This is a genomic window from Saccharopolyspora sp. NPDC050389, from assembly GCF_040655595.1.
In the GTDB taxonomy this organism is placed as follows: domain Bacteria; phylum Actinomycetota; class Actinomycetes; order Mycobacteriales; family Pseudonocardiaceae; genus Saccharopolyspora.
Genome location: NZ_JBFAKG010000038.1, coordinates 1 through 57,257, shown reverse-complemented (window position 1 = coordinate 57,257; position 57,257 = coordinate 1). Strand labels below are relative to the sequence as shown.

Annotated in this window: 52 protein-coding genes, 1 tRNA gene and 4 pseudogenes (1 of these 57 running past the window's edge); 30 read left to right on the top strand and 27 right to left on the bottom strand. The window is 66.2% G+C overall.

Annotated features, from left to right (window positions below; all coding sequences use genetic code 11):
* The 4 genes from AB0I53_RS24575 to AB0I53_RS24560 all read right to left on the bottom strand — a co-directional run.
* Window positions 1-93, bottom strand: partial view of a hypothetical protein gene (locus AB0I53_RS24575; protein ID WP_358607230.1) — the 5' portion only. Its footprint begins 246 nt before the window's first position; only the first 93 of its 339 coding nucleotides appear in the window; its start codon is at window positions 91-93; its stop codon lies off the left edge, out of view.
* A complete protein-coding gene (locus AB0I53_RS24570) occupies window positions 90-545 on the bottom strand; it encodes an Asp23/Gls24 family envelope stress response protein (protein ID WP_358607227.1) in 456 nt (151 codons plus the stop codon). Before AB0I53_RS24570 ends, AB0I53_RS24575 begins: the two co-directional genes overlap by 4 nt.
* A gap of 250 nt (window positions 546-795) precedes the next feature.
* Window positions 796-1,368 (bottom strand): Asp23/Gls24 family envelope stress response protein, encoded by a 573-nt coding sequence (locus tag AB0I53_RS24565; protein WP_358607224.1) that lies wholly within the window; start codon window positions 1,366-1,368, stop codon window positions 796-798.
* A gap of 56 nt (window positions 1,369-1,424) precedes the next feature.
* The gene (locus AB0I53_RS24560; RefSeq protein WP_358607221.1) at window positions 1,425-1,973 is read right to left on the bottom strand and encodes an RNA polymerase sigma factor; all 549 of its coding nucleotides are present in this window, start codon (window positions 1,971-1,973) and stop codon (window positions 1,425-1,427) included.
* 236 nt (window positions 1,974-2,209) lie between these two features.
* On the opposite strand from AB0I53_RS24560, the gene AB0I53_RS24555 reads away from it, so the two are divergent.
* Entirely contained in the window at window positions 2,210-2,509 is a 300-nt protein-coding gene (locus tag AB0I53_RS24555; protein ID WP_358494556.1) for a hypothetical protein, read from the top strand.
* A 356-nt stretch (window positions 2,510-2,865) separates the two neighbouring features.
* On the opposite strand, the gene AB0I53_RS24550 is transcribed toward AB0I53_RS24555, so the two are convergent.
* Window positions 2,866-2,956: transfer RNA gene (locus AB0I53_RS24550), tRNA-Ser, on the bottom strand.
* Between the two features lie 420 nt (window positions 2,957-3,376).
* On the opposite strand from AB0I53_RS24550, the pseudogene AB0I53_RS24545 reads away from it, so the two are divergent.
* A pseudogene (locus tag AB0I53_RS24545) lies at window positions 3,377-3,646 on the top strand (ABC transporter permease subunit); the annotation flags it as partial.
* A gap of 79 nt (window positions 3,647-3,725) precedes the next feature.
* Entirely contained in the window at window positions 3,726-3,908 is a 183-nt protein-coding gene (locus AB0I53_RS24540) for a hypothetical protein (protein ID WP_358607320.1), read from the top strand.
* Window positions 3,909-3,924: 16 nt separating this feature from the next.
* On the opposite strand, the pseudogene AB0I53_RS24535 reads toward AB0I53_RS24540, so the two are convergent.
* Window positions 3,925-4,041 (bottom strand): annotated as a pseudogene (locus AB0I53_RS24535) (polyprenyl synthetase family protein); the annotation flags it as partial.
* A 217-nt stretch (window positions 4,042-4,258) separates the two neighbouring features.
* Here AB0I53_RS24535 and hisC point away from each other — a divergent pair.
* The 3 genes from hisC (at window position 4,259) to AB0I53_RS24520 (ending at window position 6,449) form a co-directional block, all read left to right on the top strand.
* The gene (hisC, locus tag AB0I53_RS24530) at window positions 4,259-5,392 is read left to right on the top strand and encodes a histidinol-phosphate transaminase (protein ID WP_358607218.1); all 1,134 of its coding nucleotides are present in this window, start codon (window positions 4,259-4,261) and stop codon (window positions 5,390-5,392) included.
* 263 nt (window positions 5,393-5,655) lie between these two features.
* A complete protein-coding gene (gene hemQ / locus AB0I53_RS24525) occupies window positions 5,656-6,312 on the top strand; it encodes a hydrogen peroxide-dependent heme synthase (RefSeq protein ID WP_358607216.1) in 657 nt (218 codons plus the stop codon).
* A complete protein-coding gene (locus AB0I53_RS24520; RefSeq protein ID WP_358607213.1) occupies window positions 6,309-6,449 on the top strand; it encodes a hypothetical protein in 141 nt (46 codons plus the stop codon). Before hemQ ends, AB0I53_RS24520 begins: the two co-directional genes overlap by 4 nt.
* A gap of 546 nt (window positions 6,450-6,995) precedes the next feature.
* Here AB0I53_RS24520 and AB0I53_RS24515 read toward each other — a convergent pair.
* The 3 genes from AB0I53_RS24515 to AB0I53_RS24505 form a co-directional block, all read right to left on the bottom strand.
* Complete coding sequence (locus AB0I53_RS24515; RefSeq protein WP_358607210.1) at window positions 6,996-7,424, bottom strand: globin; 429 nt, start codon at window positions 7,422-7,424, stop codon at window positions 6,996-6,998.
* The gene (gene ctaD, locus AB0I53_RS24510; RefSeq protein ID WP_358607207.1) at window positions 7,414-9,186 is read right to left on the bottom strand and encodes a cytochrome c oxidase subunit I; all 1,773 of its coding nucleotides are present in this window, start codon (window positions 9,184-9,186) and stop codon (window positions 7,414-7,416) included. Before ctaD ends, AB0I53_RS24515 begins: the two co-directional genes overlap by 11 nt.
* Before the next feature lie 393 nt (window positions 9,187-9,579).
* Complete coding sequence (locus AB0I53_RS24505; RefSeq protein WP_358607204.1) at window positions 9,580-10,410, bottom strand: sulfurtransferase; 831 nt, start codon at window positions 10,408-10,410, stop codon at window positions 9,580-9,582.
* 169 nt (window positions 10,411-10,579) lie between these two features.
* Between AB0I53_RS24505 and AB0I53_RS24500 the strand changes: the two genes are divergently transcribed.
* Window positions 10,580-11,032 (top strand): MarR family transcriptional regulator, encoded by a 453-nt coding sequence (locus AB0I53_RS24500; RefSeq protein ID WP_358607201.1) that lies wholly within the window; start codon window positions 10,580-10,582, stop codon window positions 11,030-11,032.
* A 117-nt stretch (window positions 11,033-11,149) separates the two neighbouring features.
* Here the strand turns inward: AB0I53_RS24500 and AB0I53_RS24495 are convergent, their stop codons facing one another.
* Window positions 11,150-11,371 carry an FCD domain-containing protein gene (locus tag AB0I53_RS24495; protein WP_358607198.1) on the bottom strand — a complete coding sequence of 74 codons (222 nt, stop codon included), beginning with the start codon at window positions 11,369-11,371 and terminating at the stop codon, window positions 11,150-11,152.
* Here AB0I53_RS24495 and AB0I53_RS24490 point away from each other — a divergent pair.
* Both AB0I53_RS24490 and AB0I53_RS24485 read left to right on the top strand, forming a co-directional pair.
* Window positions 11,319-11,714 (top strand): integrase core domain-containing protein, encoded by a 396-nt coding sequence (locus AB0I53_RS24490; RefSeq protein WP_358607318.1) that lies wholly within the window; start codon window positions 11,319-11,321, stop codon window positions 11,712-11,714. The two genes, AB0I53_RS24495 and AB0I53_RS24490, sit on opposite strands and share 53 nt — an antisense overlap.
* A gap of 367 nt (window positions 11,715-12,081) precedes the next feature.
* Window positions 12,082-13,086: a cation:proton antiporter gene (locus AB0I53_RS24485; RefSeq protein WP_358607195.1), complete on the top strand. Its 1,005-nt coding sequence runs from the start codon at window positions 12,082-12,084 to the stop codon at window positions 13,084-13,086.
* A gap of 324 nt (window positions 13,087-13,410) precedes the next feature.
* On the opposite strand, the gene AB0I53_RS24480 is transcribed toward AB0I53_RS24485, so the two are convergent.
* From AB0I53_RS24480 to AB0I53_RS24465, 4 genes are all read right to left on the bottom strand, one after another.
* Complete coding sequence (locus AB0I53_RS24480; protein WP_358607192.1) at window positions 13,411-15,531, bottom strand: NB-ARC domain-containing protein; 2,121 nt, start codon at window positions 15,529-15,531, stop codon at window positions 13,411-13,413.
* 16 nt (window positions 15,532-15,547) lie between these two features.
* Window positions 15,548-17,857 (bottom strand): LuxR C-terminal-related transcriptional regulator, encoded by a 2,310-nt coding sequence (locus AB0I53_RS24475; protein ID WP_358607313.1) that lies wholly within the window; start codon window positions 17,855-17,857, stop codon window positions 15,548-15,550.
* A 1,059-nt stretch (window positions 17,858-18,916) separates the two neighbouring features.
* The gene (locus AB0I53_RS24470; protein ID WP_358607189.1) at window positions 18,917-19,162 is read right to left on the bottom strand and encodes a three-helix bundle dimerization domain-containing protein; all 246 of its coding nucleotides are present in this window, start codon (window positions 19,160-19,162) and stop codon (window positions 18,917-18,919) included.
* Window positions 19,163-19,411: 249 nt separating this feature from the next.
* Entirely contained in the window at window positions 19,412-20,929 is a 1,518-nt protein-coding gene (locus AB0I53_RS24465) for an aromatic amino acid lyase (RefSeq protein ID WP_358607186.1), read from the bottom strand.
* A 162-nt stretch (window positions 20,930-21,091) separates the two neighbouring features.
* On the opposite strand from AB0I53_RS24465, the gene AB0I53_RS24460 reads away from it, so the two are divergent.
* The 6 genes from AB0I53_RS24460 (at window position 21,092) to AB0I53_RS24435 (ending at window position 27,216) form a co-directional block, all read left to right on the top strand.
* On the top strand, window positions 21,092-21,790 hold the full coding sequence (locus tag AB0I53_RS24460; protein ID WP_358607183.1) for an IclR family transcriptional regulator: 699 nt from the start codon (window positions 21,092-21,094) through the stop codon (window positions 21,788-21,790).
* Complete coding sequence (locus AB0I53_RS24455; protein WP_358607180.1) at window positions 21,787-22,914, top strand: ATP-binding cassette domain-containing protein; 1,128 nt, start codon at window positions 21,787-21,789, stop codon at window positions 22,912-22,914. Before AB0I53_RS24460 ends, AB0I53_RS24455 begins: the two co-directional genes overlap by 4 nt.
* A complete protein-coding gene (locus AB0I53_RS24450) occupies window positions 22,911-23,564 on the top strand; it encodes an ABC transporter permease subunit (RefSeq protein ID WP_358607177.1) in 654 nt (217 codons plus the stop codon). Before AB0I53_RS24455 ends, AB0I53_RS24450 begins: the two co-directional genes overlap by 4 nt.
* Window positions 23,561-24,310, top strand: a complete 750-nt coding sequence (locus AB0I53_RS24445) for an ABC transporter permease (protein WP_358607174.1) — start codon at window positions 23,561-23,563, stop codon at window positions 24,308-24,310. The genes AB0I53_RS24450 and AB0I53_RS24445 overlap by 4 nt, the downstream gene beginning before the upstream one ends.
* A gap of 35 nt (window positions 24,311-24,345) precedes the next feature.
* Entirely contained in the window at window positions 24,346-25,257 is a 912-nt protein-coding gene (locus AB0I53_RS24440) for an ABC transporter substrate-binding protein (protein ID WP_358607171.1), read from the top strand.
* A gap of 162 nt (window positions 25,258-25,419) precedes the next feature.
* Window positions 25,420-27,216 (top strand): LamG-like jellyroll fold domain-containing protein, encoded by a 1,797-nt coding sequence (locus AB0I53_RS24435; RefSeq protein WP_358607168.1) that lies wholly within the window; start codon window positions 25,420-25,422, stop codon window positions 27,214-27,216.
* Between the two features lie 153 nt (window positions 27,217-27,369).
* Here the strand turns inward: AB0I53_RS24435 and AB0I53_RS24430 are convergent.
* From AB0I53_RS24430 to AB0I53_RS24420, 3 genes and pseudogenes are all read right to left on the bottom strand, one after another.
* Window positions 27,370-27,801: pseudogene (locus AB0I53_RS24430) on the bottom strand (hypothetical protein); the annotation flags it as partial.
* Between the two features lie 547 nt (window positions 27,802-28,348).
* Complete coding sequence (locus tag AB0I53_RS24425) at window positions 28,349-28,648, bottom strand: integrase core domain-containing protein (protein ID WP_358607165.1); 300 nt, start codon at window positions 28,646-28,648, stop codon at window positions 28,349-28,351.
* Window positions 28,543-29,409 carry a hypothetical protein gene (locus AB0I53_RS24420; RefSeq protein ID WP_358607162.1) on the bottom strand — a complete coding sequence of 289 codons (867 nt, stop codon included), beginning with the start codon at window positions 29,407-29,409 and terminating at the stop codon, window positions 28,543-28,545. The genes AB0I53_RS24425 and AB0I53_RS24420 overlap by 106 nt, the downstream gene beginning before the upstream one ends.
* 863 nt (window positions 29,410-30,272) lie before the next feature.
* Between AB0I53_RS24420 and AB0I53_RS24415 the strand changes: the two genes are divergently transcribed.
* The 3 genes from AB0I53_RS24415 to AB0I53_RS24405 are packed head-to-tail and all read left to right on the top strand — an operon-like array spanning window position 30,273 to window position 33,228.
* Window positions 30,273-31,217, top strand: coding sequence for a tripartite tricarboxylate transporter substrate binding protein (locus AB0I53_RS24415; protein ID WP_358607159.1), 945 nt, complete (start codon window positions 30,273-30,275; stop codon window positions 31,215-31,217).
* On the top strand, window positions 31,214-31,705 hold the full coding sequence (locus AB0I53_RS24410; RefSeq protein WP_358607156.1) for a tripartite tricarboxylate transporter TctB family protein: 492 nt from the start codon (window positions 31,214-31,216) through the stop codon (window positions 31,703-31,705). Before AB0I53_RS24415 ends, AB0I53_RS24410 begins: the two co-directional genes overlap by 4 nt.
* Window positions 31,706-31,710: 5 nt before the next feature.
* Window positions 31,711-33,228 carry a tripartite tricarboxylate transporter permease gene (locus AB0I53_RS24405; protein ID WP_358607153.1) on the top strand — a complete coding sequence of 506 codons (1,518 nt, stop codon included), beginning with the start codon at window positions 31,711-31,713 and terminating at the stop codon, window positions 33,226-33,228.
* 466 nt (window positions 33,229-33,694) lie between these two features.
* Here the strand turns inward: AB0I53_RS24405 and AB0I53_RS24400 are convergent, their stop codons facing one another.
* Window positions 33,695-34,645, bottom strand: coding sequence for a M56 family metallopeptidase (locus AB0I53_RS24400; RefSeq protein ID WP_358607150.1), 951 nt, complete (start codon window positions 34,643-34,645; stop codon window positions 33,695-33,697).
* Complete coding sequence (locus AB0I53_RS24395; protein ID WP_132495167.1) at window positions 34,642-35,001, bottom strand: BlaI/MecI/CopY family transcriptional regulator; 360 nt, start codon at window positions 34,999-35,001, stop codon at window positions 34,642-34,644. The genes AB0I53_RS24400 and AB0I53_RS24395 overlap by 4 nt, the downstream gene beginning before the upstream one ends.
* Window positions 35,002-35,190: 189 nt before the next feature.
* Between AB0I53_RS24395 and AB0I53_RS24390 the strand changes: the two genes are divergently transcribed.
* Both AB0I53_RS24390 and AB0I53_RS24385 read left to right on the top strand, forming a co-directional pair.
* On the top strand, window positions 35,191-35,898 hold the full coding sequence (locus AB0I53_RS24390; RefSeq protein ID WP_358607146.1) for a thioredoxin domain-containing protein: 708 nt from the start codon (window positions 35,191-35,193) through the stop codon (window positions 35,896-35,898).
* Window positions 35,895-36,782, top strand: a complete 888-nt coding sequence (locus AB0I53_RS24385) for a cytochrome c biogenesis CcdA family protein (protein WP_132495170.1) — start codon at window positions 35,895-35,897, stop codon at window positions 36,780-36,782. Before AB0I53_RS24390 ends, AB0I53_RS24385 begins: the two co-directional genes overlap by 4 nt.
* Before the next feature lie 262 nt (window positions 36,783-37,044).
* On the opposite strand, the gene AB0I53_RS24380 is transcribed toward AB0I53_RS24385, so the two are convergent.
* Window positions 37,045-37,278: a hypothetical protein gene (locus AB0I53_RS24380; RefSeq protein ID WP_358607143.1), complete on the bottom strand. Its 234-nt coding sequence runs from the start codon at window positions 37,276-37,278 to the stop codon at window positions 37,045-37,047.
* A 264-nt stretch (window positions 37,279-37,542) separates the two neighbouring features.
* On the opposite strand from AB0I53_RS24380, the gene AB0I53_RS24375 reads away from it, so the two are divergent.
* Genes AB0I53_RS24375 through AB0I53_RS24365 form a run of 3 tightly spaced genes read left to right on the top strand, consistent with a single transcriptional unit; the run spans window position 37,543 to window position 43,074 of the window.
* Window positions 37,543-39,087 (top strand): 4Fe-4S dicluster domain-containing protein, encoded by a 1,545-nt coding sequence (locus tag AB0I53_RS24375; protein WP_358607140.1) that lies wholly within the window; start codon window positions 37,543-37,545, stop codon window positions 39,085-39,087.
* Between the two features lie 19 nt (window positions 39,088-39,106).
* Complete coding sequence (locus AB0I53_RS24370; protein WP_358607137.1) at window positions 39,107-41,944, top strand: molybdopterin-dependent oxidoreductase; 2,838 nt, start codon at window positions 39,107-39,109, stop codon at window positions 41,942-41,944.
* A gap of 17 nt (window positions 41,945-41,961) precedes the next feature.
* Entirely contained in the window at window positions 41,962-43,074 is a 1,113-nt protein-coding gene (locus AB0I53_RS24365) for an Mrp/NBP35 family ATP-binding protein (RefSeq protein WP_358607135.1), read from the top strand.
* Here AB0I53_RS24365 and AB0I53_RS24360 read toward each other — a convergent pair.
* Both AB0I53_RS24360 and AB0I53_RS24355 read right to left on the bottom strand, forming a co-directional pair.
* Window positions 43,063-43,995, bottom strand: coding sequence for a LysR family transcriptional regulator (locus AB0I53_RS24360; protein ID WP_358607132.1), 933 nt, complete (start codon window positions 43,993-43,995; stop codon window positions 43,063-43,065). The genes AB0I53_RS24365 and AB0I53_RS24360 overlap by 12 nt on opposite strands.
* A gap of 115 nt (window positions 43,996-44,110) precedes the next feature.
* The gene (locus AB0I53_RS24355) at window positions 44,111-44,434 is read right to left on the bottom strand and encodes a hypothetical protein (protein WP_358607129.1); all 324 of its coding nucleotides are present in this window, start codon (window positions 44,432-44,434) and stop codon (window positions 44,111-44,113) included.
* A 1,161-nt stretch (window positions 44,435-45,595) separates the two neighbouring features.
* Here AB0I53_RS24355 and AB0I53_RS24350 point away from each other — a divergent pair.
* The 6 genes from AB0I53_RS24350 (at window position 45,596) to AB0I53_RS24325 (ending at window position 51,575) form a co-directional block, all read left to right on the top strand.
* Window positions 45,596-45,967, top strand: a complete 372-nt coding sequence (locus AB0I53_RS24350; RefSeq protein ID WP_358607126.1) for a hypothetical protein — start codon at window positions 45,596-45,598, stop codon at window positions 45,965-45,967.
* Window positions 45,968-45,987: 20 nt separating this feature from the next.
* Window positions 45,988-46,956: a DNA methyltransferase gene (locus AB0I53_RS24345; protein ID WP_358607123.1), complete on the top strand. Its 969-nt coding sequence runs from the start codon at window positions 45,988-45,990 to the stop codon at window positions 46,954-46,956.
* On the top strand, window positions 46,953-48,164 hold the full coding sequence (locus AB0I53_RS24340; RefSeq protein ID WP_358607120.1) for a DNA cytosine methyltransferase: 1,212 nt from the start codon (window positions 46,953-46,955) through the stop codon (window positions 48,162-48,164). Before AB0I53_RS24345 ends, AB0I53_RS24340 begins: the two co-directional genes overlap by 4 nt.
* Before the next feature lie 45 nt (window positions 48,165-48,209).
* Window positions 48,210-49,274, top strand: coding sequence for an integrase core domain-containing protein (locus AB0I53_RS24335; RefSeq protein ID WP_358607117.1), 1,065 nt, complete (start codon window positions 48,210-48,212; stop codon window positions 49,272-49,274).
* Between the two features lie 895 nt (window positions 49,275-50,169).
* Window positions 50,170-50,496, top strand: coding sequence for an AbrB/MazE/SpoVT family DNA-binding domain-containing protein (locus tag AB0I53_RS24330; protein ID WP_358607115.1), 327 nt, complete (start codon window positions 50,170-50,172; stop codon window positions 50,494-50,496).
* Window positions 50,497-50,618: 122 nt separating this feature from the next.
* A complete protein-coding gene (locus AB0I53_RS24325; protein ID WP_358607112.1) occupies window positions 50,619-51,575 on the top strand; it encodes a site-specific integrase in 957 nt (318 codons plus the stop codon).
* Window positions 51,576-51,923: 348 nt separating this feature from the next.
* Here the strand turns inward: AB0I53_RS24325 and AB0I53_RS24320 are convergent, their stop codons facing one another.
* From AB0I53_RS24320 to AB0I53_RS24300, 5 genes and pseudogenes are all read right to left on the bottom strand, one after another.
* The gene (locus AB0I53_RS24320) at window positions 51,924-52,085 is read right to left on the bottom strand and encodes a hypothetical protein (protein ID WP_235884178.1); all 162 of its coding nucleotides are present in this window, start codon (window positions 52,083-52,085) and stop codon (window positions 51,924-51,926) included.
* A gap of 369 nt (window positions 52,086-52,454) precedes the next feature.
* Window positions 52,455-52,655: pseudogene (locus AB0I53_RS24315) on the bottom strand (zinc ribbon domain-containing protein); the annotation flags it as partial.
* 144 nt (window positions 52,656-52,799) lie between these two features.
* Window positions 52,800-53,189, bottom strand: a complete 390-nt coding sequence (locus AB0I53_RS24310; protein WP_358607109.1) for a hypothetical protein — start codon at window positions 53,187-53,189, stop codon at window positions 52,800-52,802.
* 11 nt (window positions 53,190-53,200) lie between these two features.
* Window positions 53,201-55,888: a polymorphic toxin-type HINT domain-containing protein gene (locus AB0I53_RS24305; protein ID WP_358607106.1), complete on the bottom strand. Its 2,688-nt coding sequence runs from the start codon at window positions 55,886-55,888 to the stop codon at window positions 53,201-53,203.
* 95 nt (window positions 55,889-55,983) lie between these two features.
* Complete coding sequence (locus AB0I53_RS24300; protein ID WP_358607104.1) at window positions 55,984-56,274, bottom strand: hypothetical protein; 291 nt, start codon at window positions 56,272-56,274, stop codon at window positions 55,984-55,986.
* Between the two features lie 507 nt (window positions 56,275-56,781).
* Between AB0I53_RS24300 and AB0I53_RS24295 the strand changes: the two genes are divergently transcribed.
* Window positions 56,782-57,099, top strand: coding sequence for a hypothetical protein (locus AB0I53_RS24295; protein WP_358607101.1), 318 nt, complete (start codon window positions 56,782-56,784; stop codon window positions 57,097-57,099).
* Window positions 57,100-57,257 lie beyond the last annotated feature (158 nt).

Here is a 57,257-nt window from a genome sequence, read left to right as displayed (position 1 = left end):
GTGCAACCCGGCCACGAGCGGACATCCGGCCACAGCCGTGGCAACGGCATCGGCTCTGCGGGCCACCTCACCCATCAGAGCTGGGGTGCTCATTCCACGCGCCCGGTCGTCGATGATTGTCCACCGGTGTCGTCACCGGGAAGGTGCAGGTCGGTGACGTGGATGTTGACCTCCACGACCTCCAGGCCAGTCATCTGTTCGATGCCACCGATGACGTTGCGGCGTACTCCCCGGGCCAGCTCGGCGATCGCCACGCCGTACTCGACAACGAGGACGAGATCGATCGCGGCCTGCTTTTCTCCGACCTCGACCGTCACTCCCTGCGTGGACGAGGCGCGCGCCCCGGGGATGCGTTCACGCAACGCTCCGATAGCCCGGGTAGTCCCACCCCCGAAACCATGCACCCCGGAAACGTCGCGGGCCGCCATCCCGGCGATCTTCGACACGACCACATCGGCGACGGTGGTCTTGCCCTGGCTGCTCTCCAACTGCGACTCGCCCACGGCCGGGCTGCGCGGCGACGGCGTCGCCGGGGCAGAACTCACGGCCTGCGAGCTTTGACTCTGCTGCTGACCAGGCGGTGTAGTCATGGCCTGGTTCTCCCTCACTATCGGACAAGGCCGAGTTCACCGCGTGTTGCGGCGCTAACGGCACTTGCTCTCGTAGGACACGTGCCCGCGCCGATTCCTCGCGCCCCGAACCGAATGACCCTCGAATGGGGGACGTGCGTTGAAGCGATACCGCGAACAGCTGGAGGCTCTCGCACACCTGGCCGCAGGGAGCATGACCGGGCGCCTAGTCGGGGAGGGCGATGTCGCTGTGCGCTGCGAACACGTCGTCGATGGCGATAGTGATGGCCACGGGTTCCAGCCCCGTCACCGCGCGCACCTGTTCATCGACCGCAATATGGATGCGCTCCGCAAGTTCGTACAGATCCGTGCCGTAAGTTGCGGCCACAGTGAGCACGATCGCCGTGCTCTGGCCAGCCATGCCGACTCGCACCGCGTTCTCCTGACCTACCGAGCCGCTACCGGGGAGGCGCAGGCGGCTCAAGGCGACCCGCACTCCCGGGACGTCTTGAGCCGCCTCCCGGGCGGTGACCACCACGACCCGGGCCGCGATCCGGGTCTGTCCGTCGTCATCAGCCAGCACTCCGTAGGTTGGGTTGTGGACCGTCCCGCGGATTCGTCTCAGGGCGGCCTGCAGTGGCGATTCCGGCGGGTGCACCGCCGCACCGGCGACCTCGCGGACCGGGGCCCACAACCGGTCATACTCCGCCAGCGCGGCTTGGCAATGCGGGCATCCTGCCTGATGAGTGTTGCGCCGGGCCGCATGTCCGTCCGCGACCTGTGCAAGCACGTCATCCACAGCCACTCCACACGGCAACCGTTCGCCGAAGCGGTACCGGGAACCGTGACCAGTCGTCATGTCCAGCCCTCCAGACGATCCAGCACGACGCGGCGCGCTCGCGACAGCCGACTCCGCACGGCCGCCTCGGAAATGCCCAGAACCACCGCAGCCTCCCGGTAACTCAATCCTTCCAATTGACACAACACCAGCACGCTTCGCTGCTGGGGTACGAGATCGTCGATCGCGGCATACACAGCGCGAACGCGCTCGCGGGCCATCGCGACATCCTCCGCACCGGCCGCAACCGGCGTCGGGCACTCGGCATCCAATGAGAAAACTCCCGGATTCCGGGAACGCCGGTAATTCAAACACCGGTTCACGACGATGCGATAAAGCCACGTCGTGAACGCACTGGTCCCAGCAAAACCCGCTAACGCCGTCCACAGCTGAATGAAAACCTCCTGCACAACGTCCTCGGCATCCTGATGGTTGCCCAGCATGCGCAGCGCGATCCGGTAGATCCGGCCGTGATGACGACGCAGCAGCACTTCGAACGCCTCGAGATCACCACCGCGCGCCTTGCCGACCAGCCACAGGTCCGCCTCCTCGTCCCGGAACGGCACCGCCGGCGCAGACAACCCCGAGCAGGGAGGCCGCCCTGCCCGTCCACGTCTCCCCAGGCCCTCGCTCACCACCGCACGGCCACCGCCCCCCGGTGACACACCCCCGTCTTCTCCAATCCTGCAGGCCGCCCGTCCGCCCTGCGCACCCGAGCGGCTCTCGACTCACGCCATACCCATCCGGATGTCCAGATAACGCCCGAACCGGCCGACACCGACGAACGATCAGGGGTGGGCCGATGCGCTCCGAGGTCGTCGAGTGCCTCGAACTCCGAGGAGGCGAAGGATGCCTGGCCGGTCCGGATCAGCTTGTTCACGCCCGCCGATTGCATGCTCGAGGCCGGGCCGCGATGAGGACCAGCCTCGACCCAGACACGATCGAAGGCTATCTGGAAGAACTGACGGTTTTCGCCAGTCAGCGCATTGCGATTCGCCTGCCGCGTCGCAAGGAGCTCAACAAAAATTGCCTGGTCCAGTCGGCGCACTCATCGGCGACGAACTCGGAGAATGCAACGCGAGCGAACAACAGATCCGCATGAATTCGCACGGGCAGCAAAAGCTCAACGACGGGCAGGCCTTCCCCGGTGGCACGACAACTGGTCAGCTCACCGTCAAACGATCACTACACAAAGATCGACACGACATCCCCAAAACCCGCTCTGGCCACCCATCGAATCGATACACACCGCTGACGAAACGGCAGGTCATACGCTCGCCCGCACGGTCACAGGAGCCCGCGATCACATACTCGTCCTCAAGACGGCCACCACACCCACGCCAGGCGACGTTCAAATCGCGGCGTGCGCCACAGTCATATCACCGTCACGAGACCTCATACGCAACACAGCCCCTTCCGGTGACGATCACCGGAAGGGCTGTGAACTGCGTATATAGATGGTGCGCGATACTGGGATTGAACCAGTGACCTCTACCGTGTCAAAGGTAGTGAACAGCTGGATCCGACCAGGTACTTCGCGAATCCACGCAGGTCAGCGGCTCTTGTTCCTCCTCATTCCGACGGGTTGTCACGCGTTGCTGCGCGTTCCCGTCGCCAGGAGATCGCCATTTGATCATGGCGATCATCAGGAGGGCGACCACCATGTTCAGCCATCTGACAGACCCGCGGGAGGAAGTCGGCGGGCGGCGCAGCCGGCTCCCGGGCCGCGAGGCCGACCCGCCGCCTGCCTCACTGGGGAGCGCCGGCCGCCGCGATCGCCTTCGCGATCGTGCTGTGGTGGCTACTCACCAGCGTGGTCGCCGGCGACGACCGACTGCTGAGCTCCTTCGCACCGCAGCACACCATCCCCGCCCTCGGCGACCTCATCGCCTGTGGCGTCCTGCTGCACGACATCGGGTCGGGCCTGTGGCGACTGCTCGTCGGCATCCTCGTCGCGGCCGTGATCGGCATGCCGCTCGGCCTCGCGGTCGGATCACTGGCCACTGTGGAACGCGCGACCCGGACGGTGTTCCAGTTCCTGTGCATGATCTCGCCGCTGTCCTGGGCCCCGGTCGCGGTGGCACTGTTCGGCATCGGGCACCGGCCGGTGTTCTTCCTCGTAGCCGCTGCCGCGGTGTGGCCGATCGTGCTCAACACCGCCGCCGGGGTGCACGCGGTCGAGCCTGGCCACCTGCTGGTCGCCCGTTCACTCGGGGCCAACCGAACCGAGGCGCTGACAAGCGTTGTCCTGCCTGCAACCCGCGGACACATCCTCACCGGACTGCGAGTGGCGCTCGGCATTCGCCTGAGTCGTCCTGGTGCCAGCCGAAATGCTCGGCGTGGACTCCGGCCTCGGCTACCAAATCCTCAACGCCCGCGACCAACTCGCCTACGACCAGATGATGGCCGTCATCCTGGTCATCGGCACACTCGGCTACCTCCTGGACAGCATCGCGCGGCGCACACTCGTGACCCGGCCTCAGGAACGCCTCAACGACTGACCTGAACCGGCGCCAACCGCCCGGCGGTGGCGATCAGAGAACCGGTCTTCTCGTAGATCACCTCTAGGTAGAACTCGACGGCGTCCTCATCCACGCCGACCCCGACCGTCTCCCACATCTGGCCGGTGACGAGCGCCCGAAGGTGCCCGCCATCTGCCGGACCGCTGACCGCCGCGGACGGATCACCGCCTCCGCCTCCGGGTCGTCGAACTGCAGCCCGCTGTTCCGGGGTCGCTCAACGAACGTTTCCAGTCGACGGGCGAGCAGTCAGGTTCGATGACCACGACACGTCCGATCCAAGCAATCGAGTACGCTAACGATTAGTGCACAAATTATTTGAGAGGTGGCGCATGGCACGGTCCGAGGTACATGGCGCGGGTGAGCGGGTGCGCGTGCGGCCAGATCTGGCAGGCCGCGGCGGTTATCGTGCCGGCGAGATCGTGCCGGGATCGATCAAGCTCTCGAGCAACGAATCTGGTCATCCCCCGCTGCCAGGTGTCCTCGAGGCCGTCCGCGCGGCAAGTGCCGAAGCGAATCGTTACCCGGACAACCATGCGACCGTGTTGCGTGCCGCCTTGGCTGAGCGGTGGGCCGTCACGTCTGATGACGTGATCATCGGCTGCGGTTCCAGCTTGCTGTGTCAGGAGCTCGTTCAGGCGACTTGCGAGCCAGGCGACGCGGTCGCGTTTGGTTGGCGCTCATTTGAGGCATATCGCCTCTACGCGCGGACCGCCCATGCGCGCGCGATCACCGTGCCGAACACCCCAGACGGCCGTCTTGATCTGCCAGCCCTCGCCGCCGCTTGCGCGAACGCGGAGCAGGTCGGCGTCGTGTTCCTGTGCAGCCCTAACAACCCTACCGGCGCCGTGATTACTGACGATGAGTTGACAGGATTCTTGGATGCCGTACCGCGGTCGGTCCCTGTCGTGGTCGATGAGGCGTACGCGGAGTTCGCAACTGGCGTGACGCCACACGCGATCGATTGGTACCGCGCCGGATGGCGGAACGTCGTCATGTTGCGCACCTTCTCCAAAGCGTACGGCCTTGCAGGATTACGCGTGGGCTACGCGATTGGCGCACCGGAGCTTCTCGGCGCAGTGCACGCCATCCGATCACCCTTCAACGTCAGCGCCGTGGCCCAAGCGGCAGCGATTGCGTCCCTGCAAGCTGTCGATGAGATGGACAAGCGTGTTGTAGCTGTCGCTGCGGGCCGACTATGGGTTACAGAGCGTCTGCGCAGACTCGGGCTGCCTGTGCAGGATTCGGAAGCGAACTTCCTCTGGCTCCCGCTCGGCGTGCATGCCGACGAATTCGCCGAGCACTGCCGGCACGAGGGTGTCGTCGTGCGCTCTTTCCCACCCGATGGTGCAAGGGTGACCATCTCTGTCCAGGCCGACAACGAGCGGCTAGTACACGTCGCCCGTAGTTGGCGTCTTTCGGCAGGCGATCGGATGTCTCTGCAGTCGTCTGGCGCCCAGCAATGACGCACCATCTCCACAGGCGCTCCAATGTGGACCACGGCCCCGAATCCCCGACTGCCGACGTCCTCTGCCCGCATGGGCGCATCCGAAGCCGCCCGGGTGCCACATGCTCGATTAGCCGAAGCAGGAAGAGAGCCTGCGCACCGAGGGCGAGTTCACCACGGCGACTCGCGTCTGTCAGCGGTGCTCCCTCTGCCGCCGTTCGATACTTGCTCGCGATCTCCCTACCAACCGTCGTCCCGTGACCTACCAGAGAGAGCACCGCTATGGCCACCAACCTCGCCGACCGAATCGAATACACGATGTGGTCTGTGTTCAAAGCCGTTCCGGACGTGTTGCCTGCTAAGCGTGCTGTTGTGGAAGAAGCCGAAGAATATTTCGCCGGACTCCCCAGCAACTTCGTCACCGTACGCGGCGTGTATCGGCTATCCGGCCTCCGTGCAGACGCAGATTGGCTCGTATGGTGGCACGCCCCGACCATCACCGCGCTACAGAACGCGTACTCCGGGCTGTGCCGGACTGCGTGGGGCAGAAGTAGCATCCCCGTGTGGAGCACGGCGGGCGTTCACCGGCCGGCGGAATTCAACATCAGCCACATCCCGGCATACCTTCAGGGCACAGCTCCGGGCCAATTCCTCGCGGTCTATCCGTTCGTCCGCTCGTACGAGTGGTACCTGCTGCCTGCTGATGAACGTAGGGACATGCTCGCCAACCACGGACGGGCGGCGCATGACTTCCCAGACGTGCTCTCCAACACGGTCGCCGCATTTGGCCTCGGTGATTACGAGTGGCTCCTCGCCCTCGAAGCGCGGCGGTCGCGGCAATCTTGGGATCGGCGCCTCGCTGAGCATCAAGCGCCGCCGGATCTGGGCGCGCGTGGCCGAGCACCCGGAAGCGGACGAGGGCGGTCGCGCGTATCGTGATCGAGGTCGGCGGACTCGCCCGCGCCGATCAGGCCGGCTACGGCGAGGAGTTCACCAGGGTGGCCAAGGATCTGTTCGGGACCGACGGCTCCCATGCGGCGCAAGAAGCCGCAGCTGTGCGCGGAAAGAGCAGCTGAGGGGTGTCAACCAGACGTTGTTGTTGGCGCCGAGGCGAGAGAAGAAGCTCGTTCCGATTCGGTCGGGCGAAGGCCAGTGTCGGGTCGGCGGTACCCGCGTAGACGAGCATGGGGACACCCAGTACACCGCGGCTGAGTTCGCCAAGGTCTGTAAAACCCATGGTGTGCGCCGACCGATGGGCCGGATCGGATCCTCTTTCGACAACGCGCTCGCGAAATCGTTCTTCTCCTCCCTCGAACGCGAGATGCTCCATAGTGGATGGAAACGATGAGGACCAGTGAAGCCGAGGCACGGCAACAAGTTTTCCGCTGGATCGCCTTCTACAACAACCGCGGACGACACTCCGCACTTAACGAGCCGGGCCCGTGCTCGCCTCTATTACAACATCATGGTTTGGCGACTGGATCCCGCCGCCAAACCGTTTTCCACGTCAACGATGTCGGCTTGGGCATTGACGAACCGACAAGCATCAAGATTCAACGTCAGCGTGAATTCGTGATGTCACGGCAAGATTCTGCGCAGCACCGAGTCACTCAGCCGAACGATCACACGGTGCCGTCGGCCTGCTTTTCGTCAGCGTTCACGAGACTCTGAGCCGCAGCTTCCAGATAGCGCAGCAGCCGGCTTCGATACGGCTCAGCGAGTCCCTCGGCATGCACGGCAGTGCGCATGCACCTCACCCAGGCGTCCCGTTCAGCCTGGCCGATGACGAACCTGGCATGCCGCCAGCGCAGCCGGGGATGTCCACGCGTTTCCGAGTAGGTTCGGGGCCCTCCCCAGTACTGCATGAGGAACAGTCGCTGTCGTTCCTCCGCGCCGGCCATGTCCGCTTCGGGATACATTGGCCGGAGAACCTCGTCCCGAGCCACCTCCTGGTAGAACCGAGAGGCTATCCGGCGGAAGGTCGCTTCGCCCCCGATCGCCGAGTAGAGGTTCTCTTCGTCCTTCCCACACGGTTCGTGGTCATTCGTCATCGGAAGCAAGCTCATCGTTGTGCTTCACCGTCGAGTCGCCCTGCCCTTTGACCGAATCGTCGCCGTGCGTAAGGGTCTTGCCGGTGAGTCCGACGTGGGCTTCTCGGCGCATCCGCTCGGAGATGTGCGGGTAGTGCAGCTCGAACGCCGGCCGCTCGGAACGGATCCGGGGCAGCTCGGTGAAGTTGTGCCGCGGCGGCGGGCAGGAGGTCGCCCACTCCAGGGAGTTGCCGTAGCCCCACGGGTCGTCGACCGTGACGACCTCGCCGTAGCGGTAGCTCTTGAACACGTTGTAGAGGAACGGCAGCATCGAGGCGCCCAGGATGAACGCGCCGATCGTGGAGACCGTGTTCAGCGCGGTGAAGCCGTCGGACTCCAGGTAGTCGGCGTACCGGCGCGGCATGCCCTCGTTGCCCAGCCAGTGCTGCACCAGGAACGTGCCGTGGAAGCCGATGAAGGTCAGCCAGAAGTGCAGCTTGCCCAGCCGCTCGTCCATCATCCGGCCGGTGATCTTCGGGAACCAGAAGTAGATGCCGGCGAAGGTGGCGAACACGATCGTGCCGTAGAGCACGTAGTGGAAGTGGGCCACCACGAAGTAGGTGTCCGAGACGTGGAAGTTCACCGGCGGGGCGGCCAGCAGGACACCGGTGAGACCGCCGAAGAGGAACGTGACCAGGAAGCCGACGCTGAAGATCATCGGCGTCTCGAAGGTCAGCTGCCCCTTCCACATGGTGCCGATCCAGTTGAAGAACTTGATGCCGGTCGGGACCGCGATCAGGAACGTGGTGAACGCGAAGAACGGCAACAGGACCGCGCCGGTGGCGTACATGTGGTGCGCCCACACGACCGCGGATAGCGTCGCGATGCCCAGGGTGGCCAGCACCAGGCCGGTGTAGCCGAACAGCGGCTTGCGGCTGAACACCGGGAAGATCTCCGAGACGATGCCGAAGAACGGCAGCGCGACGATGTAGACCTCGGGGTGGCCGAAGAACCAGAACAGGTGCTGCCAGAGGATCACGCCGCCGTTGGCCGGATCGAACACGTGCGCACCGAGCTGCCGGTCGGCCAGCAAACCCACCAGCGCGGCGGTCAGGATCGGGAACGCCATCAGGATCAGCACGCTGGTGACCAGGATGTTCCAAGAGAAGATCGGCATCCGGAACATCGTCATACCGGGCGCACGCAGGCAGACCACCGTCGTGATCATGTTGACCGCACCGAGGATCGTGCCCAGCCCGGACACCACCAGACCGACGATCCACACGTCAGCACCGTGCCCCGGCGAATGGATCGCGTCCGACAGCGGGGTGTAGGCGAACCACCCGAAGTCCGCCGCCCCGCCAGGCATGAAGAACCCCGACAACACGACCAAGCTACCGAAGGTGAACAGCCAGTAACCCAGGGCGTTCAACCGCGGAAATGCCACGTCCGGCGAACCGATCTGCAGCGGCAGGATGTAGTTCGCGAAGCCGAACACCACCGGCGTCGCGTACAGCAGCAGCATGACCGTGCCGTGCATGGTGAACAGCTGGTTGTACTGCTCCTGCGACAGAAACTGCATCCCCGGAACGGCCAACTCGCCCCGGATCAGCATCGCCATCAGGCCGCCGACCAGGAAGAACGCCATCGACGTGACCAGGTAGAGGATGCCGATCTGCTTGTGGTCCGTCGTGCGGAACATCCGCGTCAAGGCCGTCCCTTTCGCCTGCTCGCGCCTCGGCAGAGGACGCACTGCGGTCGGTCGTTGGGCTATGTCAGTCACATCCGTCTCCGAACATCCGGCGGTCGAGATCTCGGTGTGCAGGCCGAAGCGGCCAGGCGGCGGCCACGAGCGTGGCCCGGCTCCGCTTTCGAGATCACGCCGCTCACACTGCGACCACGATTACTGCACAAATATTTAGCACGCTAATCATTGGAGTCAACCCCGCAGCAAGGCATAGTGCGCAAGACCACGAAGCACGAAGCATCGGGCGGCGCTGCGGGGCGAGCTGCGCGGCCAGCTCGTCCCGCAGCGCAATCGGCACGGTGCTGCGGTTCAGCTTCGAACCCGCCGTCGCCCCGTCGTAGCTCACCTGGATCCTGCTAGCTACCCCATCTGGACGGTGTCCAGTTCGGCCCGGCCCGGATGCGCCCACCGGGTCCGGGCCGGGACTGCTCAGAGCTCTACGGGCACACCGACGAGCGAGCCGTATTCGACCCACGAGCCGTCGTAGTTCTTCACATCATTCTGGTCGAGCAGCTCGTGCAGGACGAACCAGCTGTGCGCGCTGCGCTCGCCGATGCGGCAGTACACGATCGTTGGCGTGTCGCCCAAGGGCACACCAGCGTCGTTGTAGAGCTTGCGCAGTTCGGCCTCAGACAGGAACGTGCCATCCTCAGCCGCAGTCTTGGCCCACGGGATGTTCTTGGCCGTCGGGACATGGCCAGGCACCTGCGACTGCTCCTGGGGAAAGGCCGGAGGCGCGAGGAGCTCGCCGGCGAATTCCGGCGCCGAACGCACGTCCACGATCGTCTTGACTCCGATCGAGGCCACCACCTCGTCGCGGAACGCGCGCAGCGAGTTGTCGGCGTCCTGCGCCACGTACCGAGTGTGTGGGCGTGAGACCGGTTCAGCGCTCAGCTGGCGGCCATCGAGCTCCCACTTCTTGCGTCCGCCATCGAGCAGGCGCACGTCGCGATGGCCGTAGATCTTGAAGTACCAGTATGCGTAGGCCGCGAACCAGTTGTTGTTGCCCCCGTAGAGCACGACCGTGTCGTCATTGGCGATTCCCTTGGCAGACAGCAGCCTCTCGAAACCAGGCTTGTCGATGAAATCACGCCCCACGGGCGCCTGCAGATCCTTGCGCCAGTCCAGTCCTACCGCCCCGCGAAGGTGATTGACCTGGTAGGCATCGGCGTCCTCGTCGACCTCGACGAACACGACCTTCTCGGTATCGAGGTTCTTCTCGGCCCAGTCCGCGTCGACTAGAACACTGTCTCTGCTCATGCTCACTCCCGCGCCAGTTTGAATGCACACCAACAGTTGGTGCACCAAGCAAATTTGATCGTAGACGCTCCCCACATCGGACACGGCGTCGTTCCACAATGCGAGATCGATGCCTCGCGAGCAGTCGTCATGAACACTTGGTGCACCAATCGTTGGGTATACTGCGAACATGCCTTCCCACACGCGCGATCCGCTTGCACTTGAAGAACAGGTCTGCTTTGCGCTCGCGGTCGCTTCGCGCAGCGTGGTCGCCGCCTACAAGCCAGTGCTGGAGCCCCTTGGGCTGACCCACCCGCAGTACCTGGTGATGCTTGCGCTCTGGCAACACGGCGAGGTCGGCATCAAAGACCTCAGCGAGCTGCTACATCTTGACCCGGGTACCCTGTCCCCCTTGGTCAAGCGGCTAGAACATCTCGGCTTGCTCGAACGCGTCCGCCCCGCGCACGATCAGCGCTCTCTGCAAATAAGCCTGACCCCGGCTGGCCGGTCCCTGAAACGCAAAGCGCTCAAGGTGCCCGCGGCGATGCTCAACAAGTTCGGCATGACCGTCGAGGACCTTCAGCGGACGAACGCACTGCTGCACGACATCATCGAGGCGGCCCAGGCGGCAGCGAACCCTTGATGAAGCTCGTTGCCACCACGACTGAGCCATGACTGGCGCTGTTGCTATCCCGAAACGGGAGCCGCAGCGCCAGGTCGTCCTGTTTGGACATCGCGACCTTCGCATGACGAGCAGCGTTCAGCTGCGACTGGTATCCAATCGCCGATCCTTGCGCATCGCGAGGAGAGCGTCCGTCGTTCGGACGAGGTGACTCAGCATCGCGTCCGCCGCGTCTGCGAGTTCGTGCGCGCGGATCGCGCCGAGGATCTCGCGGTGGTCGCGCAGGGAGCTGGCTGGCTGGCTTGGCGTGCTCAGCGACCTGCTGGACGTTCGATCAAGTGCCTCGCCGATACCTTCCATCAGATGCAGGCAAGTACACGCCCGCATTCGACGCGGTCTTCGCGTCCGAGCGCGTGAAGGTCATCAAAACCCCGCCACAGACACCACAGGCGAAACGCTACGCGGAACGATTCATCCGCACCCCCGCGGCGAATGCACCGACCGGCTCCTGATCTACAACGAACGGCACGCCATGGCAGTGCTCAACGAATACACGGACCACTTCAATACCCACCGCCCGCATCAAAGCCTCGACCAGCACCCGCCAGAGCACGATCCGACGACGGTGATCCCGATCGACGCACCGATCCGGCGTCGCAAAGTCCTGGACGGCGTGATCAACGAGTACACCCGAGCCGCTTGAAGCCCATCAGAAAAACCCCAGACCAACCCCGTACATCGAGTTTTGGCGCCCTACACGATGACCTGAACACCGCCCGATGGAAATCAACTCCTCGATCGGACCGACCCATGCACCTGATAGCGCTGACAGCACACAGCTACCGGCGGGCCTGTGTTGACCAGCAGAAATAGCGATGAAGAGGAGGCAGCAGTGTTACCGATGTCGTTCCACGGGTCACTTTCACCGATCCGCAGGTGTGCGTAGCGGGCTGACCGAACGGCCAGGCGTGTTCGACGGGGTTTGAGGTCCGGACGTCGCGGTACAGCGTCGGAGATCCCCGGGACATATGTGCAGGGTGTGGGGATCACTTGTACAGCGGGGGTTAGCGATGCCGGGCTTCGGGAATCTTCTGATCCTGACGATCATTGCCTTTCTGGCGCCGTTGTTGCTCGGGCTGGCACCGCGGCTGCGGATCCCGTCGGTGGTCCTGGAGATCGTGGCTGGGGTCATCGTGGGGCCATCGGTGCTGGGACTTGTGCGCATGGATCAGGCGGTGCAGATCGTAGCCTTGCTGGGACTGGCGTTTCTCCTGTTTCTCGCAGGGCTTGAGGTTGACCTCCATCGCCTGCGCGGGCCACTGCTGCGGGTGGCCTTGATCGGCTACGTGGTGAGCTTGGCGGTCGGCGTGGCGGCAGGCTTCTCGTTTGGCGCGGCGGGCTGGGTGCGTGACCCGATGCTGATCGCGGTGGCGCTGTCCGCGACATCGCTCGGTCTGGTTGTCCCCGTGCTCAAGGACGCCGGGCGTGCGGACCAGACGATGGGGCAAACGACGATCACAGCAACCGATGCCCGCAGCGCCCGCTGGGGGCTCGTCCTCGCCGGGTTCTTCGCGGGAGCGTTCTTCTTCATCACCGCAACCATTGGGCTGCTGGCCACGGTTCTGTTCCCCGGTGTTGCCCCAGACCAGGCGTTGACCACCGTCGTGATGCGGCTGATCCCCGCAGGGATTGTCGGGCTCGTGGTCGCCGCGCTGCTGTCGGTGGTGATGTCCACCGCGAGCTCGTCCCTGAACTCGATCGCGGTGGTGTTCGTCAAGGACATCTACCGACCGCTGGTGGATCCCGACGCCAGCGCCCGGAAACAGCTGTGGCTGGAGCGCGCGCTGAGCCTGGGGGTGGGGGTGTGGATGCGCTGCTACCTCCAGGACTGGCGGCCGATCATCGGCCCCGTCCCCGGTGCGGACGGCGTCTTCACCACCAGCGGACACTGCACGCTCGGCCTGGCCCTCGCCCCCGCGACAGCGGACGCACTCGTCCCAGCGGTTCTCCACGGCACCATCCAGACCGGACTGGCCCCCTTCTCCGTCCCCAGGTTCGCCCGGTGCCGGCGTTGAAGTCCGGTCCAGCCGTCTGTCCGGCGGCCGGCACAGGACCTGGTTCCCGTTTGGATTCAACGGGTTTGTTGCCGTCCGGCGATGCGGTGCAGCCGAGTGCGCGCCTCGGCTGTGCACAGATTCGGTTCGTGCTGCGGTTTCTCGGCAGTCGGCTTCGCAAAACAGTCGCATGACCTGCTGCGAGAGTTCATCAGCCGCTTTCGGGACACGTGAAGCACGCCGAGCACTCAGCCGTCCGAGTGTGTCGGGATTTTCCCAAGCCAGCGGGAGATGCATGCCTCGCGGTTCGGGAAACCCCTTGCAGGGTAAGCGATGGCGGTTCCCTCAGGACACGCGATCGTTGCTTTCCCGGAGCGCATAGGATATGGCCTGGTGGTGGGTGAGGTTGTTCCCATCTTCGAATGCGGCGTCGAACGCCTGCGGGCCGAGAGCCTTGCGAGCTTGTTCCTCGCTTGCCCGGTGCCGGGCCACGTACGGTGCGAATCCGAACAGCGGCTGGCCGATCTCGCGCCACAAGGTGTGGCTGGCTCCCAGCAACCGAGCGGCGCTTTCAGCGTCCTGCCCTACCGCGGACCAGGCGAGCAGCTCGATGGACAGGACCACCCCGACCAGATCGTTGAGCTGCTGCTTGATCCGCAGGCATTCCCGAGCATACGCGCTGGCTTGCCGGGTGTCGCCCTCCGTCCAGGCCGCAGCGCCCAGAACCCACAGCGCCCACGAGCTCGACCACGGAACGCTGTACTGGTCACGCATCGCCAGGCACTCTTCGCAGAGATCACGAGCCCGCTCGCAGTCGCCGAGAAGCAGCACGGTGCTGGCCAGAATCGGCCGGCTCACCACCGTCACCGCACTGGGCCGGCCCCCGGCCTTCTCCTTCGCCAGGGCTTCTTCCAGATACGCCACCGCGCGCTGCGGGTTCTCGCGCATGTGCTCGGCATAACCGGACACGCACAATGCGGAGGTCAGCTCCGCCTCGTCACCGATGCGGCGTGCCAGGTCACGACACTCCTCGAGCATCGCCAGCGCAGGGCCAACATCGCCCTGGATGGTGGCGATCCAGGCGTTGGTCCACAACGCCTTCGCCCTCTCCTCGCTCGGTTCCGTCGCTCGCGCAAGCAGGTGATCCAACCAGTAGCGACCCTCCGCGACCCGACCGCCGCCGACCCAGCAGAACCACAGCGCCCCGGCCAACCTCAATCCGGTCCGCGCCTCTCCGGGCTCGGCGAGGCAGAACTCCAGCGCCATCCGCAGGTTCGCGTGCTCGGAGTCCACGCGTTCGTTCCAGGCCACCTGCTCGGGACCGAACCACTTCGCCTCCGCCCGCTCGGCCAACCGGCGGTAGTGGTCTCGATGCCGCCGCCGCAGGAGGTCTCCCTCCCCCGACTCGTGAAGCCGCTGCCTCCCATACTGACGGGTCGGGTCGAGCAGCCGGAAACGCGTGCGCCCGGCACGGTCCTGCCGGCTGAGGACGGACTTGTCCACCAGCCCGACGACCAGTTCCAGCACGTCCTCCGGCAGCAGCACCTCGTCGGCGCAGACCGCTTCAGCCGTCTCCAGGTCGAAATCCGCCGCGAACACCGAGGACCGCACCCACAGCCTCCGCTCAGCCGGGCTGCACAGCTCGAAGCTCCAGTCGAAGATCGCCCGCAACGTCTCGTGGTGGCACCCCACCCGGACGTCCGGCTCGGGTGGCCTGGTCACGCCGGTCGCAGGCCATTCGTCCAACGCTGCGATGATCTCTTCGACCGACATCGTCCGGAGCCATTTCGCCACCAGCTCGATCGCCAGCGGCAGCCCTTCCAACCGACCGCAGATCTCCGCCACCGCGCGGCAGTTGGCGACGTCCACAGCGAAGCCCGGGGCCAGTTCCGCAGCACGCTCGGCGAACAATTCCACCGATGCCCAATCCCGCGCCGCCTCCATCGAGAGCAGCTCTTCGGGGTGCTCGGGAACCGGCAACGGCGGGATCGTCACCACGTGCTCGCCGTCGCAGCCCAGCACCTGACGGCTGGTGATCAGGATGCGCAACCCGGGAGCTTTCCTGAGCAGCGCATTCACCAAATCCGCGCAGTCCTGAACCAGATGCTCACAGTTGTCCAGCACAAGCAGCAATCGCCGAGGCGCCAAGTACTCCGACAGTGCGTCGATCGGCCGCCCCAGCGACCAGTCGCCGGCTCCGAGGACGCCCAGCACGGTGTGCGGCAGGAGTGCGCCGTCGTCCAGCTCGGCCAGTCTCACCAGCCACACACCGTCAGGAAATCTCCGACGCACCTGTGCGGCCACGCGCAGGCCCACGCGCGACTTGCCCACCCCGGGAGGCCCCGTGATGGTCACCAACCGCGCCCGAGACAGTGCCCGTTTGTTCTCGGCCACCTCGTGTTGGCGGCCGACAAAGCTGCTGGTCTCACCCAGCAAGTTCCCCGCCTGCCGCCCGGCACCGTGCATGCTCCTCACCGTCGACTCACCCCCCGAATTCGTTGTCGACACTGCGGTGGGGCGTCCACTGCTCCGTCATCCAGGTCGCGAGCTGGGCCCGGGAGTTGAAACCAAGCTTGATAAAGACGTGTTCCACGTGAGCCTCGACGGTCCGTTTCGCGATGAACAGCCTGGAGGCGATCTCCTTGTTCGACAATCCCTCGGCAACCAGCGCGGCGACCTCCCGCTCACGCCTCGTCAGCGGTGAGCTCAACGACGGAGCGACCACAGTCTCCGCCTTGGCACTCTCGGACAGCGCGTAGGCAATGGCCGTATCAAGGGGCATACTGCGCCCCGCCTCGTAGGCGTCGTCGAACTCCTCATCGCCAAGGACCTCGCGCGACCGGGCCTCGGCCTCACCATGCCAGCTGAGGTAGTACCCGAACCCGAACAAGAACTCGCTGAGCGGTTCAAAGAGCTTGCGGCTGGCTCCGAAAAGCTTGGCGGCCCGTTTCGGCTCATCCTCGGCCGCAGCGATCCAGCCCAGGATCTCCACGCACAAAGCGATGCTGATCGGGTCTCGAAGAACTCGTTCTATCCGCAGTGACTCCCGCACGTTCTCGATCGCCAGCTGCCGCTCTCCCCGGGCCCACCGGGCGAGGCTCAGGATCCAGAGAGTGCGCGACAGGCTCCAATGCTCACCGCAGGACTCGCACATCTGCCTGCATTCCTCGCAGAGCGCCACCGCACGATCCAGGTCGCCGCGTGTGCAGACCGCCAGGGCCAGGTAGAACACCGTTGTCGCCAGGTTCACGTCGGGCTCGCCGGCGGCCCGGTGGCGAGCCAGTGCCTCTTCCAGCAGCTCGACCCCTCGAGCGTGGTCGCCGTGCATCAGCTCCGCCAGCCCGTTCATCTGCAGTCCGCGCGCCAGCGCGGACCGGTCGTCCAGTCGCCGTGCAAGCTCCTGGCATTCCTCCAGCATGGCCAAAGCCGCGGAGTTGTCGCCTTGCCGGATGGCGATGTAACCGCTGACCCACAGGGCCTTGGCTCGCTCGGCGCTGAGCTCCTGGTCAAGCGCCAGAGCCCGATCCAGCCAGTACCGCCCCTCGGTGAGCAAACCGCACGCGATCCAGTAGATCCACAGCGCCGAGGCCAAGCGCTGCCCTACTCGTGCTTGGCCGGGCTCAGTGACGCAGAATTCCAGGGCAGCCCGGAGATTCGAATGCTCCGCACGCAAGCGAGTCAGCCAATCGAGTTGGCGGGGACCGAACCAGTCGGCTTCGGCGTCCTCCGCCAACCGCAGGTAGTAGTCCCGGTGCCGCAGCCGCAGCACTGCTTCACCACTGGATTCGCGCAGCCGCTGCTGCCCGTACTGGCGCACCGTTTCGAGCAGCCCGTAACGGACGGGAGAGCCCGCTTCATCGCGGGTCAGCAGGGACTGGTCCACGAGCCCTGCTATGCACTCGAAGATTTCCTGCCGCGGCAGGTCGTCGTCCGCGCACACCGCTTCCGCCGCGTCCAGGCTGAAGCTCCCGACGAACACCGACATCCGTTGCCACAGCGTTTGCAGCTGTTTCGTGCACAGATCGAAGCTCCAGTCGAACGTCGCGCGCAGCGTCCGGTGATGCGGCAGCTCGGTGCGGCTGCCGCCGGTCAGCAACCGGAAGCGATCGTCCAGCCGCAACAAGATCTGCTCCACCGGCAGCGCACGCATCCGCACGGCTGCCAGCTCGATGGCCAGTGGCAGACCCTCCAGCCGCCGGCACAACCGAGCCACCGTCTCCAGGTTGTCCGGCCCCAGAGCGAACCCGGGAAGCACCGCCTCCGCTCGCTGCTCGAACAACAGAAGCGCCTCAGACGGACTTTCTCCCGAAGCATGCGACTCAAGAGTCTCATCCACATCCAGCGACATCGGCGGTACGGACCAGACGTGCTCCCCTGCCACGTGCAGTGGCTCCCGGCTCGTGGCGAGGATCCGCAGCCCTGGTGCCTCCCGCAACAGCGTGCTCACCAACTCGGCACATTCATCCACCACATGTTCGCAGTTGTCCAACACAAGCAGCAGTTGCTTGTCAGACAGGTAGTCCGTCAAAACGGTCTCGGGGCCTCGCGTGGACTGCTCACGCAATCCCAACGCCACCGCGACCGCGGTCGCCAGCAACGAGGGTGACTGCAATTTGGCCAACTCGACCAGCCACACCCCGTCGCGGAACGCCCGATGCACTCCCCTGGCCACCCGCAACGCCAACCGGGACTTGCCGACTCCGCCCACCCCGGTCAGAGTCGTCAGCCGCGACGACATCAACATGGCCCTGACCTGGGCGATCTCGTGCCGACGCCCGACGAAACTCGTCACATCCGCCGGAAGGCCACCCACCGTTCCGGGTGACGATTTACTCACGTTCCCACACTACGCCCGGGGCTCTCAGACACATCTCAAACCGACTGCGATGCTCAAGGCGGGACTCGTCCGGAATCGGCCCTCCGGCAACACAGCGAACACAGATAGCAGCCAACGGTTCCTCGGCGCCGCAATGATCAGCGAACGACCTGCTGCGCACCTTGTCGAAGGTCGGTCAACTACCACCGTAGGGCTGGCAGCCTCAAAAACCGTGGCAAGCCAACCCGAGCCATCGCGGTCCCGCTCGTCGCGAAGCAGATCGGCGTTCCCGCCACGGGATCGCCGCCGCACCGACCAGGGGTCGACATCGCCAAGCAATACGCACCAGGCTCAAACACAATCGCGCCAACACGGATCGGAAGAAGGAATAGATGAGCCGGGGCACCGCGCGCAGCATGGCCGCCTTTGTCGCCGTAACGGGCGCGCTGACGGTATCGGGTTGCTGCTGCAAAAGGACCCTGCGGGTCTGGTCGGGCTGACCGCTGGTGTTGGAGGAATCGCACACGAGGTGCTCCTGCGGCGGAAGTGACCACAACCCTTCTCAAGCGCCGGTGGTGTGCCCGGCCTGTCATGCCCGGAGCACACCAAGGCGTGCTCTTCCACAACGTCCTGGCGTTCGAGGTACGTACTACCGTGGATGATCTTGTCCTGCCACGGAGTTCCGTCACGAGGTCGACGACCACCCGCCGAGTTCATCAACCCCCGGAGCGATGGGCGATCAGCCCTGCCCTGGGAGGCCCCTCCAGCTGGATGCGGTCCCAGCCCTCGGCTTTGGCGGCGGAAACCGGTAGCCGAAGCCTTTTTCTTTGGACTCCGGTTCCGCCGACAATTCCAGCTCTACGCGGTGCAGGTAGTCGGCTTATCCGCGGTCGCGCATGAGATCGTCTGTGGCGTGGCACCGCGATGGCACAGCGCGCAGCTGCCAGAGCCCGCGCCGGGAAGCCGGGTCCTTCCAGCGGCCAGCGAGCGGCTGGGCAGTCGAGCTGAGCGAGAGCGCGCTCGGCCGGGCTTGGGTTACCGGGCGAGTGTTCGATACCCGGTGCCGCCGGTCGAAGTTGCCTTCGCTAGGTGATGCTGTGCGCGGCGTCGGATGAGGATCGGTAGGTAACTGGCCACCCGTGCAGACGGGATGAATTCAGCTGCCGCAGCGTCCACTGCCGCTGACACCTTCGTCCGCGATACTGCTGGGAACATGCCGGCCAGTTCCTCGCGCACCAGGACGAGCTCACGTTCCAGCCATTCATGATCGAGGTTGTCCATCCGACTCCCCCTTCCACGCGACAGGGTCGATGGACGACCAGGCGCTGCCCTAGGGCGCAAAGACCCCTGGCAGCCCGACGACGGAGGTCGGGCATAGAACCCGGACAACAGGCCGACGGTCGCCGAAGCGTCGACCACGACCGGTGAGCTGCCGACGCGTCGATCCGTGTTATCGCGCTGCTTCCGTCTACCCGACTTCCCGCGACGCTGGGCGAAGTCGGAGTAGGACCTTCGCGGTGTGAGGTGCTGTCAAGCTACACCGGATGAAGTCGGGATTTGCGGCACGCGGGAGTAGGCTGTCCACGGCGTCGGCGGGAGAAGTCCGGCAAGCGCCGGAAGGAGTTCTTCAGCCGCAGCCAGCTCATTCTCGAGGTCGCGGTCAGCATGGTCGGCCACGTGGGAAGTGTTGCCGTCGTGGCATCGCCTCCACGCCTCGGCCAGCAGGGGTGAAGGAAGCCAGGAGGCACGCTCGTCACGCAGAGAGAGCGCGCGAAGCGCGTGGAGGAGCTCACATGCGATCATCGTTCGATAGGAGTGCACAGTGGTCTCCAATTGCCGCGCCCCCAACGAGACGAAGCTGGCGTCGTCCTCGGTTCCGCGCGACAGCACCACAGTTTCCAGACTTGCGGGGGCCGCAGCTGCCCGAAGCGAACCGTAGGCAGACCCGGCCACATACTCCAGAATCATCGTTCCCGACGAGCCTGGCGGCCCGGCTGCCAGGAACGACGTGAGCTGGGTGTACGACGGGTCGGTCAACGTGCGGATTCGCCCGAGCAGCAGGGGCGCTGCTTGAGCGAAAGCGAGGCGCGCCGTGTCCAAACGCAATGCCAGGGGCGCCATGTGGAATCCACCATGATGGACGACGGTGGCTTGCTCGCCGAGGGAAGCCGTGACCAGCAGTGGGTTTTCCTGCGCGGTGGCGGCAAGCGAGGTGACGGCGGAGGTTAGGTCGGCGACTGCGTCGACGACCGCGCCGTGCGCTTGCGGGAACACCCGGTATCCGAACGGGTCCTGGATCCTGGCCGCGGACAGCGGTGAACTGACCAGCTCGCGCAGCCACTCCGCGACCACGGCCGTACCCGTGAAAGGAGTGGCGCGTGCGGCCTGCTCCGAGAACGCCTCGGGATTGCCGCGCACTGCGGAGAAAGACAGGCCCGCGACCACAGTAGCCGCCCGCACCAACGGTTCCAGGTCGGCGAGCGCGAGCATGATTCGACCGAGAGTCAATGCGTTGCTGCTGATGAAGGGCAATGCATCCGACTCCGGGAAGCCGTCCACCGGCGTCCACGGACGGCTGGCCGGGCGTTCCCCGATCAGCGTCAATGCCGTCCCGGCGAGTGCCGCCAGGTCTCCCGTTCCGACCGAGCCGTGTTCCCGCACCGTGGGTAACGCGTCCTCGTTCAGCAACCGCTGCAGTCCTCGCGCCGTAGCGGGGGAGACCCCGGACCCGCCCGCCGCGAGCTGATTGAGCCGGATCAGGAGCATCGCGCGGACGGTGTCCGCGGAAATGCCCGGACCCGAGGCCGCGGCGTGGCTTCGCAGCAACCGCCTCCCGTGTCCCCGCGCGTCCGCTACCAGCACAGTGCGGTTGACGCCCACACCGGTCCCACGACCGTAGACCGGTCGACGAACCGCGACTTCCGCGATCTGGTCGTGCGCGGTGGCGATCTTGCCGAGGGCCTCGTTCGTGAGGGCGACCGTTTCGCCCTCACGTGCCACCCGGGCGACTTGATCGCAGTCCAGCACGGACCCATCCAGCGTCAACAAGCGGGACACCTCCAGTCTCTCCGGAGAACAGCCGGAAAAGAACCTCTTCCGATCGGGTGAAGAGTATGCCATCCTGCCGTCCAGCGGCAATCGAGTTTCACCCCGCGAAAATTGATGAGCCGATTGGAATCGATTACTCCCCTTGTACCGACGGAGCACAAGATGACAGAGCTGTCCAACCGGCCGGTTGAGCGGGCGTTGGGCCTCCTCGCGGTCGTCTCCGAGTCCGGTGAGACGACGCTGACCGAGTGCGCTCGCGAGGCCGGGCTCGCGCCGAGCACAGCGCTGCGGCTGCTGAGAACCCTGGAACAGACGGGTTTCGTCCACCGCACCGAGGACGGTGTGTTCCACCCGGGGCACCGGTTGATCCAGCTCGGCGCCCGCGCACTGGGCAACGATTCGCTGGTGTCCCTGACTGAGCCCGCACTGCGGGCGCTCGCCGCGGAGACCGGCGAGTCCGCGTACCTCAGCGCCCGGACAGCCGACGACGGAGTCGTCTACCTCGCCCAAGCCGAAGGCAGCCGGTCGATCCGGCACGTCAGCTGGGTCGGGCAGAGCTTCCCACTGGACGGCTCGGCCGCGGGCCAGGCTGTCCGGGGCGACGTGCCCGATTGCGGCTATGTCGCCGCCGTTTCCGCGGTCGAACCCGACGTCCTGGCGATCGCCGCACCGATCCGCTCTCCCAAGGGGGTCATCGCGGCGGTCAGCATCGTCGGCCCGGTCTACCGGATCGACGAGGACCGCCAGCGCCAGCTAGGCGAGCTGGCACTCGCAGAGGCAGACCGGATTTCCGCAGAACTCGGCGCGGACGAGTCCCTCCGCGCCAAAACGGTTCCTGTGGACGAGGAGGACCCAGCATGATCCGTTTCGAGAAGGTCACCAAGCGGTATCGCGATGGCACGACGGCAGTGGACTCGTTGGACCTGGCCGCGCCGAAGGGCTCGATCACCGTGCTGGTCGGGCCGTCCGGTTGCGGCAAAACGACCTCCCTGCGCATGGTCAACCGATTGATCACGCCCACCGAAGGGCGAATCAGCATCGACGGACGCGACACCGCCGAGATGGACACCGCCGAACTCCGCCGCGGCATCGGATACGTCATCCAGCACGCAGGCCTGTTCCCGCATCGCACGGTCGCCGAGAACATCGGCGCGGTGCCACGACTGATCGGCTGGACGCGCCGCAAGGCCCGCGCGCGAGCTCTCGAACTGCTGGAGATGGTCGGCCTGCCGCTGGAGTTCGCCGACCGCTACCCCGCGCAGCTCTCGGGCGGGCAGCAGCAGCGCGTCGGCGTGGCACGAGCGCTGGCCGCCGACTCCCAGGTGATGCTGATGGACGAACCGTTCAGCGCCGTCGACCCGATCGTCCGAACCCGCCTGCAGGAGGAGTTCCGCACGCTGCAGGGTGAACTGGGCAAGACGATCATCCTCGTCACGCACGACATCGACGAGGCCATCACCTTGGGGGATCAGGTCGCGGTGTTCGCCGCCGGGGGTCGGCTCGCCCAGGTCGCGTCACCCTCCGAACTCCTGGCCCGCCCCGCCAACGACTTCGTCGCCGACTTCGTCGGCCGGGACCGTGGATACCGAGCACTCGGCTTCAGCACTCCCCTGTCCTTGCTGGTCTTCGACGAACCCGCAGTCGCGGTCAACAGCAGAACGGAACACGCGCGCGAGGCCGCCGTCGACGAATGGATCCTCGTCCTCGGCGAAACCGGCGCCCCGCTGGGCTGGCTCGACCTCGCCACCCACGACGCCGACACCATCCGGCGTGAAGACGTCAACCTCGGCGGCACCGTCAGCCGTCGTGACGCAAGCACGAGGGACCTGCTCGGCGCGGCCCTGTCCTCGCCGTCAGGAAGGGGGGTCGTAGTGAATCCGGACGGAACGTTGCACGGGACAATCACCGCGGCCGGCCTTATCAGAGACGCAAGTACTGCCCAGAACGTCGAGCACGCCGAGGCGCTGGGGGGTCCGCGTCCATGAGCGCGTTCGACTGGCTTGTCGACAACGCCGCGATCATCGGCGAATACGCAGCCTGGCACATCTACCTCTCGCTGATCCCGTTGATCGCTGGGCTCCTGCTGGCCCTGCCGCTGGGCTGGCTCGCCCACCGCTACCGCGGCGCGTACGGGCCGATGGTCACCTCCGCAGGTCTGCTTTACACGCTGCCGTCCCTCGCCCTGTTCGTCCTGCTTCCGCAGGTGCTGGGGACCCGGATGCTCGACCCGCTGAACATCATCTCCGCACTGCTCGTGTACACGGTCGCGCTGTTGGTGCGCGTTGTCGCCGACGCCCTGGCAGCGGTCCCCGGCGAAACCGCGCTCTCTGCCGAGGCCATGGGCTACCGGCCGTTCCAGCGTTTCTGCCTGGTGGAGCTGCCTATCGCGGTTCCGGTGATCGCGGCGGGACTGCGCGTGGCGGCGGCGTCGAACGTGAGCCTCGTGTCTCTGGCTTCGCTGCTGGGGATCCCGCAGTTGGGTTCGCTGTTCACCACCGGCTTCCAGCTCGACTACGTCGTACCCATCATCACCGGCATCGTCGGTTGCGTCGTTGTGGCCTGGCTGTTCGACGCACTGATTCTCCTGGTCAGCCACCGGCTCACCCCATGGCGGAAAGCGGGGAGCACAACATGAACATCGTCGAGTGGTTCGTCGATCCGGCCCACTGGAGCGGCCCGGACGGCATTCCCCAACTGATGCTCGACCACATCGGCTACACCGCGATGGCCGCCGCCGCGGCCCTCGTCATCGCGATGCCGTTGGGCTTGTTCATCGGGCACACGGGCAAGGGCACGTTCGCGATCGCCGGACTGGCCAACTCACTGCGGGCGTTGCCGACCCTGGGCCTGCTGATCCTCGCCGTCGTGGTCATCGCCCCGTACCTGGGCGAAGACCTGGCGTTCGTCGTACCCAGCTTGATCGTCCTGGTGGTTCTCGCGATCCCTCCGATCATGGTCAACACCTACGCGGGTATCCGGGGAATCGACCCCGCTGTCCGCGACGCCGCCTACGGCATCGGAATGCGTCCGTTCCAGGTGCTCGTGCAAGTGGAAATCCCGTGCGCGCTACCGCTGATCATTTCCGGTGTGCGCAGCGCGACGTTGCAGATCGTCTCGACCGCCACCGTCGCCGCCTACGTGTCGCTCGGCGGCCTCGGCCGCTACATCATCGACGGCCAGGCGCAACTGGACTACACCATGATGGTGGCCGGGGCACTGCTGGTCGCGCTCCTCGCCGTCGCGGTGGAAGGGGCGCTGCTCGTGGTCGAACGTCTAGTGGTCTCACGTGGCCTGACCCGCCGCTGGCGGACTTCGGCCACCACCCGCTCCGCAGCCAGGCGCGGCAATGCGACCGAGCCCCGTGCGTTGGTGCACAGCTGACCACAGCCAACCCGAACAGGCTCAGGAGATTCCCCATGCGCCATTGGATCGTTTCGCTGTTCACAACCTTGGGCCTGCTGGGCGCCAGTGCCTGCGGACTCGGGTCCAACCCACTCTCCGCAGGCGAAGGGGGCGGCGATCCCAACACGATCGTTGTCGGTTCCGCGAACTTCCAGGAGAGCCAGCTCCTCGCCACCATCTACGCGCAGGCACTGCGAGACCGCGGCCTGAACGTGCAGGAGCGATTCAACATCGCCAGCCGAGAAGCGTACGTCCCCGGGCTCACCGACGGCTCCATCGACCTCATTCCCGAGTACAGCGGTGCGCTGCTACAGCACCTCAAACCGGACACCGGCGCACAGACGAGAGAGGAAGTGCTGGCCGAACTCAAGACCGCCGTCCCCAAAGGGATTGTCGTCCTCAACGCCTCTTCCGCGGAGAACAAGGACGTGCTCGCCGTGTCCCGCGAAACCGCTGAACGCTACAAACTCAAGAAGATCAGCGATCTGCAACCACATGCCGCCAACCTCACCCTCGGCGGCCCGCCGGAGTGGAAAACGCGGCAAAACGGGGTTGCCGGCCTGGAAAAGCTCTACGGACTGCACTTCAAGAGCTTCGCGCCGCTGGACTCCGGTGGACCTCTCACGGTGAGCGCACTGACCAACGGACAGATCGACGTCGCCGACCTTTTCAGCACAGACCCGGCGATCAGCGACCACGACCTCGTGACCCTCCAAGATGACCAAGAGCTGTTCCTCCCGGAGAACATCCTCCCACTGGCCAACAGCAGCAAGGTGACTCCGCGTGTCGCGGAAACGCTCAACGCGATCTCCGCGCAACTCACCACGGACCAGATCCGAAACATGCTCCGACGCGTCGTGGCAGAACGGGAAAATCCCAAAACAGTCGCCCGCGAGTGGCTGCGTCAAGCGACCCTGCCCGCATAGCACCGGGCGAGCTTCCCGGTGGGACGCGCCATCACGGAGCTGAGCTGCTTCCTCGGCGGGAAACTCGACTTCCTCCTTCTGCGGCACTCCTTGGCTGACCTGCTGTGAAAGTTCACCATCCGTTTCCAGGACTGTCCACATTAGCCATATACCGTCCGCTCCATGATGAACGCTAATCGGCGTACCTTCTTGCTCGGCACCGGAATGCTCGGCGCTGGGCTTGCCGGCTCAAGCCTGGTCGGCGCATCGGGTGCCGCGACCGAGGCCGGTCGGATCGATCCGGAGAACCCGCGGTTCACCGTGGCCGTCATACCCGACACCCAGTACCTGTTCGACGCCGATCGCGGCGACTCCACCCCGCTCGACGCCTCGCTGCGGTACGTGCTGGAGGCGGACGAGAACATCGTGTTCCTCACGCACCTCGGCGACCTGACCGAGCACGGCCGGCCGGACGAGCTCGCGCGGATCAGCCGCTCCTTTGAGGTGCTCGACCGGCAGCGCTTCCCGTACAGCGTGGTCGCCGGCAACCACGACATCGATTCGTCCACAGACGACCAACGCGGACCGACACCCTATCTCGACACCTTCGGTCCGAAGCGAGCCGCGCTCTCCCCTGCCTACCGCGGCTCGAGCAAGGACGGGTACAACAGCTATCACATCTTCCACGGTGGTGGCCGGCAATGGCTGTTGCTGGCACTGGACTGGCGGCCGTCGGCGGGCGGCATCGCCTGGGCCAACTCGGTGATGGACCGGCATCCGGACCTGCCGGTGATCCTGACGATCCACGAGATGGTGTACGCCCAAGCGGACGGCCAGGCGCAACTTTCCGATTTCGGCCAGCGCGTCTGGCGCGACCTGGTAGCCGACAACGACCAGATCTTCCTGACCCTCAACGGTCATTACTGGCCTCCAGGCCGCGCGGTGCTGCGCAACAAGGCCGGTAACGACGCGCACCTGCACATCACCAACTACCAGGACCGCTACTACGGCGGCAGCGCGATGATCCGGTTGTACCGATTCGACCTGGCGCGCGGTGTCATCGACGTGCACACGATCTCCCCGTGGCTGCTGGCGAAGGCCCCGGACCTCAACGAGCTGGAACGCCAGGAGATCGAGCGCACCGGCGAGGTGGACTACTTCAGCGTTCCGATCGACTTCGAGCAGCGCTTCGCTGGCTTCGCACCGGTCTCCGTGCCCGCGCCGCGACCGGTGCGCGACATGTTGCTGCCGGGAACAGTTGCGTACTGGCGTTTCGACAACGCTGCCGCCGGGACCAAGGTCGAGTCTGTGCGAGATCTCTCCGGTCAGGACAACGACCTGAAGCCCATGACACTCGGCGGTGGCTCTCTGACGTACTCCTCGGACTTCGACAGGCGGCAACCAGGCCACGTCAGCCTGCGATTCACCGGATCCAAGAACCCTCCCCGCGGCTCATACCTGCAGACCGTTGACTCCGCGCCGTTGAACAGGATGGACTTCGCCCAGGGCTACACCGTTGAGGCGTTCGTCAAGCTGCCACCGGACTTCAAGGATGGAAACCACGCCTGGTGCGGTGTCTTCTCGCGACTGGGCACGGGCGGAGACGCAGGCAAGACCGGCGACGATCCGAGCGAACCAGCGGTCACGTTGTCCCTCTCCGACGGCGCCGGATTCCAGTGGGCAGCATTCCCACTCAACACGAACAGCATCAGCACGAACTGGAGTCACGAACTCGAGCTGGACAAGTGGTGGCACGTCGCCGTGGTCAACGACGGCACGCACACCACCATGTACGTAGACGGGTGCCCGGTCGTCCGGAACCCGAGGGCTGCCGCGATCGGCCTCGCCAATCCGGGCGGTAGTTGGCTGCTCGGCGGATACGCCTACAACCGGACAGTGGAACAAGGCTTCCACGGCTGGATCGGAGATGTCCGCGTGGTCGCCCGCCCCCTCCCGGTGACTGACTTCATGCTCGGCTGACGCCCTGAGAAAGATCTGCCGCGACGGCAGTCGATGGCCAGCAAGCAGGTGAACCAGGTGATCGTTCGGTCTTCTTCCTGAACGAGGGCAAGGCGATTCGGAGGCTCGGCGACGTTCTCGGACCGCTGATCGAAGGGGTGGGCGAGTCCGCAGCGGGCGGTCGGTGACCGGCTTCTTGCCCACCGAACTCGCGACGTCCGCCGGCATCCCGGGCACGTCGACGGCGACCGGATCGATGTCGGGCACGACCTCCAGCAGCCGCACCGAGTTCTGCGCGAGTGCCAGCAGCAGCGCGGTCTGCGGGAAGGTGATCGAGCGCAGCAGCGGCTTAAAGTGGAACCGGTCGGACACCTCGACCAACGCGTTCAGACGGTTGGGCAGCCGGAAAGTGGTCAGCGCGGTCGGCGTGGCGAACAGCGCTAGGCTGCGGAGACCAAACAATGAGCCCGAAATCGAGCCCCACAGAGCCCACGCGCAAGCCCGGCCGCGAGCCCATCGACGAGCGCGAACATGAGGCTGAACATGAGCGTAGACGTAATCGTTCTGACAAGCGTGACTGTTCGGTCGGTGGTCAGGAGTTGCCATGGGGTGATGGCGTTTCGGGGATCATGGCCCTCTCCGAACTCTGATACCCCGACATTTGCGGTCCCGAACACGAGCCCTGCCGAGAGTCCGCTAGCGAGCCGGCCGCTAGCGGACTTTCGACCCCGTGCACGAGCCAGTTCGTGAGCTGGACGGTGAGTCCGTATGCGCACCCGTACGCGAGTCCTGCGGTGAACTCGCGCGCATCGCTCTTGAAGTGTGCCGACCAGGAGCGCCGTGCAGTGTTTCGCCGCCGCAACGCAGGCGCAGCCGTTCGGGTTCGTGTCCGGTGCGGCCGCGAGAGAGTCTCACTTCACTGATGAGCGCCAGTGTGAGCCCAAGCCCGAGACTGACCCCGATCCCAGACACGAGCCCGACCATGAGTCCGAACCGGAGACCGTTCGTAAGCCCGAACGACAGCCCGACCGCGATCATGGTGACGAGGATTCGGGTATGCCGGTGAAGGGTGTTGGGCAGTTGCCACCAGGTGAGGTCATGGGTGTTGAGCTTTGGTGAGGTGCTGTGCCGCTCGAAAAGTCATCGCCGCACGTCAGGCTGCGTAGCGGTACTCGTTGACCACGCCGCCGAGGACTCGGGTGCGCAGGACCCGGCGGGCGTCGAGGTCATGCACGGGAGCGGGGTGGTCGTGAGCGTCGGGCGGTAGCTGGTTGCGGGCCTGGTGGGGCCGGTGCCCGTTGTAGTGCCGCTGGTAGGCGGAAAGCACACGCTGGGCATGGAACTCGTTCAGGACCAGGACGTGGTCGAGGACTTCGCGCCGGAGGCTGCCGATGACCCGTTCGCAGTGGGCGTTCGTCCGCGGTGCCCGCGGGGCGCTCTTGAGGATCTCCACGTCCTCGGCTTCGAAGACGGCGCGAAGGCGCGGGAGTACTTCCCGTCGCGGTCGCGCAGCAGAAAGCGCAAGGACTCGAAACGGATGCCCAGGTCGGAGGCGAGATTCCGGGCCTGCTGCACGGCCCACTGCCGGGTCGGATGGGCGGTGACGCCGGTGATGTGCAGCCGCCGCGTGCCGTGCTCGAGGAACGCCAGCACGTACAGCCTCCTGCCCAACACGGTGTCGACGTGCAGGAAGTCGGCCGCGATGATGCCCTCAGCCTGCGCGGTGAGGAACTCGCGCCAGGTTGGGCCGGAGCGACGCGGGGCCGGGTCGATGCCCGCCGCGTTGAGGATTTCCCATACCGTGGATGCGGCGATCCGGTGCCCAAGACGGGCCAGCTCCCCCTGGATCCGCCTGTGCCCCCACCTCGCGTTCTCTCGAGCGAGCTGCAGGATCAGCTTCTTGAGCGCCGCCCTGGTCGGCGGGCGTCCGGTGCGGTCGCGGCGCTCGGTGTAGTCCCACTTCGCGGCGATGAATCTGCGGTGCCAGGCGAGCAGGGTTCCCGGGGTGACGGGGAAGACCTCGCGCCAGCGCCGCCGGGGTATCAGCGCGGACAGGGCGGCGAACCAGAACCGGTCCGCCGGTTCGTAGCGCACCGGACCCTTGAGTTGGCGGCGTAGCACCGCGTTCTCGTGCCGCAGTACGAGTAACTCGGCGTCCCTGGAAGTGTGGCGGCGCAGCAGCACCGCCGTGGCGTACAGCAGCTTCCGGGTCACCTGGGGTGAAGCAGCGGCGGGCCGCCAGTGAGACGTAGACGAGGCCGACCAGGACGGGGACTTCGATCGCCGCGGGATCATCTCCCAAACTCGCCCCGGACTCGGCTACGTCGGCCTGGAATGGCAAACCAGCTTCTCCTCCGCCACCCTCCGCGGTGTCCCCCGCTACGCCCACTACGTCGCCGACCGCCTGATCAACCAAACCCAGGGCGCGAAAACCCCGGCGTCGTGCCGCTCAGCGCGTGCGCGGGCGTAGCGCGACAGACCCGCTAGGGATCGTCCGTCCGTATCGATCCCTCCTGGGCCGCTAGAGTGTTGCGACTTGTCAACGTTGCGGGTCAACGCCGGGGGCGGTTGTGGGCGAGGAAGAAAGTGCCGACCCCGGTTGGCTCCTGCGATTATGGGCTGCCGCCGACGCCTCTGACCCAACTGGTGTCACGCGTTTCCATCAGCACTTCACAGGCCAGTACGGGTTGGTCGATGGACGGCTGCTGTTGGCCATCGTGGCCGCCCCTGACAGAGGGTCTGACAGCGCTGTGCGTGTAGCCCAGCGGGTGATCAACCTCGTCGAGCAGCATCTCGCGCTGGCACCGAGTACTTCGACTGGCACACGGTAGTCCGCGAATCCCGGCCAACCTTCGGGGTCGGCGTAGTGCCGGTGTCGAACTCCTCGAACGGCACCGGGGCGAGCAGTTCGGCCACGCCATTCCCGTCGGAGATCGGCGCGGTATCGCGGCGATAGTTGACTTCCTCCGGTTCTCCTGACAACACTGCTCGCGCACTCTCGGCAAACGAATCCCGGAGAGCGATCCGCGGTCAGGATCTCCAGTCTTCGAGAGGACGTCATGAGCAAGCCAGCAACGGTGCTGGCGGTCGGTGCAGCTGCGATGCTGTTGGCCGCATGTGCGCAAGAGTCCACCGGGAATCCGCAGGACTATCCGAGCCGCAGCATTCGACTCATCAGCCCGTTTCCAGCCGGATCGCCAAATGACACCTTGGCCAGGGTATACGGCAAGTGCGTCGAAACGAAACTTGATCGACCTGTTCTGGTGGAAAACCGCGGCGGCGGCAACGGCACGATCGGCATGAACGAAGTCATCCGCGCCAAACCTGACGGCTACACGCTGGTGCAGGCCACCACCAGCACCGGCGTGATCGCTCCGATGCTCACCCCGGACGCCGGGTACAACGCGAATTCACTGGTACCGATCGGCGCCACCAGCACCACCCCGTCGGTCTTCCTCGTCGCCCCCACCAGTCCGATCACCTCGCTGAGCCAGCTCATCAGCGCCGACGATCACGTCGTGGTCGCAACCTCAGGGCCGGCGACATCCTCGGGCCTCAACGTCAAGGGGCTCGTGGACAACTACGGACTCAAGGCGGACCAGATCGCCTACGGCAGCCTCGGCGAAGGCCGACGCGGGCTCGCCCACGGCGACTACGACCTCCTCGTCGTAGCCAGCGGAAAGCCCGTCGTGAAGGCGATCCGCTCAGGAGAAGTCCGCGCACTCGCGGTGGCCGCAGACCGCCGACCCGAGTACCTCGCCGACGTACCAACCCTGGCCGAACTCGGTTATGGGGCAGGACAACTCCCAGGGCCGGGGATCGTGTCCTACTGGGCCGCCCCTTCCCGCACCCACCCGATAGTGCTCGACAAACTCAGTCGGACGCTGACCACCTGCACCACCGACCAACAGGTCCTATCCGTGGTGGGCGACAACTCCCCCGACCCCGACCTGGACGGCCAGCACGTCGCCGAGCTGCTGACTGAGACCGAGAAGGCGCTCGTTGGCCTGGTGCGGCGATGACGACGAAGAAGCAAGCACCGGAGCATGCGGACGAGCGTCGAGGACCTTCAAGGACCAGCGTCGTCCCGAGTCTCGCACTGTTGGCCATTGGGGTTGCGGCGGTGATCAGTGGCATCCTGCTGGAACAGCGCAACGGCGAACCGGCAGGGCCTGGTCTGTGGCCGGTGTTCGCAGGAATCCTCCTCGTGGCGACCTCCGCGGTCATGTTGTTCAAGCGTCCTCTTCGGACGGTCGATCGCGTCAATCTCGCCGAATTATCCCAGATCCTGTGGGGTGTGCTCCTGCTTGCCGTGTTCATCGCACTGCTGAAGGCAACCGGGATCGTCACCGCATGCGCCGTGACCGGGATCGTCTGGCTCCGCTTCCTCGCTAAGGAATCCTGGCTGGTTTCGGCGTTGGTGCCGACTGGCGTCGGCTTGGTGATCTACGTCGTGTTCGTCCAACTGCTCGACGTGCCCCTGCCCGTCGACGCCTTCCTCCCGAGGTGACCGCGATGCCCCAGCTCGATGGACTGATCAACGGGTTCGGCGTCGCGCTCAGTGGTACGAACCTCCTGATGGTGCTGCTCGGCGTCCTCATCGGCATGGTCATCGGAGTACTTCCCGGATTGGGGCCGACCGCGACCATCGCGATGCTGTTGCCGGTCACCTACGCACTCGAACCGTCCGGCGCGATCATCTTGCTCGCCGGGATCTACTACGGCGCGATGTACGGCGGAACCATCACCGCAGTGCTCGTCCGAGTCCCAGGCGAGGTCGCCTCAATCGTAACCACCTTCGACGGCTACGAAATGGCCCGACAAGGACGTGCCGGCGCAGCACTCGGGACCGCAGCGATCGGATCGTTCATCGGCGGAGTCGTAGCCACGGTCGTACTCGTCGCCCTAGCGGCACCCCTGGCCGCACTCGCGGCCGAGTTCGGACCGCCGGAACTGTTCGCGGTGGCACTACTGGGCCTCCTGTTGGTACTGGCTATCGCACGCGGACCCCTGGTCAAGGCGCTCGCGATGCTCGGACTCGGGCTACTCATCGGCACAGTGGGCCAGGACCCAGTCGACGGCGTCGCGCGGTTCACCTTCGGCTCCCTGGACCTGCTCGGCGGACTGGAAATCGTCGCCATCGCCATGGGCATGTTCGGCATCGGCGAAGTGCTCCACAACCTCCACCACGGCTCCAACCAGAAGTCGGTGGCCACCAAGATCGACAAGGTGTGGCCAAGCAGCCAGGATCTGCGCACCTCCGCCGGGCCCATCGCCCGCGGCACCCTCATCGGCTCGGTGCTCGGCCTCGTTCCAGGTGGTGGCAGTGTGCTCTCGTCTATGACGTCCTACGCCGTCGAACGCCGCCGCGCGAAGGACCCGACCCGCTTCGGCAACGGTGCCATCGAAGGAGTCGCCGGACCCGAAACGGCGAACAACGCCGGATCGACAGCCAGTTTCCTGCCCCTGCTCACTTTGGGCCTGCCCACCGGCAGCGTGATGGCCCTGATGTTCGGAGCCCTGCTGCTACAAGGCATCACGCCCGGACCCACGCTCGTCAGCGAACACCCGGACGTGTTCTGGGGGATCATGGCCTCCATGTTCATCGGCAACCTGATGCTGCTGGTGCTCAACATCCCACTGGTCGGCGCGTTCGTGCAGCTGCTGAAGATCCGCATGAGCGTGATCAGCGCCGTGACCGTCATGGTCACCATGGTCGGCGTCTACTCGCTGAACAACAGCATCTTCGACATGGTCGTCGCCGTGCTCGCCGGCCTCCTCGGCTACGCCATGCGCAAGACCGGGTTCGAGCCCGGCCCTCTCGTGCTGTCCGCGATCCTCGGCAGCACCCTGGAATCCAACCTGCGAGCATCGCTGACGATGTCCGACGGAGACCCCACAATCTTCGTAACCCGCCCCGTCTCACTCGTCCTCTGCACGCTTTTCGTAGCCGTCCTCATCACGGGCATGTGGCTCGCAGCCAAGAAACGTCGAACTCAAAACTTGTCTTCCGCCGTCGCGCGCACAGGTTGAACGGACACGGCGCACGACAGCGTCAGATGCTGAGGTGGCGCCGGCCATGGCATTTCGAACTCCCGCACCGGCCCGCCCTCCTTCAGGGAACTCATCAGCGAACACCCGCCCAACTTTCAAGGCGCTGGTGTGACGGTTGGTGCGTGGAGTCTGGTCTGCGCGGGCTGGCCCACGCAAAGGTTTCTGTTGCCACGACCAAAGAGCCTCCTTGCGCGAGCAGCCTCTTCGCGGAGGGCGTTGTGTCTAAGACTACTTGGGCCGTGGCGTCATTCAGATGCGAAGCGCGCCTTCTCCTGGGGCGTGCTCGTCACCCGCGTGCGCGGCGTCGCCTGACTCGTACTGGTCGTGCAGCCGGATTGGTCGATGGTCTGGAGCGCTCCGGCGCGGTTCGCCGTCGTGAGCGCAACGCGGACATCAGTACGCGGAGTCCGTGACGCTCGGGATTCCGGTGCAGATGGGTGTCGGGTCAGCGGTGGCACATGGGACGAGCACAGCCGCCGCCGCGACGAGCGCAAGCAACGGCAAGGTGAGCGCAGCGACGATCCGCCAGCACGCCGAGCGCACTGCCGCCCGGGGCTGAACGAGGCGCCTGACCCGTTCCGGAACGCCGGAGCCCACCGCCGCGAGAGCTGTTTTCGGTACGGGGGTGGCCGATTTCCGGTTGCTCGTGGCCATCACGGTCAGGGCTCGGGCTACCGCGATTCCCATGTCGGCGGCCCGCCCGATCGTCGGCGATCCACTCGACGAGGCGGGCGATCTCCTGCGAAACCGCCTTCAGCAGCGGCACGAAGGGAAAGGCCCGCGCGAGGATCGCCGCCCAGCCCAGCACGAGATGGTGCTTCCCGCGCAGGTGCGCGATCTCGTGCGCGATGACAGCGTCTCGTTCGGCCGGCACGAGCCGGCGCAGTGCGCCTGTGGTGAGTACGACGGTAGAGCCTCGCCCGGGAACGCAGTACGCAGCCAGCTGCTCGGTTTCCACGACATCAATTCGAATTCCATTGTGGACAAGCGTGTCCGAGCACGAGCGCAGGGCATGCCGGTGCATCTTGCGGTGCCGCCGGGCCTGCCGGGCATGGTGTGCGGCAACGGCCAACAACCGCACCATCACCAGGACGGAGCCGAGCAGTGCGATGGCAGCGGGCGCGTCGGCAAGGTCGTGCACCCCGATGATCGCCAGCAGCGCACGCAGGCAGGCGTGCAGCAGACCGGCGAGACCGAGGCCGCCGGAGAGTTGTGCCATCGCAGCGAGACCGGCGCTGATCACCGATACGACCCACGAGGTGGCCAGCGTGGCCCACAGGATGAGCCCGAGTCGGGGCGCAGCGGATTGCCAGCGCCGACAGGCCCGCATCAGACCGGGCCCCAATGCGGCCAGCGCTGCGGTGTAGGCGAACAGCCCGATGAGCAGCGGTGTCATCGGCCCTCCGGCGTCTCGGCGAGCAGTTCCCGCAGCATCGCGGCTTCCTCGTCGCTGATCTCGTCGACGAACTTGAGGAACGTCGCGCGCGGGCTGTTGCTGGCCGCGAGCGCTTCCCGCATCAGCAACGCGGCATGCTCGCTGGCCTGCAGACGGGGGCGATAGAACCAGACCCGGCCGAGCCGATCGCGGTCGACCCACTGCTTGCGGTGGAGGTTCTCCAGCACCGTGGCCACCGTCGTGTAGGCGAGACCGCGGTCGTGGAGGCCGTCCAGCACCTCCCGCACGCTCATCGGATCCGCCGCTTCCCACAGCAGGTTCATCACGGCCGACTCGAGTGGCCCCAGGCTACGCATCACAAATCCCCCTCCGGTCGGCAGGATAGGTCAGGCGTCTGCCGCAGGCAGCCAAGCCAGTGCCGCGCTGTCCAACCGTGCACCAAGACCCCGGTTGATCTTGCCCGGGGCACCGGGAACGTGCCGGCGCCGTGATTCTACTATGCACAATAAGAGTTCTACTAACTTTGATAGAAGCTAGGTGTTCTGATGGATTCGAAGGGCTCGCCGGCGTTCCGGTGGGGGTTCGCGGCGCTGGTCGTGGTCGCCGTGGCGGCGCTGGCATGGGGCGCGTTCGGCGGCAGGCCGTCCCCGGAATCGGCGCAACAACCCGCCCCGACTCAGGAGGACGACATCGCCGCGGTGTTGAAAACCCTGCAGCGGCGGCAGCCCGATGACTCGTTCGCGATCGGGCGCATCGACGCACCTGTGGTGCTGATCAAGTACGAGGACTTCCGCTGCCCGTTCTGCTCGAAGTTCACCGCCGACGTCGAGCCGGAGCTGATCAAGCGGTACGTCGACCCCGGGGTGCTGCGCATCGAATGGCGCGACTTCCCGATCTTCGGCGCGGAGTCCGTGGAGGTCGCCAAGGCGGCTCGTGCCGCCGCCCGCCAGGGCCGGTTCTGGGAGTTCCACAACGCCGCCTACGCGCGGGGCAACGACGGGCACAAGCCGCCGTTCCCGGAAGATGCCATCCAGCAGGTGGCCCGCGAAGCAGGCGTACCGGACCTCGCGAAGTTCAACGCCGACCGCAACGACCCGGCGATCATGCAGGCGATCCAGACCGACCTGGCCGAGGGACAGGCGCTCGGGGCGTCCAGCACCCCGTCGTTCATCATCAACGAGCAGGCGGTGCTCGGCGCCCAGCCACTGGAGCAGTTCGTCGCGGTGATCGAAGCGGAACGGGCCAAGGCATGACCATCGGTTACTTCGGCGCATTCCTCGGTGGCGTGCTGTCGCTGCTGAGCCCGTGCTCCGCACTTCTCGTGCCGGCGTTCTTCGCCTACGCATTCGCCGACCGGGTGCGACTACTGCTGCGCACCGGCATCTTCTACCTCGGCCTGGCCACCACCCTGGTGCCGATGGGCATGGCCGCGGGCTCGATCGGTGCGGTGCTCAACGAGCACCGCGACCTCGTCGTGCTGATCGGCGGATCGATCATGATCGTGCTCGGCGCGGGACAGATCTTCGGCCTCGGCTTCGGCTCCACGGCAGCGCAGCGGCTCAGCGGGCGGATCAAGATCTCCTCGGCGCTGTCGGTATACCTGCTGGGCACCGTGTACGGACTGGCCGGATTCTGCGCCGGCCCCCTGCTCGGCAGCGTGCTGACGATCGCCATGACCGGAGCCAACCCCGCCTACGGAGGCCTGCTGCTGGCCATCTACGCACTGGGCATGGCGGTGCCGTTGTTCCTGATCGCCGCCCTGTGGGACCGCTTCGACCTCGGGCGACGCCGGTGGCTGCGCGGCCGGGAGCTGAAGCTCGGCCCGCTCCGCGTGCACAGCACCACACTGCTCTCCGGACTGGTCTTCATCACCCTCGGCGCGGTGTTCCTCGCCACCGACGGCACCGGATCCCTCGGCGGAATCATCAGCATCGACGCCCAGTTCGCTGCCCAGGCATGGGTGCAGCACGTATCGGCGCTCATCTCCGACCAGTTGGTGGTGGCCGGAGTCGTACTGCTGCTGCTTGCTGGGCTCGGTTGGGCGCTGCTCGCGACCCGCCGCACAAGCCGCGGCCACGGCACCTCGAACCACGCTCCCGACGAACTCGACAACGAGCCCCACCGCGCGAAGGAATGAGACTTCGGTGCCGCGGTTCCTGGAGCGCTGGACCGGGATCAGGGAGCCGGACATCAGTGGCTGGCGCCGCACGGCCGCTGGCGACCTGGTGCCGGTGTTCGACTTCGACAACGCGGTGAGCCGCCGCGCCTGGAGAAGCCGAGCCCATTCCCGAGCCGATCGACCGCCGGCGCCCGAAACCACCGGAGAAGCAGCTCCTTCCGTTGCAGGAAAAGGGCAGGCGGATCGCGCGCATTGCCGTACCAGCGGATGGAAGTTCTGGTCACAACTCCGCTCCCGGGTTCGGCCACACCCGGTACCCCGCTGCGCCGTGTGACGGGACCGACGCCCGGATCTCGCTGCCGATGCTGGTTTCGACGCCCGTCCACAGCTCCCGCGACCGGTCATTGGTCACCTTCCGCGAGAACACGACCTTGCCGTCGCCATCCACCGCGCACGCGTGATGGGCGGTCTTGCCCGCGTAGATCCCGACCCGGATCACTGGTCGAACCTTCACGCTTGTTCTCCTGTTGTCGCAGATCAGCCTCGTGGACAACCCCAAGCGTGCACATCGTCTATCCGCAACTGGGCACGCTGCGAGGCCCCTGGGCGCTCCAAGATCAGCACACCGCGGCGCTCCAAAGATCACTTGATACCCCTCTACAGCTGCCTTTGATGTCGACGCAGGCGAACCGATCTATGGTCTGTTCATGCGGGGCGAATCCGGCAGTTCGCCCCACCCCGATCGCTTTCCACCCCTGCTATTGGCGAGGAGGACGGTGTGCGTTACGGCTTCGCCATCGACCAGCGGACCTGCATCGGCTGCCACGCCTGCACCGTGGCGTGCAAGACCGAGCACGAGGTGCCGGTCGGCCAGTTCCGCACCTGGGTCAAGTACGTCGAATCGGGTGAGTTCCCCGCCACCACCCGGGATTTCGGCGTAATGCGGTGCAACCACTGCACGGACGCGCCGTGCGTGCAGATCTGCCCGACGAAAGCGTTGTTCAAACGCGACGACGGCATCGTCGACTTCGACCGGGAACGGTGCATCGGCTGCAAGGGCTGCATGCAGGCCTGCCCCTACGACGCGATCTACATCGACGACGACACCCACACGGCCGCCAAGTGCAACTTCTGCGCCCACCGGGTCGACGAGGGCCTGGAGCCGGCGTGCGTCGTGGTGTGCCCGACCCACTCGATCTGGGTGGGCGACCTCGACGACCCCGGCAGCGGAATCGCCAAGCTGGTCAACGAGAATCCCGTCCAGGTGCGCGCGCCCGAGCAGAACACCGGGCCGAACGTCTTCTACCTCGGCGCGGACCGGGCCGTCCTGGATCCGCTGGCGGCGCCGACCGGCGAGTCCTACATCTGGGCGCAGCCCGACGAGCACCGCCGCGAGGCATCGAAGGACCTGCCCGTCGACCCGGTCAGCCACGCGCGCACCACGCTGAACACAGCGCATCCGCGCCCGTGGGGGTGGCGGGTGACGACCTACCTGTGGACGAAGGCGTTCGGCGCCGGCGCACTGCTAGTCGCCGCGCTGGCGCGGTTCCTGGGCATCGATCTCGGTCCACTGGGGACGGTCGTCGCGCCGGCGCTCGGTGTCGTCGGGGTGGCGGCCACCGGGGTTCTGCTGGTCTGGGACTTGAAGCAGCCCAAGCGGTTCCTGTACTTGCTGCTGAAACCCAACCCGACATCGTGGCTGGTCTGGGGCGCAATGGTGCTGGGCGTGTTCGCCGCCATCGCGACCGCCTGGCTGTGCACCGGCGCGCTGGCCGCCGCAGGGGTGGTCGGCACGAGCACCGCCAACGCGATTCTGGATCCGCTGGCCTGGGCGGTGGTACCGGCAGCGGCGCTGACCGCTGGGTACACCGGATTCCTGTTCGGCCAGGCCGAAGGCCGCGACCTGTGGCAGTCCCCGCTGCTGTTCTGGCACCTCATAGTGCAGGCCGTGATGGTCGGCGCCGGTGCGCTGCTGCCGCTTTCAGCGTTCGCCGACCCGTCCGGCGACGCGGTCGCGCTCGTCGCCCGCAGCCTGGCGATCAGCACCGTCCTGCATGTGGTGATGCTGCTCCTGGAGTACCTGGGCCGGCACCCGACCCGCAATTCCCAGGCCGCCGCGCACATGGTCACCCACGGCCGTTACGCGCGCCTGTTCTGGGGTGGTGGCGTCGTGCCTGCCGGCGTCGCCGCGGTGGCGGCCGCAACCGGATGGCAGGGCACGTCCGTCGTGCTCCCGGTGCTGGCGGGGGTCGTCGTCCAGGGCGCGCTGCTGGCCTACGAGAGCGTGTTCGTGCGCGCCGCCCAAGACGTTCCGCTGTCCTGAATCGGGAGAGGAAACGCCCATGCACGACGAGCAACCACGCCCCGAACCGGCGCTGCCGGGCGCGCGGAACCACGAACACCTGCGCAACTTCCCGCCCGTGTCCACCTGGGACGACCACGTCGAGTACGACGCCAAGGCGCATCCGCGGAAGGTGCCCCGCTCGTACACGCTGGTGCCCACCACCTGCTTCAACTGCGAGAGCGCCTGCGGACTGCTCGCCTACGTCGACAAGGACGATCTGTCCATCAAGAAGCTCGAGGGCAATCCGGCGCACCCGGGGTCACGGGGTCGCAACTGCGCCAAGGGACCGGCGACGATCAACCAGCTCAACGACCCGGAACGGATCCTGCACCCGCTCAAGCGCACCGGCGACCGCGGCGCCGGGCAGTGGCAGCGGGTCAGCTGGGACGAGGCGCTCGACGACATCGCCGCCCGGATCCGGCAAGCCATCGTCGAGAACCGCCACGAAGAGGTGATGTACCACGTCGGGCGACCCGGCGAGGACGGTTTCGCCGAGCGATTCCTGAACGCCTGGGGCGTCGACGGACACAACAGCCACACCAACATCTGCTCGTCCGGCGCGCGGTTCGGCATGACGTTGTGGGCCGGCTACGACCGCCCATCGCCGGACTACGCCAACGCCAACGTGATCCTGCTGCTGTCCTCGCACCTGGAAACCGGGCACTACTTCAACCCGCACGCCCAGCGGATCATGGAGGGCAAGCAGGACGGCGCGAAGCTGATCGTGCTCGATCCGCGGATGTCCAACACCGCCTCGCACGCCGACACCTGGCTGGCGCCGTGGCCGGGCAGCGAGGCCGCCATCCTGCTGACGGTCGCCTCGCACCTGCTGCGGACCCGCCAGATCGACGAGGCCTTCCTGCAGCGCTGGTTCAACTGGCAGACCTACCTGCGCGAACTGCACCCCGACGCGCCGTCGGACTTCGGTACCTTCCTCGACCGTCTGGAGTCCGACTACGCCGAGTACACCTTCGAGTTCGCCGCCCGGGAGTCGCGGATCCCGGCCAACAAGATCGCCGAGGTGGCCGAGACGGTGGCCGCGTGCGGCGGCCGACTGGCTTCGCACGTCTGGCGTTCGGCGTGCGCCGGAAACCTCGGCGGCTGGCAGGTCGCCCGCGCGCTGTGGTTCGTGCTCGCGCTGACCGGCAGCATCGGCGCGAAGGGCGGCACGAGCCCCAACGGCTGGAACAAGCTCATCCCGCACGGGCCTGCGATGCCCGCGCCGCACGACCACTGGAACGAGCTGACCTGGCCGCGGGAATACCCGCTGTCCACCAACGAGATGTCCATCCTGCTGCCGCACTTCCTGGCCGAGGGCCGTGGCCGCCTGGAGGTCTACTTCTCCCGCGTCTACAACCCGGTCTGGACCAACCCGGACGGATTCACCTGGATACAGCAGCTCACCGACCCGGCAAAGGTCGGCCTGCACGTCGCGCTGACCCCCACCTGGTCGGAAACCGCGGAGTTCGCCGACTACGTGCTGCCCATGGGCCACGGCGCGGAACGCCACGACACGCACTCCTACGAGACCCACGCGGGCCGGTGGCTCGGCTTCCGCCAACCGGTGCGCCGGGTCGCGATGGATCGGCTCGGTCGCGAATACACCGACACCCGCGACACCAACCCCGGCGAGGTGTGGGAGGAGAACGAGTTCTGGTTCGAGCTGTCCTGGCGCATCGATCCGGACAACGCGCTGGGCATCCGCAAGCACTTCGAGTCCCCGTACCGCCCGGGCGAGAAGATCACCGTCGACGAGTACTACCGCTGGATGTTCGAGAACCAGGTGCCGGGACTGCCGGAGAAGGCGGCCGAGCAGGGAATGACGCCGCTGGAGTACATGCGCCGCTACGGCGTCGTGGAGATCGACCACGACGTCTACCGCCAGGACGAGCGGGAACTTACCGAGGCCGAGCTGGAGGGGGCGGAAGCAGATTCGGATGGGGTGTTCCGGCGGCCGGTGACGCTGGAGTCCGCGCCGCCGGTCGTCGGCGAGGCCGGATCCGTCGGCGTGCGGCACGACGACGGTTCGATCACCGCCGGCTGGCTCACCCCGTCGCGCAAGCTCGAGGTGTACTCGACGACGATGCGCGACTGGGGCTGGCCCGAGCACGCCACCCCGGGATACATCCGATCGCACGTCGCCCACAGCGAGATCGACACCGCCGCCGGTGAACTCGTGCTGGTGCCGACCTTCCGGCTGCCGACGCTGATCCACACCCGGTCCGGGAACGCCAAATACCTGAACGAGATCAGCAACACCCACCCGCTGTGGTTGAACTCCACCGACGCCAGGCACCACGGCGTCGACACCGGCGACCTGGTACGCATCAGCACCGAGATCGGCTACTTCGTCTGCCGCGTCTGGGTGACCGAAGGGATCCGGCCGGGCGTATGCGCACTGTCGCACCACATGGGACGGTGGCGACTGCACCCCGGCGAAGGCAGCCGGTGGGTCTCCGGCATGGTCGAACTGTCCCACCCGGACGGTCAGCACACCTTCCTGCTGCGGCACAAGACGGGAATCGCACCGTTCGACTCCGATGACCCGGACTCCGCGCGCATCGACTGGCAGGACCCCGGCGTGCACCAGAACCTCGCATTCGCGGTGCATCCGGACCCGTGGTCGGGCATGCACTGCTGGCTGCAGAAGATCAGTTTGGCCCCGGCGCACCCGGAAGACCGCTACGGCGACGTCTACGTCGACACCCAGCGCTCCCGCGAGGTGTACCGGGAGTGGCTGGCCAAGACCCGGTACACGCTCGGCCCGGACAACCAGCGCCGCCCGGAGTTCCTGATGCGCCCGGTACCACCGGTGCGCCGCGCCTACCGAGCCTGACCCACGGAGGTATGCCGATGTTGTTGAAACACGGGGCAAAACCCCGCCTCGACAGCGGGTTGGTGCGCACCGCTGTCGGCGCCGTGGAGGACCCGGAGCTGCACCGCGGTCTCGCCGAGCTGGGCATGCTCCGCGACGTCAATGTGGACCGCCGGGGTCGGGCGCGCATCGAGATCGCCCTGACGACCTCGGCATGTCCGCTGCGCGAGTCGCTCCGCGAAGCCATCAGCACCGCCGCAACCGACGCCGGCGCCACCTCGGTCGAGGTCGGTTTCAGCACCATGTCGGAGCGGGAACGCATGGAGCTCGCCGGCAACATCCGCGGCGAGAAACCGCGCGGGCTCGACGAGCGGACCCGGGTCTATGCCGTGGCCAGCGGCAAGGGCGGTGTCGGCAAGTCCAGCGTGACGGCGAACCTCGCGGTCGCCCTGGCTCGGTCCGGGCAGCGCGTCGGCGTGCTCGACGCGGATGTGTGGGGCTACTCAATCCCGCACCTGTTCGGCGTGCGGCGCAACCCGATCGCGTTGAACGGGATCATGCTGCCGGTCGAGGCGCACGGCGTGCGGTTGATGTCGGTCGGATTCTTCGTCGACGACGCCGAACCCGTGGTGTGGCGCGGCCCCATGCTGCACAAGGCGTTGGAGCAGTTCCTGGTGGACGTGCACTGGGACGATCTCGACGTGCTGCTGCTCGACCTGCCGCCGGGCACCGGTGACGTGGCGCTTTCGTTGCTGGAACTGGTGCCGCAGGCCGCGCTGCTGGCGGTGACCACACCGCAGCCCGCGGCGCAGAACGTCGCCGCCCGCGTTGGTCGGATGGCGCGGGACCAGCGGATGCCGATCGCCGGTGTCGTGGAGAACATGTCCGCGCTCGTGTGCGGTTCGTGCGGTGCAGCCACACCGCTGTTCGGCGCCGGTGGCGGTCAACGACTCGCGGAGGAACTCGGCGTGTCGTTGCTCGCGCAGGTGCCCCTGGACATCGCCATGCGCGAAGCGGGCGACGCCGGGATTCCCGTGGTAGCACGCGATCCCGATGCGCCGTCCGCGGTGGCGATGGCGACGCTCGCCGCGGAACTGCCGGTGGTGCGGCGCGGCCTCGCGGGGGTGCCGCTGCCGCTGTCAGTCGTGTGAGCGACGTTTGGCGTGCCGGGACCGCGTCGCCACCCCGACCAGGTCCCGCACTGGTCCCAGCAGCTGATGGCCGGACCGCCACACGGCGCGGATCACTCGCCGCATGTCGATGCCCTCGACCGGGACCGCGACCAGCCGACGCTCCACGAGGTCCCCGGCCACCGCGAGCGAGCTGATCACCGCGGGTGCCACCCCCGCTGCGGCGGCAGAGCGGACGGCGGTCGTCGAGGACGCCTCGAGCAGGGGCGGGGCCAGCGGCCCGAAGTCGACGAGCACCCGCTCCAGCGTGTACCGCGTGCCGGAACCCGGTTCCCGCTGGATCAACGGGGTCGCCACCAACTCCGCCGCCGGTATCGGAGTGCGCCGACGACTCCACGGGTGGCTCGGCGCCACCACCACTTCCAGCCGGTCGGCGGCCACGTCCTGGCTGTCCAGCCCCTCGGGCACCGACGGACCCTCGACGAACCCGAGTTCCACCTCACCGCCGAGCACCGACCTGGCCACCTCAGCCGAATTGGCCAGCCGCAACGACACCTTCAACTCCGGCGCCTGTTCGTGCAGCACGACCAGCCAGCCCGGCACCAGGTACTCGGCCGCCGTCATGCTCGCCGCCACCCCCAGTTCATGCGCACGTTTCTCCCGCAACGCACTGATCCCCGCATCCAGCACCGCCGCGGACTCCACGACGTCGCGGGCCCAGTCCGCGACGAGCGCGCCGGCCGGAGTCAACCGCGAACCGGAGGTGGAACGCTCCAGCAGCCGCACACCAACCAGCCGCTCCATGTAACGGATCCGGGAACTCACGGCAGGCTGCGAGATGCCGTGTTCCCTGGCCGCACGGTTCAAGCTCCCCAGCCGTGCAACGCTGAGCAGCACTTCGAGCGCGCCGATCTCCGGCATCCGGGGCGACAGCGGTGCCACATCCCGGATCCTACGAGCGGCACGCCGTGTTGGGGACCCTTGATCGGGTGAGTCGGCCCGCCCTGGTGGAGTGAAGGTCATCGTGACCGATCATTTGATCTCAGTGTCGAGCAGTTCAGCCGTTGCCGTCGCTGCGGGTTCTGCTGCGCCGTAGGCCGAGGATCGCCGCGATTGGCAGTGCTGCCGCCAACCCGGAGAGCAGTACCGCGGCGAGCGCGCCGAGGAGCGCCGGCTCGTCTCCGAAGGCGATACCGACGGCAGCTAGCGCGGGCCCCACGTTACGCACCGCTGCGACGCTTCCCATCGTGGTGCGGCGCACCGCCGACCCGGTGGCGAGCAACGTTCCGGCGACGAAGGCCGCGGTGGCGAGGGCGAACCCGGCGAGGAGCGTCAGCGAACCGAGCAGTGTGACGACGTCGCGCCAGTTGCCCAGCAGCATGCCCGCCCAGCACGATCACGAAAGTCACGTTCGAGACGTTGACGGCGGTGGGATGCCAAGAACGCGCGACAGGTGCCGTACATCGTCGCAGCAGCAGGCCGACGGCGAACGGAACGAGCTGCAGGATCGCCACGGTCAGCACCAACGCGCCGACGTCGAAGGACACTCCTGGACCGACCTTGGCGATGGCGAGGATGCCGTTGGCGGTCGGGCCGAAGGTCAGGCTGCCGACAGAGGCGAGCAGGACCTGCATGGCCGCGCCCGCGACCACATCCCCGCTCTGCACCATCGCCAGCTTCGCGCCGAACGGCCCGCCGGGTGACGAAGCGACCAGAATCACGTCATGCAGCGCGGAACTCGATCACGTAGCGGGGTTGTGAGACGGCGGCACCACTCGCTCGTCTTGCGAGAAAGGGGCCGGCGCCTACCCTGCGACGGCGCGAATGATCAGCCGCCCGGACCGGCGAGAGCGGCTTCGGTTGAGGTGCCGGCATCCGCAACGCATCCCCACATGCTCTGACGTCAATCCCCGCGTGTCTGATCATCAACCGCCGGTCGTGTGCTGGACGCGGCGCCCCAAGTAGGGCGAGGCACCAGCGAGGTTTCGATCGCGGGATTGATGACAGCACTCCAGTCGCAGCCCGCACCGGTATAGAGATGCCAGCGCGTGGTCGTGTTCAAAAAAATTTGGGCAGCGTGCTGTGAATCCAGCGGCCCGGGTGCGCTTTAGAAGGGTGTCAGAACCTTTCACCGCAGGCCGATAACGGAGTAACACGCATGACACCCATGCCCCGGAATTCCGCCACGATCAAGGCTCCGCCGGCACCTCCGAAGAACAGTAAAGGAAACCAAGGCCAGAGTGCGCCCGTTCCTTTGGGGATTTGGCTGTGCGGGCCCCAGCCGAACACCTCAGCCGGAGAAACGCGGAGTGTTTCCCAGCGGTTGACCCGTCGCGCGATCGAGGAATTCGCTCCCGCCCGAGGCAGCATTGTCGTCACATCGACCGACACCGATGCGCACGCCGCTCCTGTCGACTCTGCGACCGGCCGACACATCCGTATCGCGCCGTTTCCCACCGCATCCGCCGGTGACACCCCATCAGACGGTCACCGGCCCTCCATGCCTCAGCAGCGCGTGGGGCACAGGCCGCCGATGGGGTCGGTGGATCTAGTGGTGGCCTGCCAGCTTCCCGCGCCGGCACCGACCTCGGCCGGTGAACCGTACGCGTCCTGGGCGCGGTGGCTGCGGCCCGGCGGAGTACTCGCCATGATCACCGCCAACCCCGCGGGTCCCGGACGGTTCGCCAACCACACCGGCGCGATCATCACCGCCGCGGAAACCGCCGGCCTGGCCTACCTGCAGCACGTCATCGCCGTGCTCGCCCACGTCGAAGGCGACCGCCTCCTCATCCCCGACGACCACGGCGCGTCCACCGAGCCCGTATCGGCGCGCAACCCCGTCCACGTTCCGGCGCACGCCGATGTCCTGATCTTCCTCGCACAAGGTGCCCCGGCGACCGGAGGCCAGGCATGAACCACATCCACCAACCGTCCATGCCAACCCCGCGAGAAAGCGGCACGTTGCGCAAGCTGCCGGTGACCGTGTGGCCCACCGCCCAGCAAGTCGCCCGGACCCAGCGGCGCGGGCGCTACATCCCCGAATCCACCGCCCACCCCGCCAAGATGCTGCCCGCGATCGCCGCCCACGCCATCACCGCCTTCACCACGCCCGGCGACCTCGTCGCCGACCCGATGTGCGGGATCGGCACCACCCTCGTCGAAGCCGTCCACCAAGAGCGCGACGCCATCGGCGTCGAATACGAACAACGCTGGGTCGACGTCGCCCAGGCCAACCTCGCACTGGCCGCCCAGTCCGGTGCCACCGGCACCGCCCACGTCCTGCACGGCGACGCCCGACACACCCTCACCCGGCTCGCCGGCGCCTACACCGCCCGCGTCGGGCTGCTGGTGACCTCCCCGCCCTACGGCGCCAGCCTCCACGGCCAGACCGCCGCCTCCGGTGGGGTACAGAAACGCGACTACCGCTACAGCCACGACCGCGGCAACCTCGCCCATCGCAGCCTGCCGACCCTGCTTCACGGCTTCACCGACATCCTCATCGCCGCCCTCCCTCTACTGCGGCCCGGCGGGATCGTGGCCATCACCACCCGGCCCTTCCGTCACGATGGCGAGCTCATCGACTTCCCCTCCCTGACGCTGGACGCGGCGATCAACGCTGGCCTCGAACCCGTCCAGCGCTGCATCGCGCTGCTCGCCGGAGTCCGCGACGGCCGCCTCGTGCCCCGCACCTCGTTCTTCCAACTCGACTACATCCGCAAACTCCGCGCCCACGGCGTCCCCGCCCGCGCCATCGCCCACGAAGACGTCCTCGTCCTCCGCCGCCCGCCGATGCCCTCAAGCCCCGCAGCCTCCCAGCGCCACCCGCTGTCCTCCGCGGACACTTCCATCGGAGAACGGGTCGCAGTGGTGGCCGGCGGCGCCTCGGAGGGCTGGGCCGCATGAGCGCCCGGTCCATACCCACATCGGCGGCGACGTTGTCCGTCACGGCCACCTCGGGGCCGGTCGTGGGATCGTTGTGCACCGGCTATGGAGGACTCGACCTCGGCGTCCTCGCCGCGCTCGGCGGGGGCAGCATCGCGTGGTGCGCCGATCCCGACCCTCACATCGCCACGCTACTGGCACACCGCATGCCCGCCTCTCCCAACCTCGGGGACCTCCGCTCGATCAACTGGCGCGCGGCGGACCGAGTCGACGTCGTCACCGCCGGATTCCCCTGCCAAGACATCTCCGGCGCCGGGCGGCGCAAAGGCATCGAGAAAGGCGAACGAAGTGGCCTGTGGACCGACATCGTGGCGGGTCTTCGCGTACTACGACCACCACTGTTCGTCGTGGAGAACGTCGCCGCGCTCCGCTGGAGAAACGGCGGACTGCACCGAGTACTCGGCGACCTGGCCGAAGCAGGGTATGACGCTGCATGGCGAAGCGTCCGCGCCAGCGACATCGGCGCCCCGCACCGACGAGAACGCGTCTTCCTCCTCGCCTGGCCCCACCATGACCACATCGGTGCTGCCCACACCCACCGCGCACGACGGAGGCTCCAACGGAATCAGCGCGGCCAGCAGGCAGGGCGGCCTCTCCCTACTGGACCATCTACGGCTACTGCCGACACCGACGGCGTCAGACGCCAAGAACTGCACCCACCGAACACAGCAGGGCGGACCATCACTGCCCGACCAAACACGACTTCTCCCCACCCCACGAGCCTCGGACACAGGGACACCCGGACGGCAAGCAGGAACCGGATGTCGACCACCGCTGTCGCAACAGATCCTGCCGCTCGTGGCGTCCGGGGTCTTGTTGCCGACACCGCGAGCGACCGACGGCACGAAGGGGTGCCCGGCACAACGCGGTTCCAAAGGCGACCTGATGCTGCCCTCAGCAGTCATCCGTCTCCTCACCAGCCCTGGCAACAACTCCTGACCGACGACGACACCACAAGAAACGATGAGCCGTCGGCCGCAGCCGGTGATCACGTAGTGGACTGGGGTATCTATGCCACCGCGATCCACCGGTGGGAACGAATACTCAGACGCCGCACACCGTTTCCTACCCAGCCGGGCAAGCGCGGCGGCCCCGTCCTCTCACCAGGCTTCGTCGAACACCTCATGGGCCTCCCTGTACCGTGCCATAACTTGCCCCTCGGTTGGTGACCAGGGGTTTCGTCGAGCTCTGTGATCAGGCCATGATCGCGGATCATGGTGTTTCGACTGGTGTACATGGCACTGGTGACGGTGTTCGGTTGGCTGGGGCTGCTCGCCCGGCGTACCGCGGCCAAGGACGTCGAGATCCTGGTGTTGCGACATGAAGTGGCGGTGTTACGCCGCCAGGTCGGTCGACGCCCGCGTCCGTCGTGGCCGGATCGTGCCCTCCTGTCCGCGCTGACCCGTCTCCTGCCTCGCAGCGTGCGACTGTGGCGGATCGTCACCCCCGCCACGCTCCTGGCCTGGCACCGGCGCCTGATCGCCAAAAAGTGGACGTATCCCTCGCGGGCAGGTCGCCCGCCAATCAGCACCGAAATCCGCGATCTGGTTGTCCGTTTAGCTCGCGAAAATCCCAAATGGGGCCATCGTCGCATCCAAGGTGAGCTGGTCGGCCTGGGGCATCACGTCGGCGCGGGAACGATCCGCCGCATCCTCCGGCAGTCCCGCCTCGGCCCGGCTCCGCGTGGAATGGACACCTCGTGGCGCAGCTTCCTGCGCGCTCAGGCATCCGGGCTGTTGGCGGTCGATTTCTTCCACGTCGACACCATCAGTCTTCGTCGGCTGTATGTCCTGTTCGTGATGGAGGTTCGTACCCGCACCGTGCATATTCTTGGTGTCACCGCGCACCCGACCGGCGCCTGGACCACCCAGGTTGCCCGTAACCTCCTGATGGACCTCGGCGAACGAGCCGCATCGTTCCGGTTCCTCATCCGTGACCGCGACACCAAGTACACACCAGAGTTCGACGCGGTCTTCGCGTTCGAGGGTGTGAAGGTCATCAAGACCCCACCGCGGACACCTCGGGCGAACTGCTACGCCGAGCGATTCGTCCGCACCGTCCGCGAGGAATGCACCGACCAGCTCCTGATCTACCACGAACAGCACGCCATGACGGTGCTATGTGAGTACGCGGACCACTTCAACACCCACCGTCCACATCAGAGCCTCGACCAACACCCACCTACGCACGATCCCACGACGGTGATGTCGAACGACCCTCCCATCCTCTGCCGCAAGGTCCTCAGCGGCTTGATCAACGAATACGCCCGAGCCGCCTGATACCAACCAGAAAACCCAGGTCAGGCCCATAATCTGGGTTTTGGCACGGCACAGGCAGTCAGCGCTCTGCGCGGCCATGAGCAGGGCTGCTGCGGACGGCCGCTTGGACCAGGACCACCGGCGCGAACAGCCCTCATCGAAATACTCGGCCACGATCACCCCGCGGCCGGCGATCGTCTCCTCAGCCACCTCGAGCTGCCAGCTCAGCGACGTCTCACGATCCTGGAACTCCTTCGTCGACATCCGACCATAAAAGGCGAACCGCACCTTCGCCCCACCGCGACCACTCCCCCGCCCCCGCGCCTTGCAGCGGCCGTGCCCGGCTGCTTCGGATCGGTCTGTTCCCTTTACCTCGGTCACTGCGCACCCCGCATCCAACACCACCCAACAAGGCAGTGCTGGAACGCCGGCACACAGCACCTGTGACGCAGGCACAGATCAACATGACCCTAATAGCCGCATGCCGACGCCAGAGCAGGAAAGGCCGACGGTCCACGCCGATCGGCAACACCTCTTGACGTGCCACAGGGTTGTAGCCTGCGGAAGGCACACCTGCTACCGTTCTGGTGTAATTTCCCCAAAGACGGGAAATTTCACCAACTTTGGGGTTCGAGTCCCCCCTCGGACACAAAAATGTGGCATACCTGCTACATCTGACGTGCCAGTGTTTGAAGGCACTCCGACACGCTGAATCAGCGTTCCTATGGCTACCCCACCGCATGTGGTGGGGGTGGTCGATGTGACCGGCTCAGTGATCAAGCCGGTAGTTCCCTCCACAGCCCCTGCCAGGCAAGACGGCCCGCCGGTCGTTGGGCACCCCAGGGTCGCTGGTACTCGTCGAACGCTTCCCCTCCCTTCCGTCCCAGCACCGCGCGAGCGTGGTCTGGTTTACGGATTGGCGGCGGTCGATGCCAGGGGCCGGGTCGCCGACCAAGCAGTCCTGAGCGCGCTCGGCTGGACACCCGGAACCCGGCTGGCCATTCACGAGACACACGGCCTCCTGATCATCCGCACCGATCCCCATGGCGTGTTCAGCATCACCAAGCAGGGGCACCTGCGGATTCCCGCACCGGTCCGCCACTGCTGCGGTCTGTGGCCCGGTGACCGGGTCCTGCTGGCCGGCGAGCCCTCCCACGGCGTCCTCACCGTGCACCCGCCCACTGCGCTGGACGACATGATCGCCGAATTCCACGCCAGGCGCCTGGACGGTGATTCCGCGTGACAACTCACCGACCTCGGCCCGCGCACACGTCTCAAGCCGATCTGGACGCCGCACGCCTGCTCCTGGAGCGCCTGGGACTCTCAGCCCAGGATCTTCTCGCCACACCCTCGGACCGGCCGCCGATGCCCACGTTCGCCGACTACATCCCGATCGTCTCCGCAGCCGTCACCGACGGCACCCGCCGCGTCTACAGCTCCTACTGGAACCGCATCGAAGAACACTGGGGCCACCGACGACTCGACGAACCCACCCCGTCGGAAATCAAGCAACTCGTCGAACACATCAAGACCCACGTCGTCGCCAGACGCAACGCACGCGGCGGACGCAGCGCCGGCGAACACCTCATCGCCGCACTCCGCTGCCTCTACCGACACGCCGAAGACGACAAACTCATCACGCCAGCCGACAACCCCGCTAGCAAAGTCGCCAAACCCCGCCGACTCCCCTCCACCCGCCGGGCGGTCGACAACACCCACCTCGCCGAGATCAACCATGTTGCCGCCACCACCGGCAACGACCCCGCCCTCGACACCCTCATCCTCCGCCTGCACACCGAAACCGCCTGCCGCCGCGGCGGCGCACTCGGCCTGCGCCCCCAAGACCTCGACCCCACCCAATGCCTGATCTTCCTCCGCGAAAAAGGCGAAACCGTCCGCTGGCAACCCGTCTCCCCCACCCTCATGACCCACCTGCAGCAGCACGCCGAACACCGCGGAGCACCTCGTACTGGCCAGCTGCTGCGCTACACCAACGGCAGGCCGATCACCACCCGCCGCTACGACCACCTCTGGAACCGCATCGGCACCCACCTACCCTGGGCCGCCACCCAACAGGTCTCCACCCACTGGCTCCGGCACACCACCCTGACCTGGGTCGAACGCAACTTCGGCTACGCCATCGCCCACGCCTACGCAGGCCACACCGACAATCCCAGCGGAGACACAGGCACAACCACCACCTACATTCGCGCCAGCACCCAAGAAATCGCCACCGCACTCGCCGCCCTCACCGGCGAACCCCACCCACTCGCCCAACCAGCCCAGTGTCCCGACAACGAAATAACATTCAATCACCACTGAAAATATTGATTACCTTGAACGAGCGTATCTCCCAGCACGATGATTCTTGCCAACAGGCCACGAGGCGCTCCGTATTGCGCCCCGCGACCACTTGACCCCCAGACATGTCCACACGAGACACTGACTAGCGAAAACCCAGAAACCGCAGGACAAACCGGCGCTGCCCGCTGCCGTCCAGCGCAGTACAACGCGGTTCAGACCAACAGGCTCCTCCCACTTTCCTCCCATCGCCAGCGTCAAAACGGATCACTTGAACACCACTCGGCGCGGATCCCATCGCACTGGCCCGAGCTCGCCTGTCCACCCACCTGCTGACACCAGGACGCGGCGGACGTCAAGCCAACATGGTCACCAAAAACCAGCGATGAAGAACGCCAATCCCGCTCGAGCCATCTCCGCGCGTGCGAAGCCGACGCCGAAATACAGGCCCTTCTGGCGCTGCGCGAGGAACCGTCCCCGCATACGCGGGGCTGAGACGATCGCCGAGGTCGTGGATGCAGCATTGATCAAGAAGTACGCCTGAGCGATCCCAGTTCGTGTGCGAGGCCGACGCTGTCGTGGCGTTTCGTCGGCCCAACACGCAGCCACGAAATCCCAGCTCCTCGAGAACCACACTTCTGACCTGATTCGGAGTAGGCCATGCCCAGCTCTGTTAGAACCGTCAGTTCGTGGTGGTGGGCGTCGTGTTCGTTCAGACGCCGGCTGGTTCACGGCGTTAGGCTCAGCTGGTTGCCGGTTGGAGCTGTGGTTGGCTCCCTCTTCGACGGTCCAGTCCAGGCCGAAGTGGACGATCACCAGTCCGTTCGTGCGGAGGTAGTCGGACGCGGCCGCCTCGTCGTTGCCGATGGCATCGGCCAGACGGGCTCGGAGCGCTTCGAGTAGGTGGTCTTCCCTGACGTAGGTGCTCTTCGGAACCGGTGCCTGGGTGCGGGCGCTGGTTCGTCCGTGGCGGCATCGGTAGCCGGGCCGCTCGTGCACCCAGTGCGAATCGAACCGCCGGTCGCATACCCCGCACATGATCAGCCCCGCCAACACGTAGGTCCGCGTGTCTCCATCCTGGGTTTTGCGGGCAGCACGCATGTCCTGAACGCGCGCCCGCCCACGAGATGTCGTGCCGACGCCCTCCGAGACCCCTCTCCGAGAATTGCAGGAGAGAGGACTCGTCAGTTCCTGCGGCATCAGATATGAGGGCGATCTTCTCTCCTCCGCAATCCAGCAGAAGCGCTACGTGGCTATCGAAAACCATCCGCTGCGTGGCTCTGTCAATCGCCCCTGAGAAACCAAGGATCGACAGACCTCGGCAAGCTCCTCAAGACTCCTTGACGGCTCCTTTTCAACGCTCATCGAAAAGCGCTTCACCCGCCAGGAGTCAAAAACCTCCAGCCCCTCCTCTAGGAACTCGACGTCAACCTCAGCACCGTCAGCCTCAATAAAGAGGCACCCTGAACCATGGAAGTTGTATTCAAGGCCTTCGCAGATGGTTCCGGCCTTTTCCATGGCTCGCGACCGATACTGGCGGAGAAGATCAGCCAGTCCACCGACCCCCGGATGGCAGCGCTGAACAGTGCCGCGCACCCGGGACAGGGCTTGCAAGTACGCCTCGACCTCGTTCAAGGGCTCCCCTGTCATCGATACCCCGGTTTCCTGTACTTGTTCACTAGACGATCCGGGCCGACCTCAGCCCAGGCGGTCGTGATGTCATCAGCGCCCCCAGGATATCTGGCACGGATTTCAGCGTCTGAAAGAATCCGGTACGACACGTCGATTCCTGCGCGCTTCGCGGCAGCAACCCGGTGATGACCATCAAGGACATAGAGGTCGTCCCCAATCTTCGCCACCGAGATGGGGTCACCTTGCCAGCCGCTTTCCTTCATTGAAGCCGTCAGTGAATCGACATTCCTCTTGGAAGCGTTGCCCGACAAAGCCTCGGTACGTTTGAAGCTGAACGGATCAGCGCTTCCACAAATTCCATTCGAATTGTGGACAAGGACCGGTGTCTGTCCTGCAAGGACATGGTATGTGTGGATGCCGTCGACGGTGAGGTTGTGGACCCTCTGCAGCGCCGTCCAGGTCTTGGTGGACACGACCTGCAGTTGGGTGCCATCCGGCCCCTGCAGCTGGTCACCGGCGACAAGCTCTCCGGCCTTGACCCAACGGTGCTGCTCCGGAACCCAGAACGGATGCCCGTCAGTCGCCACCAGAACACCGGTCTCGTCGCCGGCCGGGCCGTCCGTGTCGACCGTGATCTCGACCAGATCCTTCTGGCCTTCACCCGCGATCGTGGCCACCACGCGACGAGACGTCATTTCTCCCGTTACCGGGTCAGTGGCCAGAACCTCCTCACCCCCGCGGACCTCTTCGATCGGCTTCGTCGACCCGTCCGCCATCAGCACGCGCGTACCGGGCACGAAGCTGTTCGGCTCGCACGATTCGACACCTTGTGTCCCAGTGCCTAGCGCACCGGCCTCGAGAAGTGGCGTCGATCCAGCGCCGCCACCACCCGAGCCACAACCGTCGTAGAGCAGGCTTCGGTTGTGGTTGTAGCCGTCGCTGCTGCTCCAGGTTTCGGTGATTTCGCAGCCGTCACCGCTGTAAATCGCCCGTGCCTGTGGCGGCAGCGGAGCCGGACCTCCAGCTGCGGTCAGCTCGTCCGGGATGAACGGTTCATCCGCGGCGGAGCCAAGCACGCCGAGTTCGATTGGCGTTGCGGTTCGTGCCGCGTCGATCTGTGCCTGGATGTTGGGCGCGATGGTCTGCGTCAGCGGCGGGCGGGCGTGCGGGGTCAGTGCGTCCATGCGGACGCGTTGCGCGCGTGCGGCCTGACGGGCCGCCTCTGCCGCTGCCAGCGCTGCGGCACGAGCAGCGGCCGAGCCGCCCGACACCCAGCGGGACCCAGCACGAACGCCACCGCTGATCTTTCCGCGCCCCGTCTTACCCGAGGAACCGGTGTTGTACTTCAGGAACCGGCTCAGGTTGGGCGAGTGGTAACGCGGCTGCCCCGGCAGGTACCGCGGCGCGGGAAAACTCCTGCCACCAAAAGTGTTACTCGTGGCAGCGGAACCAGCGAACCAAGACGCCACCGTTCCCACCACGCGGCCCACCTGGACCACACGACTGATGACCGGCGCCAGCCGCCAAACCCCGTAGGCAACCGCAACTGCCACTGGTACCCACTGCCCGGTGGGGTCGGTGTGGTTAAGCGGGGAGCTTCCGGCATAGGTGTAGCGGTTGGCGTTGCCGATGTCGCGGGGATCGAGAGCGGCCTGATCGCGGGAGGCGAAGGTGCCGGTGCCGGGTTGGTACCAGCGGGAGCCCATGTTGACCCGGCCGGTGTCCGGATCGGTGTACTGACGCTGGAAACCCAATCCCGGCTGGACACCTTGTGCTTCGATCTGGGACCCGAGCGGAGTGAACGTCCTCCAACCCGACAGGCCGCCGGTGGTGGGATCGACCACGCCGACCAGGTCGGTGTGCTGGTTGGCCACCGCCACGCCCGACGTGCCGGCCGTGGTGACGCCGAGTGGCTCGCCGCCCGGCAGATAGCTGTACAGCGATGCGCCTCCTGCGGCCACGTCCAGGGACCGGCCCGCGTACGCCACCCGTCCGCCGTCTGCGGCCACAAGCCGGTTGAGGGCGTGAAGACGACCCGCACCTACACATGGGTGAATCGCGTGGTGAGGCCGGTCGGCGTGGTGGAGGTGGCTGGGTTGCCCAGCGGGTATCGTCACGACCTGGTCGGCGTCCGACACCGCGGCGAACTGCTTGTTCTCGGCATCGGAGCGGGTCCGCCAAACATCGCCCGCGGAGACCAGCGACGAGTCGATCGGCGCCCAACTTCCGTCGTCCTGCTGCGTGAAACGACGGCTCTGGTACACGCGCACGGTCTCGGTTCCATCAGCGTTGTCGAACACCTGCCGATGGCTGCTCCGCCGCTCCACCAACTCACGGCTGGTCGCGGGGTCGAACCCCTCGGGCTCAGCCGGCGGCGCGACGCCGACCTCGACCTCGGTCCGCTCCACTTCCTGTTGCGGCAGGCCCGACACCGGATGCCTCGTGTCCGGCGCCAACCCCTTGGCCGGCGGCGCATTGTGCGGCACACCGCCGGAATCACCTCCGGGACTGGTGGCCTCAGCGGGGACCGAATGCGGCAGCCCGGCCGCGCTCCCCTGCTCCTGCTCAGGGATCTCACCGCCAGCGGCGAACGCCAACTGCGGCGGCACGGTCAACAGGCCAGCCGTCACGGCCAGCACCAACAACACCGAAACAACGCGATAGGCGCACAGCACGGCGCGCCGCTGCAAGTAGCGCAACACGGAGAACCCCAACGATGAGCTTCAGACAGTGGTCCAGCAAAGAAGGGGAACCGAGCCGCGCACGCGAAACGATCAACCCACGGCAGCGGAGCGGTTCAAGCGGCAACCCCGACCCGGCGAATGCTCAGGACGACATCGACGCACGGCAGCAAGCCGCGCGACTCAACCAGGACGGAGAACGCCAGGGAACACACCAAGAACATAGCCAGCGGACATCCGATCACCAAGCAGAAAAATCCGACATACCAGGTGATCGTGATCTCCTTGACAAAGAAGACCCTGGGCACCAAGCCCATCCAGGTAGGAGAGCACGCTAGGCCAGTCCGGTGAATGCCGGGGCATTGCCGCAGTTGCTTGTAACGCCAGGTGCTCTCTTCGATATCCATGGATGAGACCTGAGCACGGCGACGATGCCCAGCGCACAGGCTCAGGGGCATCAGATGAAGGGACCAGGGTCGTTTTGTTCGGCAGGAATCAGGGAGCGGAGGTTGCTGCGCTTCAACACCAACTGGCCGCGGCACATGCCACGATCGCCGGGCTGCGGGGCATGGGTAGGGCAGCTCCGCTGCACGGAAACGACGGCGCTCGAGACAGAGCTGCCCCAGCTCCGGTCCACCGTGGACCAAACCAGGAATGAGCACGCGACCCTCAGCGCCTCCCAGCAAGAACTCAAGACCGACATCAAGACCTAGCGCTCCCAGCTCGTTGAGGTCTGCCAGCCTGGTTTGTTCAAGGTGCTGGCGTGGTCGGGCCGTGCCTGTCACCTCTACCTCGGTAACGAGCGCAGCCCGTCGCGGTGCCGGGCTCAGCGCTCCTTCAGCACGTCCTTCTGAGGCGTAGCCTTGCGAGTCTGGTGGCGTCGATGCGGCGCAAGTGGGTGAACGGAGGAAGGTTTGCGTTTCACCGTTGTGGAACGGCGAGGGCCGCGTCTTCCGACGACCTTTCCCAGCGCGCAACTGGTCCGGGACACCTGGAACGACCGCGGTTTCGTCACCATGTTCGATCTGGTCATCTTCACCTCGGATGGAATCCGGCACGAGGTGGGCCAAGTCAAGATCGGTCAGCAGGGCATGGTCGTCTCCAGTCTCAATGTCAGCCGCAGTCGCGTGGACGTGCCGGAGCGGTTCGACGCCCTCGACGAGCGCTTCTTCTCCGTAGGGCAGGACGACACCTACTACGAGAACGTGGCGCAGTTAAAGGTTGTCCCGTAATCGCGGGTCTGGGCGGGTAGTGGATCATGTGCTGGTGCAGGTGATCGGGGTTGACCAGCCGGCGTGGATACCGACGTTCACGGGGCTGTCGGTGCGGCAGTTCGGCAAGCTGGTGGGCATCGTGCGAGGTCGTGGCGCTGAGCAGACCGGTGCCGGTC

Coding starts and splice junctions, on each gene's coding strand:
- AB0I53_RS24555 (WP_358494556.1), top strand. CDS start 2,210: ATGCGCTCCGAGGTCGTCGAGTGCCTCGAACTCCGAGGAGGCGAAGGA.
- hisC (WP_358607218.1), top strand. CDS start 4,259: ATGGCACGGTCCGAGGTACATGGCGCGGGTGAGCGGGTGCGCGTGCGG.
- hemQ (WP_358607216.1), top strand. CDS start 5,656: ATGGCCACCAACCTCGCCGACCGAATCGAATACACGATGTGGTCTGTG.
- AB0I53_RS24515 (WP_358607210.1), bottom strand. CDS start 7,424: ATGACGAATGACCACGAACCGTGTGGGAAGGACGAAGAGAACCTCTAC.
- AB0I53_RS24505 (WP_358607204.1), bottom strand. CDS start 10,410: ATGAGCAGAGACAGTGTTCTAGTCGACGCGGACTGGGCCGAGAAGAAC.
- AB0I53_RS24500 (WP_358607201.1), top strand. CDS start 10,580: ATGCCTTCCCACACGCGCGATCCGCTTGCACTTGAAGAACAGGTCTGC.
- AB0I53_RS24495 (WP_358607198.1), bottom strand. CDS start 11,371: ATGGAAGGTATCGGCGAGGCACTTGATCGAACGTCCAGCAGGTCGCTG.
- AB0I53_RS24485 (WP_358607195.1), top strand. CDS start 12,082: ATGCCGGGCTTCGGGAATCTTCTGATCCTGACGATCATTGCCTTTCTG.
- AB0I53_RS24480 (WP_358607192.1), bottom strand. CDS start 15,531: ATGCACGGTGCCGGGCGGCAGGCGGGGAACTTGCTGGGTGAGACCAGC.
- AB0I53_RS24470 (WP_358607189.1), bottom strand. CDS start 19,162: ATGGACAACCTCGATCATGAATGGCTGGAACGTGAGCTCGTCCTGGTG.
- AB0I53_RS24460 (WP_358607183.1), top strand. CDS start 21,092: ATGACAGAGCTGTCCAACCGGCCGGTTGAGCGGGCGTTGGGCCTCCTC.
- AB0I53_RS24455 (WP_358607180.1), top strand. CDS start 21,787: ATGATCCGTTTCGAGAAGGTCACCAAGCGGTATCGCGATGGCACGACG.
- AB0I53_RS24450 (WP_358607177.1), top strand. CDS start 22,911: ATGAGCGCGTTCGACTGGCTTGTCGACAACGCCGCGATCATCGGCGAA.
- AB0I53_RS24445 (WP_358607174.1), top strand. CDS start 23,561: ATGAACATCGTCGAGTGGTTCGTCGATCCGGCCCACTGGAGCGGCCCG.
- AB0I53_RS24440 (WP_358607171.1), top strand. CDS start 24,346: ATGCGCCATTGGATCGTTTCGCTGTTCACAACCTTGGGCCTGCTGGGC.
- AB0I53_RS24435 (WP_358607168.1), top strand. CDS start 25,420: ATGATGAACGCTAATCGGCGTACCTTCTTGCTCGGCACCGGAATGCTC.
- AB0I53_RS24410 (WP_358607156.1), top strand. CDS start 31,214: ATGACGACGAAGAAGCAAGCACCGGAGCATGCGGACGAGCGTCGAGGA.
- AB0I53_RS24405 (WP_358607153.1), top strand. CDS start 31,711: ATGCCCCAGCTCGATGGACTGATCAACGGGTTCGGCGTCGCGCTCAGT.
- AB0I53_RS24400 (WP_358607150.1), bottom strand. CDS start 34,645: ATGACACCGCTGCTCATCGGGCTGTTCGCCTACACCGCAGCGCTGGCC.
- AB0I53_RS24395 (WP_132495167.1), bottom strand. CDS start 35,001: ATGCGTAGCCTGGGGCCACTCGAGTCGGCCGTGATGAACCTGCTGTGG.
- AB0I53_RS24390 (WP_358607146.1), top strand. CDS start 35,191: ATGGATTCGAAGGGCTCGCCGGCGTTCCGGTGGGGGTTCGCGGCGCTG.
- AB0I53_RS24385 (WP_132495170.1), top strand. CDS start 35,895: ATGACCATCGGTTACTTCGGCGCATTCCTCGGTGGCGTGCTGTCGCTG.
- AB0I53_RS24370 (WP_358607137.1), top strand. CDS start 39,107: ATGCACGACGAGCAACCACGCCCCGAACCGGCGCTGCCGGGCGCGCGG.
- AB0I53_RS24365 (WP_358607135.1), top strand. CDS start 41,962: ATGTTGTTGAAACACGGGGCAAAACCCCGCCTCGACAGCGGGTTGGTG.
- AB0I53_RS24355 (WP_358607129.1), bottom strand. CDS start 44,434: ATGCTGCTGGGCAACTGGCGCGACGTCGTCACACTGCTCGGTTCGCTG.
- AB0I53_RS24345 (WP_358607123.1), top strand. CDS start 45,988: ATGCCAACCCCGCGAGAAAGCGGCACGTTGCGCAAGCTGCCGGTGACC.
- AB0I53_RS24340 (WP_358607120.1), top strand. CDS start 46,953: ATGAGCGCCCGGTCCATACCCACATCGGCGGCGACGTTGTCCGTCACG.
- AB0I53_RS24335 (WP_358607117.1), top strand. CDS start 48,210: ATGGTGTTTCGACTGGTGTACATGGCACTGGTGACGGTGTTCGGTTGG.
- AB0I53_RS24325 (WP_358607112.1), top strand. CDS start 50,619: ATGCCCACGTTCGCCGACTACATCCCGATCGTCTCCGCAGCCGTCACC.
- AB0I53_RS24300 (WP_358607104.1), bottom strand. CDS start 56,274: ATGGATATCGAAGAGAGCACCTGGCGTTACAAGCAACTGCGGCAATGC.